The organism is Shinella sumterensis, from assembly GCF_004514425.2.
In the GTDB taxonomy this organism is placed as follows: Bacteria; Pseudomonadota; Alphaproteobacteria; order Rhizobiales; family Rhizobiaceae; genus Shinella; species Shinella sumterensis.
In genome coordinates, this window is record NZ_MYFN02000004.1 from 1 (window position 1) to 55,378 (window position 55,378).

Annotated in this window: 52 protein-coding genes, 1 tRNA gene, 2 pseudogenes and 1 riboswitch (1 of these 56 cut by a window edge); of the genes and pseudogenes, 28 read left to right on the forward strand and 27 right to left on the reverse strand. The window is 64.5% G+C overall.

All coding sequences use genetic code 11. From position 1 onward, the window contains the following. Window positions 1-215 (forward strand): integrase core domain-containing protein (locus B5M41_RS08925; protein WP_230640030.1); only part of this gene is annotated, 215 nt, incomplete at its 5' end. A gap of 178 nt (window positions 216-393) precedes the next feature. Here the strand turns inward: B5M41_RS08925 and B5M41_RS08930 are convergent. Both B5M41_RS08930 and B5M41_RS08935 read right to left on the reverse strand, forming a co-directional pair. Then, window positions 394-585 carry a DUF2934 domain-containing protein gene (locus B5M41_RS08930; protein WP_134651771.1) on the reverse strand — a complete coding sequence of 64 codons (192 nt, stop codon included), beginning with the start codon at window positions 583-585 and terminating at the stop codon, window positions 394-396. 748 nt (window positions 586-1,333) lie between these two features. Continuing rightward, a complete protein-coding gene (locus tag B5M41_RS08935; RefSeq protein WP_134651769.1) occupies window positions 1,334-1,567 on the reverse strand; it encodes a helix-turn-helix domain-containing protein in 234 nt (77 codons plus the stop codon). A gap of 109 nt (window positions 1,568-1,676) precedes the next feature. Here B5M41_RS08935 and B5M41_RS08940 point away from each other — a divergent pair, with 109 nt between their 5' ends. Beyond that, window positions 1,677-2,147, forward strand: a complete 471-nt coding sequence (locus B5M41_RS08940) for a hypothetical protein (RefSeq protein ID WP_134651767.1) — start codon at window positions 1,677-1,679, stop codon at window positions 2,145-2,147. 579 nt (window positions 2,148-2,726) lie between these two features. Beyond that, on the forward strand, window positions 2,727-3,836 hold the full coding sequence (locus B5M41_RS08945; protein ID WP_134651765.1) for a site-specific integrase: 1,110 nt from the start codon (window positions 2,727-2,729) through the stop codon (window positions 3,834-3,836). 83 nt (window positions 3,837-3,919) lie between these two features. Here the strand turns inward: B5M41_RS08945 and B5M41_RS08950 are convergent. Then, window positions 3,920-3,996: transfer RNA gene (locus tag B5M41_RS08950), tRNA-Pro, on the reverse strand. 111 nt (window positions 3,997-4,107) lie between these two features. On the opposite strand from B5M41_RS08950, the gene B5M41_RS08955 reads away from it, so the two are divergent. After that, window positions 4,108-4,344, forward strand: a complete 237-nt coding sequence (locus B5M41_RS08955) for a hypothetical protein (RefSeq protein ID WP_134651763.1) — start codon at window positions 4,108-4,110, stop codon at window positions 4,342-4,344. Window positions 4,345-4,502: 158 nt separating this feature from the next. Here the strand turns inward: B5M41_RS08955 and cysN are convergent, their stop codons facing one another. The 4 genes from cysN to betA all read right to left on the reverse strand — a co-directional run bounded on the left by cysN (window position 4,503) and on the right by betA (window position 9,766). Further along, window positions 4,503-5,990, reverse strand: a complete 1,488-nt coding sequence (cysN, locus tag B5M41_RS08960) for a sulfate adenylyltransferase subunit CysN (protein ID WP_134651761.1) — start codon at window positions 5,988-5,990, stop codon at window positions 4,503-4,505. Window position 5,991: 1 nt separating this feature from the next. Continuing rightward, the gene (gene cysD / locus B5M41_RS08965; RefSeq protein ID WP_134651759.1) at window positions 5,992-6,945 is read right to left on the reverse strand and encodes a sulfate adenylyltransferase subunit CysD; all 954 of its coding nucleotides are present in this window, start codon (window positions 6,943-6,945) and stop codon (window positions 5,992-5,994) included. Between the two features lie 47 nt (window positions 6,946-6,992). After that, window positions 6,993-7,745 carry a phosphoadenylyl-sulfate reductase gene (locus tag B5M41_RS08970; RefSeq protein ID WP_134651757.1) on the reverse strand — a complete coding sequence of 251 codons (753 nt, stop codon included), beginning with the start codon at window positions 7,743-7,745 and terminating at the stop codon, window positions 6,993-6,995. Window positions 7,746-8,113: 368 nt separating this feature from the next. Continuing rightward, entirely contained in the window at window positions 8,114-9,766 is a 1,653-nt protein-coding gene (betA, locus tag B5M41_RS08975) for a choline dehydrogenase (RefSeq protein WP_134651756.1), read from the reverse strand. Here betA and B5M41_RS08980 point away from each other — a divergent pair. Together B5M41_RS08980 and B5M41_RS08985 are read left to right on the forward strand one after the other, a co-directional pair. Continuing rightward, on the forward strand, window positions 9,765-10,097 hold the full coding sequence (locus tag B5M41_RS08980; RefSeq protein ID WP_230640031.1) for a type II toxin-antitoxin system RelE family toxin: 333 nt from the start codon (window positions 9,765-9,767) through the stop codon (window positions 10,095-10,097). The genes betA and B5M41_RS08980 overlap by 2 nt on opposite strands. Before the next feature lie 6 nt (window positions 10,098-10,103). After that, window positions 10,104-10,469 (forward strand): helix-turn-helix domain-containing protein, encoded by a 366-nt coding sequence (locus tag B5M41_RS08985; RefSeq protein ID WP_134651754.1) that lies wholly within the window; start codon window positions 10,104-10,106, stop codon window positions 10,467-10,469. 10 nt (window positions 10,470-10,479) lie between these two features. Here the strand turns inward: B5M41_RS08985 and betB are convergent, their stop codons facing one another. Genes betB through betI form a run of 3 tightly spaced genes read right to left on the reverse strand, consistent with a single transcriptional unit; the run spans window position 10,480 to window position 14,146 of the window. Beyond that, window positions 10,480-11,943: a betaine-aldehyde dehydrogenase gene (gene betB, locus B5M41_RS08990; RefSeq protein WP_134651752.1), complete on the reverse strand. Its 1,464-nt coding sequence runs from the start codon at window positions 11,941-11,943 to the stop codon at window positions 10,480-10,482. A gap of 1 nt (window position 11,944) precedes the next feature. Then, window positions 11,945-13,471, reverse strand: coding sequence for a choline-sulfatase (betC, locus tag B5M41_RS08995; protein WP_134651750.1), 1,527 nt, complete (start codon window positions 13,469-13,471; stop codon window positions 11,945-11,947). A gap of 39 nt (window positions 13,472-13,510) precedes the next feature. Further along, window positions 13,511-14,146, reverse strand: coding sequence for a transcriptional regulator BetI (gene betI, locus B5M41_RS09000; RefSeq protein WP_134651748.1), 636 nt, complete (start codon window positions 14,144-14,146; stop codon window positions 13,511-13,513). Window positions 14,147-14,295: 149 nt separating this feature from the next. Here betI and B5M41_RS09005 point away from each other — a divergent pair, with 149 nt between their 5' ends. From B5M41_RS09005 to B5M41_RS09025, 5 genes are all read left to right on the forward strand, one after another. Then, complete coding sequence (locus B5M41_RS09005; RefSeq protein WP_134651746.1) at window positions 14,296-14,844, forward strand: HdeD family acid-resistance protein; 549 nt, start codon at window positions 14,296-14,298, stop codon at window positions 14,842-14,844. A 79-nt stretch (window positions 14,845-14,923) separates the two neighbouring features. Next, window positions 14,924-14,987, forward strand: a riboswitch (Fluoride riboswitch). Between the two features lie 101 nt (window positions 14,988-15,088). Next, window positions 15,089-15,478 (forward strand): fluoride efflux transporter CrcB, encoded by a 390-nt coding sequence (gene crcB / locus B5M41_RS09010; RefSeq protein WP_134651743.1) that lies wholly within the window; start codon window positions 15,089-15,091, stop codon window positions 15,476-15,478. Continuing rightward, the gene (locus tag B5M41_RS09015; protein WP_134651741.1) at window positions 15,475-15,912 is read left to right on the forward strand and encodes an EamA family transporter; all 438 of its coding nucleotides are present in this window, start codon (window positions 15,475-15,477) and stop codon (window positions 15,910-15,912) included. Before crcB ends, B5M41_RS09015 begins: the two co-directional genes overlap by 4 nt. Before the next feature lie 122 nt (window positions 15,913-16,034). Continuing rightward, complete coding sequence (locus B5M41_RS09020) at window positions 16,035-17,867, forward strand: bifunctional diguanylate cyclase/phosphodiesterase (RefSeq protein WP_134651739.1); 1,833 nt, start codon at window positions 16,035-16,037, stop codon at window positions 17,865-17,867. A 107-nt stretch (window positions 17,868-17,974) separates the two neighbouring features. Further along, on the forward strand, window positions 17,975-18,973 hold the full coding sequence (locus B5M41_RS09025; RefSeq protein WP_134651737.1) for an NAD(P)H-quinone oxidoreductase: 999 nt from the start codon (window positions 17,975-17,977) through the stop codon (window positions 18,971-18,973). Window positions 18,974-18,976: 3 nt separating this feature from the next. On the opposite strand, the gene B5M41_RS09030 is transcribed toward B5M41_RS09025, so the two are convergent. Beyond that, window positions 18,977-19,951 carry a sensor domain-containing diguanylate cyclase gene (locus B5M41_RS09030; RefSeq protein WP_134651735.1) on the reverse strand — a complete coding sequence of 325 codons (975 nt, stop codon included), beginning with the start codon at window positions 19,949-19,951 and terminating at the stop codon, window positions 18,977-18,979. A 149-nt stretch (window positions 19,952-20,100) separates the two neighbouring features. Further along, window positions 20,101-20,838, reverse strand: a complete 738-nt coding sequence (locus B5M41_RS09035) for a DUF3750 domain-containing protein (protein WP_134651732.1) — start codon at window positions 20,836-20,838, stop codon at window positions 20,101-20,103. 84 nt (window positions 20,839-20,922) lie between these two features. Between B5M41_RS09035 and B5M41_RS09040 the strand changes: the two genes are divergently transcribed. Continuing rightward, on the forward strand, window positions 20,923-21,930 hold the full coding sequence (locus B5M41_RS09040; RefSeq protein ID WP_134651730.1) for an asparaginase: 1,008 nt from the start codon (window positions 20,923-20,925) through the stop codon (window positions 21,928-21,930). Here B5M41_RS09040 and B5M41_RS09045 read toward each other — a convergent pair whose 3' ends face one another. Continuing rightward, a complete protein-coding gene (locus tag B5M41_RS09045) occupies window positions 21,931-22,686 on the reverse strand; it encodes a DeoR/GlpR family DNA-binding transcription regulator (RefSeq protein WP_134651728.1) in 756 nt (251 codons plus the stop codon). Window positions 22,687-22,784: 98 nt separating this feature from the next. Here B5M41_RS09045 and B5M41_RS09050 point away from each other — a divergent pair, with 98 nt between their 5' ends. Further along, complete coding sequence (locus tag B5M41_RS09050) at window positions 22,785-23,147, forward strand: DUF4406 domain-containing protein (RefSeq protein ID WP_134651775.1); 363 nt, start codon at window positions 22,785-22,787, stop codon at window positions 23,145-23,147. Window positions 23,148-23,245: 98 nt separating this feature from the next. Next, the gene (locus tag B5M41_RS09055; RefSeq protein WP_134651726.1) at window positions 23,246-23,641 is read left to right on the forward strand and encodes a VOC family protein; all 396 of its coding nucleotides are present in this window, start codon (window positions 23,246-23,248) and stop codon (window positions 23,639-23,641) included. A gap of 64 nt (window positions 23,642-23,705) precedes the next feature. On the opposite strand, the gene B5M41_RS09060 is transcribed toward B5M41_RS09055, so the two are convergent. Beyond that, a complete protein-coding gene (locus B5M41_RS09060; protein WP_134651724.1) occupies window positions 23,706-23,900 on the reverse strand; it encodes a hypothetical protein in 195 nt (64 codons plus the stop codon). Window positions 23,901-24,003: 103 nt separating this feature from the next. Between B5M41_RS09060 and B5M41_RS09065 the strand changes: the two genes are divergently transcribed. Beyond that, window positions 24,004-24,945, forward strand: a complete 942-nt coding sequence (locus B5M41_RS09065; RefSeq protein WP_134651722.1) for a LysR substrate-binding domain-containing protein — start codon at window positions 24,004-24,006, stop codon at window positions 24,943-24,945. Here B5M41_RS09065 and B5M41_RS09070 read toward each other — a convergent pair. Next, window positions 24,905-25,564 carry a glutathione S-transferase family protein gene (locus tag B5M41_RS09070; protein ID WP_134651720.1) on the reverse strand — a complete coding sequence of 220 codons (660 nt, stop codon included), beginning with the start codon at window positions 25,562-25,564 and terminating at the stop codon, window positions 24,905-24,907. The two genes, B5M41_RS09065 and B5M41_RS09070, sit on opposite strands and share 41 nt — an antisense overlap. A 235-nt stretch (window positions 25,565-25,799) precedes the next feature. Here B5M41_RS09070 and B5M41_RS09075 point away from each other — a divergent pair, with 235 nt between their 5' ends. Together B5M41_RS09075 and B5M41_RS09080 are read left to right on the forward strand one after the other, a co-directional pair. Further along, the gene (locus B5M41_RS09075) at window positions 25,800-26,183 is read left to right on the forward strand and encodes a hypothetical protein (RefSeq protein WP_134651718.1); all 384 of its coding nucleotides are present in this window, start codon (window positions 25,800-25,802) and stop codon (window positions 26,181-26,183) included. A gap of 142 nt (window positions 26,184-26,325) precedes the next feature. Beyond that, on the forward strand, window positions 26,326-26,811 hold the full coding sequence (locus B5M41_RS09080; RefSeq protein WP_134651716.1) for a copper chaperone PCu(A)C: 486 nt from the start codon (window positions 26,326-26,328) through the stop codon (window positions 26,809-26,811). Between the two features lie 100 nt (window positions 26,812-26,911). Here B5M41_RS09080 and B5M41_RS09085 read toward each other — a convergent pair whose 3' ends face one another. Next, on the reverse strand, window positions 26,912-28,282 hold the full coding sequence (locus tag B5M41_RS09085) for a TIGR03808 family TAT-translocated repetitive protein (protein WP_134651714.1): 1,371 nt from the start codon (window positions 28,280-28,282) through the stop codon (window positions 26,912-26,914). A 233-nt stretch (window positions 28,283-28,515) separates the two neighbouring features. On the opposite strand from B5M41_RS09085, the gene B5M41_RS09090 reads away from it, so the two are divergent. The 3 genes from B5M41_RS09090 to B5M41_RS09100 all read left to right on the forward strand — a co-directional run bounded on the left by B5M41_RS09090 (window position 28,516) and on the right by B5M41_RS09100 (window position 33,754). After that, window positions 28,516-30,807: a putative bifunctional diguanylate cyclase/phosphodiesterase gene (locus tag B5M41_RS09090; RefSeq protein WP_230640032.1), complete on the forward strand. Its 2,292-nt coding sequence runs from the start codon at window positions 28,516-28,518 to the stop codon at window positions 30,805-30,807. A 63-nt stretch (window positions 30,808-30,870) separates the two neighbouring features. Continuing rightward, complete coding sequence (locus tag B5M41_RS09095) at window positions 30,871-31,881, forward strand: ligase-associated DNA damage response exonuclease (RefSeq protein WP_134651710.1); 1,011 nt, start codon at window positions 30,871-30,873, stop codon at window positions 31,879-31,881. Between the two features lie 241 nt (window positions 31,882-32,122). Next, window positions 32,123-33,754 (forward strand): cisplatin damage response ATP-dependent DNA ligase, encoded by a 1,632-nt coding sequence (locus B5M41_RS09100; protein WP_134651708.1) that lies wholly within the window; start codon window positions 32,123-32,125, stop codon window positions 33,752-33,754. Here B5M41_RS09100 and B5M41_RS09105 read toward each other — a convergent pair. From B5M41_RS09105 to B5M41_RS09120, 4 genes are all read right to left on the reverse strand, one after another. Further along, window positions 33,751-34,092, reverse strand: coding sequence for a hypothetical protein (locus B5M41_RS09105; protein ID WP_134651706.1), 342 nt, complete (start codon window positions 34,090-34,092; stop codon window positions 33,751-33,753). The genes B5M41_RS09100 and B5M41_RS09105 overlap by 4 nt on opposite strands. Before the next feature lies 1 nt (window position 34,093). After that, window positions 34,094-35,053, reverse strand: coding sequence for a glutathione S-transferase family protein (locus B5M41_RS09110; protein ID WP_134651704.1), 960 nt, complete (start codon window positions 35,051-35,053; stop codon window positions 34,094-34,096). Window positions 35,054-35,380: 327 nt separating this feature from the next. Continuing rightward, complete coding sequence (gene scpA, locus B5M41_RS09115) at window positions 35,381-37,513, reverse strand: methylmalonyl-CoA mutase (protein WP_134651702.1); 2,133 nt, start codon at window positions 37,511-37,513, stop codon at window positions 35,381-35,383. 37 nt (window positions 37,514-37,550) lie between these two features. After that, complete coding sequence (locus B5M41_RS09120; protein ID WP_134651700.1) at window positions 37,551-38,945, reverse strand: methylmalonyl-CoA mutase family protein; 1,395 nt, start codon at window positions 38,943-38,945, stop codon at window positions 37,551-37,553. A 231-nt stretch (window positions 38,946-39,176) separates the two neighbouring features. On the opposite strand from B5M41_RS09120, the gene B5M41_RS09125 reads away from it, so the two are divergent. After that, entirely contained in the window at window positions 39,177-39,953 is a 777-nt protein-coding gene (locus B5M41_RS09125; protein ID WP_209020900.1) for a L,D-transpeptidase, read from the forward strand. A gap of 251 nt (window positions 39,954-40,204) precedes the next feature. Here B5M41_RS09125 and purN read toward each other — a convergent pair whose 3' ends face one another. The 3 genes from purN to gcvA all read right to left on the reverse strand — a co-directional run bounded on the left by purN (window position 40,205) and on the right by gcvA (window position 43,287). After that, the gene (purN, locus tag B5M41_RS09130) at window positions 40,205-40,870 is read right to left on the reverse strand and encodes a phosphoribosylglycinamide formyltransferase (protein WP_134647730.1); all 666 of its coding nucleotides are present in this window, start codon (window positions 40,868-40,870) and stop codon (window positions 40,205-40,207) included. Next, window positions 40,867-41,940, reverse strand: a complete 1,074-nt coding sequence (gene purM, locus B5M41_RS09135) for a phosphoribosylformylglycinamidine cyclo-ligase (RefSeq protein ID WP_134647728.1) — start codon at window positions 41,938-41,940, stop codon at window positions 40,867-40,869. Before purM ends, purN begins: the two co-directional genes overlap by 4 nt. Before the next feature lie 420 nt (window positions 41,941-42,360). Continuing rightward, complete coding sequence (gcvA, locus tag B5M41_RS09140) at window positions 42,361-43,287, reverse strand: transcriptional regulator GcvA (protein ID WP_134647726.1); 927 nt, start codon at window positions 43,285-43,287, stop codon at window positions 42,361-42,363. Window positions 43,288-43,415: 128 nt separating this feature from the next. Here gcvA and B5M41_RS09145 point away from each other — a divergent pair, with 128 nt between their 5' ends. From B5M41_RS09145 to B5M41_RS09170, 6 genes and pseudogenes are all read left to right on the forward strand, one after another. After that, window positions 43,416-43,619 carry a DUF1127 domain-containing protein gene (locus B5M41_RS09145; RefSeq protein ID WP_167718894.1) on the forward strand — a complete coding sequence of 68 codons (204 nt, stop codon included), beginning with the start codon at window positions 43,416-43,418 and terminating at the stop codon, window positions 43,617-43,619. Between the two features lie 286 nt (window positions 43,620-43,905). Continuing rightward, window positions 43,906-45,042 carry an AI-2E family transporter gene (locus B5M41_RS09150; RefSeq protein WP_134647722.1) on the forward strand — a complete coding sequence of 379 codons (1,137 nt, stop codon included), beginning with the start codon at window positions 43,906-43,908 and terminating at the stop codon, window positions 45,040-45,042. A 22-nt stretch (window positions 45,043-45,064) separates the two neighbouring features. Further along, entirely contained in the window at window positions 45,065-45,760 is a 696-nt protein-coding gene (hdaA, locus tag B5M41_RS09155) for a DnaA regulatory inactivator HdaA (protein WP_134647720.1), read from the forward strand. A gap of 449 nt (window positions 45,761-46,209) precedes the next feature. After that, window positions 46,210-48,339 (forward strand): annotated as a pseudogene (locus tag B5M41_RS09160) (RNA degradosome polyphosphate kinase); the annotation flags it as partial. Between the two features lie 12 nt (window positions 48,340-48,351). Continuing rightward, window positions 48,352-49,872 (forward strand): exopolyphosphatase, encoded by a 1,521-nt coding sequence (gene ppx, locus B5M41_RS09165; RefSeq protein WP_134647716.1) that lies wholly within the window; start codon window positions 48,352-48,354, stop codon window positions 49,870-49,872. An 8-nt stretch (window positions 49,873-49,880) separates the two neighbouring features. Next, window positions 49,881-50,465, forward strand: coding sequence for a DUF922 domain-containing Zn-dependent protease (locus B5M41_RS09170; RefSeq protein WP_134647714.1), 585 nt, complete (start codon window positions 49,881-49,883; stop codon window positions 50,463-50,465). Window positions 50,466-50,589: 124 nt separating this feature from the next. Here B5M41_RS09170 and B5M41_RS09175 read toward each other — a convergent pair whose 3' ends face one another. Together B5M41_RS09175 and B5M41_RS09180 are read right to left on the reverse strand one after the other, a co-directional pair. Continuing rightward, window positions 50,590-51,948: an esterase-like activity of phytase family protein gene (locus B5M41_RS09175; protein WP_134647712.1), complete on the reverse strand. Its 1,359-nt coding sequence runs from the start codon at window positions 51,946-51,948 to the stop codon at window positions 50,590-50,592. 97 nt (window positions 51,949-52,045) lie between these two features. Further along, window positions 52,046-52,963: an AraC family transcriptional regulator gene (locus B5M41_RS09180; protein ID WP_230640033.1), complete on the reverse strand. Its 918-nt coding sequence runs from the start codon at window positions 52,961-52,963 to the stop codon at window positions 52,046-52,048. Here B5M41_RS09180 and B5M41_RS09185 point away from each other — a divergent pair. Further along, entirely contained in the window at window positions 52,950-53,357 is a 408-nt protein-coding gene (locus tag B5M41_RS09185; protein WP_134647710.1) for a DUF2000 family protein, read from the forward strand. The genes B5M41_RS09180 and B5M41_RS09185 overlap by 14 nt on opposite strands. 3 nt (window positions 53,358-53,360) lie before the next feature. On the opposite strand, the gene rnd is transcribed toward B5M41_RS09185, so the two are convergent. Next, on the reverse strand, window positions 53,361-54,506 hold the full coding sequence (gene rnd / locus B5M41_RS09190) for a ribonuclease D (RefSeq protein ID WP_134647780.1): 1,146 nt from the start codon (window positions 54,504-54,506) through the stop codon (window positions 53,361-53,363). 166 nt (window positions 54,507-54,672) lie between these two features. Beyond that, window positions 54,673-55,378: pseudogene (locus tag B5M41_RS09195) on the reverse strand (multicopper oxidase family protein) (it continues 648 nt past the right edge of the window).

Below are 55,378 nucleotides of genomic sequence, written 5' to 3' on the forward strand. Positions count from 1 at the left end.
GCTTCACGCCGGTCGCCAGTCCCCAGTCGAACGGAATGTCAGAGGCATTCGTCAAAACCCTGAAACGGGATTACGTGCGCATATCAGCTCTGCCAGACGCCGAAACGGCGCTCCGGCTCATCGACGGATGGATCGAAGACTACAACGAAATCCATCCCCATTCCGCACTCAAGATGGCTTCCCCTCGGCAGTTCATCAGGGCTAAATCAAACTAGCCGATCTGTCCGGTGAAATGGGGAGCACTCCACTCAGGGGTGTCCTTAATTTTAAGGAGACCCCATGTTGATGCACGGATCGGTGCCGTTCGGAATCAGGGGGTTAGCACTGAACGCAATTTTGCGCCGAGTAAACTCACAGGCTTGCCGTGCCTATGGGATTGCGTGAGGCTGGGTATCAGTGAGGATTGACGGCTGCAGCCAGGCCGACGGCCTCCGTAGGGTCCTCAGCCACAGATTCGTCCGCCTCTTCGTCGATTTCCCGCTCGGCCTGAAGCCAGTGGCCAAGACTGCGGCTATCGAGCGACCCTTCTTTCTGCCAGAGCTCAAAGGCCCTGGCTTTGATCCGGCGTTCTCTCTCGTCGATCATGGCGATTACCTGAGGCCGAAGAAGGACAGGATGGCAACTACGATGACGACAAGCCCGACGATGTAAATGATCTGGTTCATTGTGGGTCTCCTGTTAGGGAGACGCAACGCTGGCGCTCTGAGGATGTTCCTGGGAAAACCGCCTGCCGCCACAATGGAGGGCGCATGACGTGGCTGAAAGTCATGCCGGTCGGGCAGAATTTACCTCATCCGATGTTGAGAGATGTCTCGGATCTTGCGATTAGTTTGCAGGTTGACGGTTTCAAGGATGCGGTCAGACCTAAATGTGCGCCTCTCGTCGCGAAGGTAGCACCAGCAGTCGTAGTAAATCACTGCCGCTCTCTGGCGCCATGTATGAACATAGATGTCACGAGTCGTCACAACGCCGTCCTCGTCGGCATAGGTGATGCGATATTCCGGACGCGCAATATCGTCGAAGCGATACGCATTCGGATCATACTCTCGTGCCGATATGCTTGTTTGGACAACAAGACCACGAGAGTGAGCGGATTCATCTCGGTTTTCTGCCCGCTCTCGCCTCCGAAGAAATAGCGTGTAAAGAATGTACGCAGCGAGTAATCCGAATGCCCACCACATGATCGCCCCATAGCCCCTCTTCAATCTAGAGTCGAGTTGCGGGTTAGCGCAACAACAAACTTGGGTTCATCGCGTCGGGAACGCGATCGAGCTAGACCAGATGGACAAATTTCGACCACGCAGCCCTAATGGCTTGGCCTTCTACCTAGGAGCTACCCCTGCCGATCCCGCAGACGGACGCCTGGCCCGTTTCCATTCTGGTCGATGAAAATAATGCCGGCTCCCTCCAGGGCGGCGCGAATTGCGTTCACGTTGTTGGCGATTGGCTTACGCTTTCCCGATTCAAAGTCCCGCAGGGTGGAGGGTGAAACGCCGGCCTCGTTTGCCAGATGGGGTTGGGTCCACTCAAGAAGTGCACGGGCGGCCCTGCATTGCGCCGGATACATACTCGTCCTCAATAAAAAACAACAAGGTCATTATTTTATGTTGACTTTGTCGTGACGTTGGTGTTTTCTAATGACATACACGCTTAGCAACGTCAACGAGGAGACGCCCATGCACATCCAGCCAACCATCCCCGACAGAAGATTGGAACCGCGCCGGTTGCTTCCGAGAAGACAGCCGCCTTTCCATTATGACCAGGCGGCTGCCAGCGAAATTCCCAGGATGGCGGCCCTGGCTTTGCAGATGAATCAGACCATGCGTACATTTCAGCCGATGCCTGACGCCGCAATGGACGGCCTGAACGATGGCCACACCGCAGTTGTGGAAGCCCTTGCGGCGGAACCGGTCTCGACGTCGGCGGACATCGCGGACAAGCTGCGTGTGCTGGCTGACCTCATTGAGACCGACGCTGGCGGCGTGCTCGCGTTGGAACCGTTGATGCTCCAGGCCACGCTGCATGATCTGGGCGCGTTCCGCATCCGCGAGGCGATCGCCGAAGGGTACGGCTCCGTTGAGACCATCTACGGCGAGCTTCTACAACTGCGGGCCGGCGAGTTCGGCAAGATCGACCGCACCACATAAGTTTTTCAGGTCCGCTTCGGCGGATGGCCTGTCGCGTGAACACGGCGGGCCGGGTGTCGCCGGGCGCGTAGTAACGTCCGCGGCACCCACAGTTTGCCAGCCGTGCGCCGCATGTCCGGCTGGCTCTTACCCCCAGCGCGCCCTCGGGCTGCGCGGGGGTCTTTATCTCACCAGTTTACCACAGCCTTGAGCGCGACTACCACCGCCCCAACACGTGCGGCGCGCTCGGCGAACATTGCAACTGCCACCCGCTCGAAGAGCTTTGCCGCGCTACCGCTCTCCATCTGGGGCAGCGGCACCACGATGAAAGGAGATCGAATGAGACATCTAGCAAATGATACACCGCGCATCAGCCTCAGTCCGCAAATTAGGATCTGAGATGATCCCGTCACCAGCTAACGACAACGTTCAGCCTGACGTTCCGGTCAGGCTGGCAGATATCCTTCCCATCGCTTTCCCCTACGGAGGCATGTCGGTAAGCGGTCTTCGCAAGGAGGCCGCTCGCGGCCGTCTCGTGCTTATGCGGATCGCAGGGAAAGACTTCACGACGATGCGATCGATAGAGGAGATGAAGGAGCAATGTCGCGTGCCCGCAAACCAGCCAGGCTTTGGCTCCGCCCGGCCGACAAGGACCGAGAAGCCGTCTGGCTTATCCTCGACGGGGGGAAGCAGTTCCGCACAGGCTGCGGTCAGCATGATCGTACAGGAGCTGAGAAAGCGCTAGCGGAGCATATCGGAAGGCAGTTCCTTGCTGAGGCTCCCAAGCGAAACCGGGCAGCGTCCGAAGTGGCGATCGCCGAGGTGCTGGCGCACTATCTCTCCTTGAAGAAAGACACGGCGACCCGGCCTAAGGAACTCGCGGCGCGTGCCGAGAACCTTATGGCGTTCTGGGGTGACAAAACCCTCGACGACATTACGAGCGGCACCTGTACCGAGTACGTGCGCCGCCGCGGGAATCAAAATGGTTCCCGGCGTGAACTGGAGGATCTACGCGCCGCGTGCCGCCAGGCCATCGCCGACAATGTCACGCGCCAATCTGTAACCGTTACCCTGCCGCCAAAGGCCAAAGGGAGGGTTAAGCACCTAGACCGCTCGACCCTAGCCGAGCTTATTTGGGCCGCCTATCGCAAAAGGGGAAGATACCGCGGCAACCCAAACAAGCGGAAGCCTACAGTCCACATCGCGCGGTTTGCTCTGGCTGCGGTGTACACCGGCAGTCGCTCATCGCGGATATGGCAGGCATCGTTCGTGAAGGAGCAGGGCCGCCCGTATATCGATCTGGATGCCGGTGTGTTCTATCGCGCTTGGGAAGGAGAGATTGTAGCCGGCAACAAGCGAGCTCCGCCGATCCGCCTTCCTGCTCGTCTGCTCGCTCATATGAGGCGGTGGCATGCGAAGGGTGCCAAATATGTCGTCGAGTACAATGGCAAGCCCGCGGACCCCAAGCGAGCCTTCCGAAACCTCGTCGATGAGGTGCTGGGTGAGGGCGCCGAAGGCGTCGTCCGGCACACCCTGCGGCACACCGCGGCCACGTGGCTCATGCAGGCAGCTACCGACAAGTGGGAGGCGTCTGGCTATCTGGGGATGACTCTGGAGACGCTAGAGAAGACCTACGGCCATCACCACCCGGATCATCAGGCTGGTGTAGGCGAAGCATTCACAACCGGGAGGGCAGGGCGAATGAAGTAGCAATCATTGCCGTATTCGTTGCCGTGATTTTTTCTGAAGGGGTTCGGGAAAGTTTGAAACCGCTGAGAATTGAGGGTTTCAGCTGGTCGGAGTGGAGTGATTCGAACACTCGACCCCCACGTCCCGAACGTGGTGCGCTACCAGACTGCGCTACACTCCGTGACCAGCGGCGCCTCTATAGAACAGGCTCAGCCGTTCGACAAGCGGAAAAGTTCAAAAAAATCCGCGATCTTGGGGAAAGCCCGGGGAGGCCGCGGGATTTTTCTCGCACGTGCTCAAATCGCAGCCCGGGGACGGCGTGGGCTTGTGTCGCGAGATGGAAATGCGGGCCGTGCGGCCGGCCGTTACACCCGCCGGTACCCACCCTTGGTGGAACAAAATCGCGGTGCGCGCATTCCTCGTCCAACGCAATAAAGGAAAGGAAACAACCATGGCTCGCGCTTTTATTCTCTGGTTGATGGGCGTTCCGCTCTTCGCAGTCCTGCTGATCTGGTACTTCTTCTTCTGAGGATTTTCAGATCGGCCGCCGCACAGGCGCCGGAGCCCGGACCATGACAGGCACCCTCGCACCAGGCTTGCTGGCGAAGGGTGCCTTTCTTTTGCGTAGCCAAAACGAAAAGCGGCGCCCGAGGGGCGCCGCTTCTGCGTCTATCGATGGACGGCGACCTATTCGTCCAGATCGCCCAGGATTTCCGCGGCGCGTCCGGCGGTGGTGTGGCGAATGTCCACATCCTGGCGGCGGCTTGCGAAGAGTTCGCTCGCCATGATCTTTTCCGCGAGATCGGCGGGCAGCGAGAGCAGCACGCGCTGGTCGTCCTTGTGGATGCCGCCCAGTTCGGAGCGCCGCCCCGTGATCATGCCGCCGGCCACCGTGTTGTTGGTGTCGGGGTCGATCAGGATGAAGGCGCCGGTCGTGCGGTTCTGCTCGTAGGTATCGAAGATCGCCTGCTCGTCGAAGGCGAGATGCACCTTGCCGATGGCGTTCATGCCGAGCCGCTCGGCGGTGCTCCATTTCGACGTCTTCAGGTCGAGCTGGCTCACGGGCTCGATGAGCACGCGCTGGCGGCGCGAGCCGCTTTTCAGCCAGTAGCGCTTGCCCGGCTCGATGCCCTCGGGCTGCAGCGCCACGATCTGCGCGTCGAAGCCGCGGCCGGTCATCGGCTGGCTGTCGATGGCCACGATCATGTCGCCGCGCGACACGTCGACCTGCCGGTCGAGCACGAGCGTGATGGCATCGCCCGCGACGGCCGCATTGCGCACGAGGTCGAAGGTCACGATCTTGGTGACGTTCGCCACCATGCCGGACGGCAGGACGACGACCGAATCGCCCGGCTTCACCGAGCCGCCGGCGACCGTGCCCTGGTAGCCGCGGAAGCTTTCGCCCGGGCGCGAGACGCGCTGCACCGGCAGGCGGAAGCCCACGGTCTGGTTGGAGCGCGTGGTGGCCTTTTCCAGCGTCTCGACGAGCGTCGGGCCGTCATACCAGGGCATGCTGGCGCGGCCGTCATAAACGACGTTTTCGCCTTTCAGCGCCGACATCGGAATGGCGGTGATCTGCGTCACGCCGAGCGTCAGCGCGAACTCCTTGAAATCATGCACGATCTCCAGGAAGCGGGCGCGCTCGTAATTCGTCAGGTCGATCTTGTTGACGGCGAGCACGAACTGCCGGATGCCCATCAGCGAAGCGATGGTGGCATGGCGGCGCGTCTGCTCGAGAATGCCCGCGCGGGCATCGACCAAGAGCACGGCAAGGTCCGCCGTGGAGGCGCCGGTGGCCATGTTGCGGGTATACTGCTCGTGGCCGGGCGTATCGGCGACGATGAACGAGCGGCGGTCCGTCGAGAAGTAGCGATAGGCCACGTCGATGGTGATGCCCTGCTCGCGTTCGGCCTGGAGGCCGTCCAGCAGCAGCGCGAAATCGGGCAGGCCGAGATCGTTCTGCTTGCCGCTGTCGCGGTGCAGCGTCGCGGCCTGGTCTTCCTTGACGGCCTTGGTATCCCAGAGCAGGCGGCCGATCAGCGTCGACTTGCCGTCGTCGACCGAGCCGCAGGTGATGAGGCGAAGCGGGCGGGAATCGCGGATCGCGCGGGCCTGTTCAGCGGCCGGCGCTTCGATCGGAAGCACTTCGGCGGTTGCAGTGGCGGAAACGGTCATCTCAGAAATACCCTTCGCGTTTCTTCTTTTCCATGGAGCCGGACTGGTCGCGGTCGATCGCGCGGCCCTGGCGTTCGGAGACGGTGGCCGTCTCCAGCTCGGCGATGATGTCGTCGAGCGTGGTGGCGTTGGAGCGGATGGCGCCGGTCAGCGGGAAGCAGCCGAGCGTGCGGAAGCGGATGACGCCCTCCTGTCGCACTTCGCCGGGCAGCAGCTCCAGGCGCGGGTCCTCGGCCATGATCATCATGCCGTCGCGCTCCACGAAGGGGCGCTTCTTCGCGAAATAGAGCGGCACGATCGGGATATCCTCGGCCTGGATGTAGCGCCAGATATCGACTTCGGTCCAGTTGGAGAGCGGGAAGGCGCGCACGCTCTCGCCCTGGCGGATCATGCCGTTATAGATGTTCCACAGTTCCGGGCGCTGGTTGCGCGGGTCCCAGCGATGGTCGGGCGTGCGGAACGAGTAGATGCGCTCCTTGGCGCGCGAGGCTTCCTCGTCGCGGCGCGCGCCGCCGAACGCCGCGTCGTATTTGCCGGCATCGAGCGCCTGGCGCAGCGACTCGGTCTTCATGATGTCGGTATAGAGCGCCGAGCCGTGCGTGAAGGGCGTGACGTTTTCGGCCGCACCGCGCGGATTGATGTGCTCGATCAGGTCGAGATCGTATTCCTTCACGATGTTGTCGCGGAAGGCGATCATCTCGGCGAACTTCCAGCCCGTGTTGACGTGCAGCAGCGGGAAGGGCACGCGGCCGGGATAGAACGCCTTGCGCGCCAGATGCAGCAGGACGGAACTGTCCTTGCCGATGGAATAGAGCATGACGGGGCGCTCGAATTCGGCAGCGACCTCGCGGAAGATGTGGATCGCCTCGTTTTCCAGCGCCTTGAGGTGCGGATCGAGCGGCGGCTTGGGCGTTGCGTTCTGCTTCGCTTCCGCCTCGTTACGGATGTCGGACATGGAAATTCTAAACTCCGGATGGGGCGCCTTGGGAGGGCGGGTGTCTGTCAGGCGGCGCTCGGGGCCGGGATGGTGGAAGCGGCGGCCTCATGGACGTGCAGGCCGCATTCGCGCTTCTCGTCGTTTTCCCACCACCAGCGGCCGGCGCGCTCGGGCTCGCCGGGCTTGATGGCGCGCGTACAGGGCTCGCAGCCGATCGAGGGATAGCCGCGATTGTGCATCGGGTTCACCGGCACGGCATTGTCGGCGACATAGGCCTTGATGCGGTCGATGTCCCAATCCGCCAGCGGATTGATCTTGATCAGGTTGCGATCGGCATCGAATTCGGCGAAGGGCGTGTCCGCGCGATTGCCGGACTGGCCGCGGCGCAGGCCGGTGATCCAGAAGGATGCCCCTTCAAGTGCACGCGCAAGCGGCTTCAGCTTGCGCACGCCGCAACAGGCGTGGCGGGCTTCCACGCTCTCGTAGAAGCCGTTGAGGCCGTACTTCGCCGCATAGGCGTCGATATCGTCCTGCGCGGGAACGTAGCGGGCGATGGTGATGCCGTACTGGCCTTCGGTCTCGTCGATGAGATCGACGGTTTCCTTGAAGAGGCGTCCGGTCTCCAGCGTCACGACATCGATGTCCAGCCGCTCGGTGCCGATGGCCGCCGTGATGACCTGGTCCTCGATGCCGAGGCTGGTGGTGAACACGGCGCGGCCGCCAAGCTCGGCCACGAATGCGAGGCGCCCGGCAAGGTCGAGGCCTGCGAGTTTGTCATTGAGGGCCTGCGCGGTCCCGTTTCCGGTGAGAGCAGTCATTGCGTTCCATGCCTTTGCGAGAATTTGCCGGATTATCGCAGGAGCAGGGACACCGAGACAGCAAAACGGGTTTCTCAAATGTCGGCGCAGGAGCAAATATCTCTCCATTCGCCAGGAAGAGAAGAAATACTGCCGCCGGGAAAGCTTTGATATTATTCTATAAAATTAGTGGATTATCAGGCGTATTCTTGCGGATGGGAGCGGCGGCTGTAGGATTACCTCTCACCCCGACCTTCCACCGGCACGCCGGCAGAGGAGATTTGCCCCACTCGACGTTGAAGAATTGAGAAAACCACGCGGCATATCTCCTTCTCCCCGCCTGCGGGGAGAAGGTGGCCGTCAGGCCTGACGAAAGGCAAGCCCTCTCGTTACCGATCGCTCACCGCCGCGCGCGGATTGACCCAGGGCTCCTGGTTGGAGCGGGCAAGCGGCTGGCGGCCGAGGATGTGGTCGGCGGCCTTCTCGCCGGTCATGATCGACGGGGCGTTGAGGTTGCCGTAGGTGACATGCGGGAAGATCGACGAGTCGGCCACGCGCAGGCCATCCACGCCGATGACGCGGGTCTGCGGGTCGACCACCGCCATCGGATCGTCGGCCGCGCCCATGCGGCAGGTGCCGCAGGGGTGGTAGGCGCTTTCCAGATGTTCGCGCAGGAAGGCGTCGATCTGCTCGTCCGTCTCGACGGCCGCGCCCGGCTGGATCTCCGGGCCGCGGAACTCGTCGAAGGCCTTCTGGCCGAAGATCTCGCGCGTCAGGCGCACGCAGTGGCGGAACTTGATCCAGTCTTCCTCGTGGCTCATGTAGTTGAACCGGATGACGGGATCGGCCATCGGGTCGGCGGACCTGAGCGTCACGTTGCCGCGCGATTTCGACAGGTTGTAGCCGACATGCACCTGGAAGCCGTGGCTCTTGGCCGCCGCCTTGCCGTCGTAGGAGATCGCGACGGGCAGGAAGTGATACTGGATGTCCGGCTGCTTCAGCCCCGGCGCGGAACGCAGGAAGGCGCAGGCCTCGAACTGGTTGGAGGCGCCGAGCCCGCCCTTGGACAGCAGCCATTGCGCGCCCGCCACGCCCTGCCAGAACCACGGCAGCCAGGAATAGAGCGAGACCGGCTTGGTGGAGATCTGCTGGAAGTAGAACTCCATATGGTCCTGAAGGTTGGCGCCGACGCCCGGCCGGTCGATCTTCACTTCGATGCCCATGTCCTTCAGGTGCTGCGCCGGGCCGATGCCGGACAGCATGAGCAGCTTGGGCGAGTTGAAGGAGGAGGCCGAGACGATGACCTCCTTGTTGGCCCGCACCACCTCGACGACGCCGTTGCGCTCGATCTCGACGCCCACGGCCCGGCCGTTCTCGATGACGATCTTGCGCGCGAAGCACCGCACCAGCGACACGTTCGGCCGCTTCATGGCAGGCCGCAGATAGGCATTGGCCGCAGACCAGCGCCGGCCGTTGTGGATGGTCTGCTCCATCAGGCCGAAGCCTTCCTGCTTGGAGCCGTTGTAGTCCTCGGTCATCTCGAAGCCGGCCTGCTGGCCCGCCTGGATGAAGGCGTGGAACAGCGGGTTCGTCATGGGGCCGCGCTGCACGTGCAGCGGCCCGTCGGTGCCGCGCCAGCCGGCCTCGCCGCCATGCGAGGTCTCCATGCGCTTGTAGTAGGGCAGCACGTCCGCATAGGCCCAGCCCTGTGCGCCGAGCTCCTCCCAGCGGTTGAAGTCCTCCGCATGGCCGCGCACATAGACGAGGCCGTTGATGGAGGACGAGCCGCCCATCACCTTGCCGCGCGGCGCGGTGATGCGCCGGTTGTTGAGGTTCGGCTCGGGCTCGGAGAGATAACCCCAGTTGTAGCGCTTCATGCTCATCGGCCACGCCAGCGCCGCCGGCATCTGGATGAACGGCCCGATATCCGAGCCGCCGTATTCCAGCACCATGACCGTATGCTTGCCGTCTTCCGAAAGCCGGTAGGCAATGGCCGAACCGGCCGAGCCGGACCCGATGATGATATAGTCTGCGTTCTGCATGGCGTCAGTGCCTCGTCCGGCCGTGATCATAGTTTATAGCGATGCCGGCATTGCTGCCGTCATCGCTAATTGCTATAATTCGTTGATGAAGGAAATTCGCTTCAGAAGAGCCGCGGATCAGGCGCTGCAACGTATGCAGCCGAAAAGAAGAGCCGCAATTCTCGATAAGCTTCGCGCTTATGCGCGAGGCGAAGTCGTTGATATCAAGAAAATGAAAGGCAAGCCGTTCTTTCGTATCCGTGTCGGCGGCGATCGCGTCATCATCGATGACGAAGGCACCGTCGTTATGGTGATCGATGCGGGACCGCGCGGCAGCATCTACAAGGAGTAAAACCGGATGGGCGATATCCAGAGATTGACCATTGATGGCAAATCCTACGTGCTCCTCAGTGAGGACGATTATGAGGACCTCGTCGACGGACTGCGTGCGGAAGCCGCGATGGCCGGCGTTCGGGCCGGCGAGGAAACGTGGCCGATGGAACTTGTCGAAGCCAAGTCCAACGGCGAAAATCCCGTCCGCCTCTACAGGACGTATCGCAAGATGACGATAACCGAGCTCGCCGATGCAGCGGGCATCTCCCAGCCCTATCTTTCCGAGATCGAGGCTGGCAGGAAGACCGGCTCTGTCGATGTCCTGAGACGCATCTGCAAGGTACTTCGCATCGACCTCGAAGACCTTTTCGTCAACATGAAGGACGATTGAGGCACCCATCTCAATACGGCGCCTCGACCTTGCCCATGGAGACGTAGACCGTCTTCAGCTCCGAATAGTGTTCCAGCGCGGCGAGCGAGTTCTCGCGGCCGAAGCCGGATTGCTTGGAGCCGCCGAAGGGGATTTCCACGGGGGCGAGGTTGTAGGTGTTGATCCACAGCGTGCCGGCCTCCAGCTGGTCGACCACGCGGTGGGCGCGGGTGATGTCGGACGTGAAGACGCCGCCGGACAGGCCGAATTCCGTGGCGTTGCCGCGTTCGATGACCTCGTCTTCATGATCGAAGTCCAGCACGCACATGACCGGCCCGAAGATTTCCTCGCGCGCGATGGTCATGTCGTCGGTGACGTCGGCGAAGACGGTCGGCTGGATATAGGTGCCTTCGGCCGAAACATCGTTCGGAATGCCGCCGCCGGTCAGAAGCGTCGCGCCCTCGGCCTTGCCCTTTTCGATATAGTCGAGAACCTTGTCGCGCTGCGCCTTCGAGACCATCGGGCCGAGCTGGGTCGCTTCGTCTAGGGGATCGCCGATGACGATCTTTTCCGTGCGCTCCTTCAGGCGGGAGAGGAACCTGTCCTTGATGCCCTTCTGCACGAAGACGCGGGTTCCGTTCGAGCAGACCTGGCCCGTCGAGTAGAAGTTGCCGAGCATCGCGCCCCCGATGGCGCTTTCGAGATCGGCATCGTCGAAGACGATGAGTGGCGACTTGCCGCCGAGCTCCATCGTCACGTGTTTAAGGTCGGAAGCCGCGGCGCCCGCCACTTTCTTGCCCGTCGGCACGGAGCCGGTCAGCGAGACCTTGGCGACGTCCTTGTGGTTGACGAGCAGCGGCCCGGTCGAACGGTCGCCCTGGATGACGTTGTAGAGCCCCTTCGGCAGGCCGGCCTCGATCAGGATCTCGGCGATCTTCAGCGCGCCGAGCGGCGTGTTTTCCGAGGGCTTGAAGACCATGGCATTGCCGCAGACCAGCGCCGGCGCGCCCTTCCAGCAGGCGATCTGCTGGGGATAGTTCCAGGCGCCGATGCCCACGCACACGCCGAGCGGCACGCGCTTGGTGAAGGCGAAATCCTGGCCGAGCGGGATGTAATCGCCGTTGAGGCCCGCCGCCGCGATGCCGCCGAAGAATTCGAAGGCGTCCGCACCGGAGGTCGGATCGGCGATGATGGTTTCCTGGATCGGCTTGCCGGTGTCGAGCGTCTCCAGTTCGGAAAGCTCGCGGTTGCGTTCCCGCATGATTTCGGCGGCGCGCTTGAGGACGCGGCCGCGCGCCGTCGGGCTCATCGCCGCCCATTCCTTCTGCGCCCGCTTGGCGGATGCAATGGCCTTCTCCACGATGGCCGGCGTTGCCGCATGCAACTTCGCGATCACCTCGCCGGTGGCGGGGTAGATGCTCTCGAAGGGCGTGCCGGCGGCATCCTCGATATACTCGCCATCGATGAAGTGCGATGCTTTCGGTTGGGCTCTCATGTCATTCTCCCCGCGGGTAGCGTTTGGATTCCTCGAGATTGTCGAGGTTCATGTGGTTGCGCATGTAGCGCTCGGATGCCTTTTGCAGCGGCTGGTGATCCCAGGGATAATAGCTGCCGTTGCGCAGCGCCTCGTAGACCACCCAGCGCCGCGCCTGGCTTTCGCGCACGGCTGCATCGAAGGCGGCCATGTCCCAGCGCGCCTCGCGCATCTGGCGGAAGGCATCGAGCGTCGCCTTGACGACGCTGTCCTCTGATATCGCGAGGTTGTTGAGTTCGTGCGGATCGGCGTCCAGGTCGTAGAGCTGTTCGGGATCGAGTTCGCAGTGAATGTATTTCCACTTGCCCTCACGGATGCCGACGATAGGCGCATAGGAAGCTTCGGCGGCATATTCCATCAGCACGGGCGTCGTGCGCTCCGCGCCGTTGATGACGGGCAGCAGGCTCTCGCCGTCCGTCCAGGGCATCACCGCGTCCATGGAAATGCCGGCGAGGTCGCAGAGCGTCGGCGTCACGTCGAGATTGGAGGAGGGGGCAAGATGCAGGCCGGGCGTCACGCCGGGACCCGATATCATCAGCGGCACGCGGGCGGACCCCTCGAAGAAATTCATCTTGAACCACAGGCCGCGCTCGCCCAGCATGTCGCCATGGTCCGAGCAGAACAGGATCAGGGTGCGGTCCAGCATGCGCGTGCGCGTCAGCGTGTCGACGAGTTCGCCGACCTTCTCGTCGAGATAGGAGATGTTGGCGAAATAGGCCTGGCGCGAGCGGCGCACATGCTCGCCGGTGATGGCGAACTTGGCATAGTCGCAGGAGTGCAGGATGCGGGCGGAATGCGGGTCCTGTTCGTCCAGCATGCCGACGTCGGGCAGCAGGTGCTCGCAGTCCTCGTAGAGGTCCCAGAATTTCTTGCGCGCCACATAGGGGTCGTGCGGATGGGTGAAGGAGACGGTAAGGCACCAGGGACGCCGCGCCTCGTCGTCGTTTTCGCGCGAGAGCTGGTAGAGCTTCTGGTTGGCGAGGAAGGCGACCTCGTCGTCATATTCCATCTGGTTGGTGATCTCGGCGACACCCGCGCCCGTCACCGAACCCATATTGTGATACCACCAGTCGATCCGCTCGCCCGGCTTGCGATAGTCCGGCGTCCAGCCGAAATCGGCGGGATAGATATCCGTCGTCAGCCGCTCCTCGAAACCGTGCAACTGGTCCGGCCCGACGAAATGCATCTTGCCCGACAGCGCCGTGTAATAGCCGGCGCGGCGCAGGTGATGCGCGAAGGTCGGGATGGAGGAGATGTATTCGGCCGCATTGTCATAGACCTGCGTACGGCTCGGCAGCTGGCCGGCCATGAAGGAGGCGCGGGCAGGGGCGCAGAGCGGCGAGGAGGTATAGTTGTTGCGAAACCGCGCGGAATGCGCGGCAAGCGCCTTCATGTGCGGCGCATGCAGCCAGTCCGCCGGACCATCCGGAAACAGCGTCCCGTTGAGCTGGTCGACCATGATGATCAGGATATTCGGCTTGGCGGTCACGGACAGGTCCTTGCGTAATGAAACGTTGGTCTCGAATGTCTATCGCGGCTGTATGACGGGTGCGCGTTTGCCCGCGTCGGCGGCCGCAACGCCTGCGACGGCGGCGAGCTGCGCGTCCACATAACTCTCGGTCAGCACAATGGAGGATTCGATGCTGACGGGTGCGGAGCGAAGACCCTGCCGGAGATAGAGCCCGTCGATCATCGCCGCCGCGCCGTCGGCGATGGCGGCGGCTTCCTGTGGTGTGCACAGCCGCTTCAGGCTCGACAGCAGGTTGGAATTCAGCCGCCGCGCATAGACGACGAGGAGGCGCCGCACCTCTTCCGAGCGTTGCGCCTCGGTATAGAAGGCAAGCCACGCCGCCACCGTCTCCGGTGCGAACTGGTGCGCCTGGAAATTGACGCGGATGACAGCCGAAATCCTGTCGCGCGGCGTTGCGGCTTGCCGAAGCCCTGCCACGGCGTCCTCGCGAAGTGTGCGCAACAGGCTGCGGATCGTCTCGATGACCAGCTGTTCCTTGGAGCCGAAATAGTGATGCGCAAGCGCCGGCGACACGCCGGCATGACGGGCGATCTCCGACATGCTTACGGTGAGCGAGCCATGGTCGCCGACGGCCCGCAACGTGGCGTCCACCAGCGCCTTGCGGCGTAACGGCTCCATTCCGATCTTGGGCATCGCGGTCTCCTGACGTTCATCAAGAATATTTTTAATTGATCGATCAATCAATAAAAAAGTCAGAGCCGTTCACACCGCAGTCAGATGTCGTGACGCGACCGTTTTTCGTGCTAGGGTCGGGCGTTCTCATCCATTCTTCGAGGTGCATCATGGTCCTCTCCCCTGGAATGAACCCCCTCTCCGAAGTGCGCGCGAAATGGGGCTGGTTCGTCGCCCTCGGCGTCGTCCTGCTCGTCTTCGGCGGCATCGCCGCGGCCAATCTCTTCATCGCCACCGTCGCCTCCGTCTATTATGTCGGCATGCTGATGATCGTCGGCGGCGCGGTGCATCTGGCCCATGCGTTCCAGGTGAAGGCATGGCGCGAGACGATCGCGTGGGCGCTCAGCGCGCTGCTCTATCTCGCTGCCGGCGTGCTCGCCTTCGTCAATCCCATCCTGACATCGGCGGTGCTGACGCTGCTGATGGCGGCGGCGCTGCTGGTGGCTGGCCTCTTCCGCATCTTCGCGGCGTTTCGCGTGCGGCCGGAAAGCGGCTGGGGCTGGCTCCTGGCCGGCGGTATCGTCACGGCGCTCGCCGGCATCGTGTTCTTCCTCGGCTGGCCGGTCAACAGCCTCTGGCTGCTCGGCCTGTTCCTCGCCTTCGATCTCGCCATGCAGGGCTGGGCGCTCATCGCCTTCGGCCTCGCGCTGCGCAAATAGGCGCCCGACGACCGCCCGCCGCCCGAACGGTGCTGCGGGCGGCGTTTGACACGCCGGAATGCAAAGCCTAGAAATTCCGGCGTGGGATGGGGATGGCGTTCCCCGACAACCGCCGACGATCGGCTGATAGCGCCTGCCGAACCGGCCGATGACGGCCGTCATGGGCAGGCGCATGTCTTGCGGCCGCCCGAGGGCGGTTTTTTGTTGTCCGGATGTCGAAACAGCGGACCATGAGGCAGCACGCATGAACTATCTGATCGTCTTTCTCGGCGCGGGGCTTGGCGGAGCGGGCCGGCATGGGGTGAATGTGCTGGCCGCGCGGCTGGTCGGCACGGCCTTTCCGGCCGGCACGCTCGTCATCAACGTGCTCGGCTGCCTGCTGATGGGCCTGATCGCCGGTGCCTTCGCCTTGCGTGTGAACCTGCCGCAGGAGGCGCGGCTGTTCCTGACCACGGGCATTCTCGGCGGCTTCACCACCTTCTCCGCCTTTTCGCTCGATGCGGCCCTGCTCTGGCAGCGCGGGGAGGCGGGTCTTGCGGCACTTTATGTCGGCGCATCGGTCATTTTTTCGCTGCTCGCCGTCGCCGCCGGGCTCGCGCTGGCGCGCATCATGCTCGCAGGAGGTGCATTGTGAAAGCGATCCTGACGTCGTGGCAGGTCTGGGCGCTCGGTTCGGCGGTCTTTGCGGCACTGACGGCGATCTTCGCCAAGATCGGCATATCGGAGGTCAATTCGGACTTCGCCACCTTCGTGCGCACCGTCGTCATCCTGCTGGCCATCGCGATGATGCTGACGCTTGCCGGCAACTGGCAGGCGCCCGGCACGGTGCCGCTGAAGAGCTGGATCTTCCTCGTTCTCTCGGGCTTGGCGACCGGTGCATCCTGGCTTTGCTATTTCCGCGCGCTGCAGATCGGCAAGGCCGCGCAGGTCGCGCCCGTCGACAAGCTCTCCGTCGTGCTCGTCGCCGTCTTCGCCGTTCTCTTCCTCGGCGAGCAGCTTTCGACCGCCCACTGGATCGCGGTGGTGATGATTGGCGGCGGCGCGTTGCTGCTGGCTTTTCCCATATGACGATTTTCTTTTTCAACCCTTTGTAGTCATTGAAGTTTCATCGAACTGTCACACTACGGAAACGGTTTTTTCAGGGATCGGGCGAGAGACTTCGGCGCAGTGTCAAAGCCCCGGAGCCCACCATGTCCGCCGCCGAACTGCTAGCCCTTCGTCGCTTTGGCGATGGTGAGATCGTCACCCTCGCCAAGCTGGTGATCGAAACGGCATTCCAGCCGATCGTCGAGGCCGCGACCGGCTCGGTCTTCGGCTACGAATCCCTGATGCGCGGCTTCGATCGCCTTGGCTTCCAGTCGCCGCTCGATCTCATCGACCGGGCGCACGAGGCCGGCCAGCTCATGGCGCTGGAGCACATGGTCAACAGCCGGGCGATCGCCGCCTTCGCCGCACTGCCGGATTTCCGCGCCCGCACGCTGTTCGTCAATCTCGATTCCCGCCTCGTGTCGGAAGGATCCGTCCTTGTCGATCGCCTGGCCGGCCATCTGCAACGCGCCGGCATTCCGGCGTCGTCGATCTGCTTTGAAATCTCTGAACGCTTCGACAACGATACCCTGCCGGACTTCGCCGATCTCGTGCGCAAGCTGCGCCTAGCCGGCTTCAAGCTCGCCATCGACGATTTCGGCGTGGGCCATAACGGCCTGAAGCTGCTGTGCGATCACCCGGTGGATTACCTCAAGATCGACCGGCATTTCATTTCCGGCATGGAGGCCGATGCGCGCAAGCGCCATCTCGTGCGCCACACCGTCAATGCCGCCCATGTGCTGGGCACCCGCGTTATCGCGGAAGGCGTGGAGACGGAGGCGGAGTTCATCGCCTGCCGCGACGCCGGCTGCGATCTCGTGCAGGGCTGGTTCATCTCGCGGCCGGTGACCGACTTTTCGGCGCTGAGCCCGGTCTATCCGCAGGTCGACCGCGCAGGCGGCATCCGCCGCAACTCCCGCACGCTCGACAGCATCCTGATCCGCCGCGAGATCGAGCATGTCGCGGTTCTGCGCGAGAATGAAAGCCTGGAAGCCGTCTTCGAGTTTTTCCGGCGCGATCCCAAGCGCACCTTCTTCCCCGTGCTGAACGCCAATGACGAGCCGCGCGGCATCGTGCACGAATATCATGTGAAGGAGCTGAGCTATCATCCCTTCGGCCGCGATCTCCTGAAGAACAAGCTCTACCAGAAGGGCCTCTCGCACTTCGTCACGACGGCGCCGATTGCCGATCTCGACACGCCGGCCGAACAGCTGCTCGACGTGTTCACCGGCATGGGCGGCAACGAATGCGTCATCCTGACAGAGCGCATGCGCTATGCCGGCATCCTCTCGGCATCGTCGCTCATCAAGATCATCAACGAGAAGCGCCTGAAGACGGCGGAAGACCAGAACCCGCTGACCGGGCTGCCGGGCAATCGGTCGATCCGCGATTACCTTCAGGACAAGGCGCTCGACGGCGATCAGCTGCGCTGTCTGTGTTATTTCGACTTCGACAATTTCAAACCGTTCAACGATCACTACGGCTTCCACAAGGGCGATATGGCGCTCTCGCTCTTCGCCTCGCTGCTGCGCCGGGAATTCGTCGGCGACGATGCCTTCATCGGCCATGTCGGCGGCGACGATTTCTTCGCCGGCGTTTCCGGCCGGCCCGTCGTCGACGTGCGCATCATCCTGGAACGCCTGCTTGCCGATTTCAGCCGCGAGGTGCGCCTGTGCTATTCGCCGGAGGATCAGCTCGCCGGCGAAATCCGCGGCCATGACCGCGCGGGCCAGGCCGCGCGTTTTCCGCTCATGCGCTGCTCGGCCGTCGTGCTCGTCGTGCCTGAAGGCGAGATCATCAGCGATGCCGGGCAGATCAGCAGCCGGATCGCCACGCTGAAAGCCGATGCCAAGGCCAGCGCCGTAGGGCTCGTGCTGGCGTCGACATCCGCCCACGGCGAGCCTTTGGCCGGCACTGAGATTTCGTTGCCTTCCTGAAGCTCTGCGAAAACATGCGCAAACCGGGGCAAGCGATTCAAAGGATTCACGCTTTCGGCTAGAATCGCTGCAACAAGGAAGACAGCGCAAACGACCGGGAGGTTTCCATGCCCCATCCAAATTCCATGCTCCATGTCGGCCTGAACGGCTTCGGCGGGCCGGAGGCCATGACCGTGACGGAAGGCCCGGTGCCGCAGCCGAAGGACGGCGAAATCCTCGTGCGCGTCGCGGCGGCCGGCATCAACCGGCCGGACGTGCTCCAGCGCAAGGGCGAGTACCCGCCGCCGCCGGATGCAAGCCCCATCCTCGGCCTGGAGATCGCCGGCGAGGTCGTGGCGGTCGGCAAGGACGTGAAGGGTTACGCGCCGGGTGACATGGTCTGTGCGCTCGCCAATGGCGGCGGCTACGCGCAATATTGCACGGTGCCCGCCGGCCAGGCCCTGCCGTTCCCGAAAGGCTACGATGCGGTGAAGGCCGCGGCGCTGCCGGAGACCTTCTTCACCGTCTGGGCGAACCTCTTCATGATGGCCGGGCTGAAGGAAGGCGAGAGCGTGCTCATCCACGGCGGCTCCAGCGGCATCGGCACGACGGCGATCCAGCTCGCATCCGCGCTTGGCGCGCGCGTCTTCGCGACGGCCGGATCTGCCGAAAAATGCGAGGCCTGCCTTGGCCTCGGCGCAAGCCGCGCCATCAACTATCGCGAAGAGGATTTCGTCGCGGTCATCGCGCAGGAGACGGGCAACGCCGGCGTCGACGTCGTTCTCGACATGATCGGTGCCGCCTATTTCGAGCGGAACCTGAAGTCGCTCGCCCGCGACGGGCGCCTGTCGATGATCGCCTTCCTCGGCGGCGCCGTGGCCGAAAAGGTCAACCTCGTCCCCATCATGACGCGCCGCCTGCATGTCACCGGCTCGGCCATGCGGCCGCGCACGGCGGCGGAAAAGCAGGAGATCCGCGACGCGCTCCTGGCCACGGCCTGGCCGCTTCTGGAAGCCGGGCGCGTCGCCCCGGTCATCCATGCCGTCATGCCGTTCGACAAGGTCGCGGACGCACACCGGATGATGGAAGAGGGCGATCACATCGGCAAGATCGTGCTGACCTTCTGACGGTTACGATTGCGCCCGCTCGATGCGGTCGCGGCCGAGATGTTTGGCGCGATAGAGCGCCCGGTCAGCCCGTTCGAACAGGTCGTCGGCTGCGTTGCCGCAATATTCGGCGACCCCCGCCGACATCGTATAGGTGCAGTCGAGGCCGGGCTGCGGCTCCTCGCGCGGCAGGTGGCGGCGCAGCCGCTCCATCGCGGCCGTCGCCTCGCCAAGGCTCGTGTCGGGCATCAGCACGAGGAATTCCTCGCCGCCCACGCGGGCGAGCATATCGCCGCCGCGCAGGTGCTGCCGGCCGGTGGCCGCGAAATGGCGCAGCACGTCGTCGCCGCGCGCATGGCCGTAACGGTCGTTGATCGATTTGAAATGATCGAGATCGATGAGCGCGAGCGACAGTGCCGTGCAGTTGTGGAAGGCGTGCTGCATGGCGGCATCCAGCCGCTCCATCGCCGCGCGGCGGTTGAAGAGGCCCGTCAGCGGGTCCGTATCCGCCGCGTGCCGCGCCGCCTCGTGCGCGCGCTGCAGCACCTGCTCGTGCGATTTCAGCAGCGTGATATCCGTGAAGACATGCCACAGCCAGCCGCCCGGAAGCAGCGTCTCGTCCGCCTGAAGCCAGCGCTCGTCGCTGGTCTCGATCTCGAAGACACGTTGCGGGCTGCTGCGCCGCTTCAGCCGGGCCATGGCCAGAAAGTCCTCGATCGGGGCCTCCATTTTCGGGCCGACCCGCTCCAGATGACAGTGGCGCATGATGTCGGCGAAGGTGCGCGCCCCGGGCTGCACGTCGAACAGCAGCTTGAAGGCGGTCGAACCGTAGGACAGTTCGTCATTCGGCGAAAACAGCGCGAAGGCGACGCCGGAGGCCTCCAGCCCGGAGAGGATCAGACCCGTCGTCGTGCTGTCACGCAGCAGGGACGGCGGAAGAATCGTCTCCAGCGGCATCTCGCCATGCTCGATCCATCCTTGCCGGCTGTTTTCGCTCATCTTTTCCTCCAGCGACAGAATCGCCGCCCGCCGGTGACGATAGCGGCGCTTTGCACAGGAAGCGAGCAATGTCGTGATTGCGCCGCGCGTTTGTCGTTAATACGCCATTAACTTGAACCTCTCCTGGCCCATTCCGACACGAAAACCGCTCAGATGCCGATACGGCCGATGGCGGGGATCTTGATGGCCGGGCGCATCAGGTCGACGCCCGCGACGAGGCCCATGATGTGGAGCTCCAGGCCGCTGCGCAGGCCGGCGGAAACCCCGAGCAGGCCGTAGAGCGTGGCGTGAACGTCCCTGCCGTCGGCGTCGAGCGCGAACAACCTGCCCTCGGGCAGGTAGTCGCGCCCCACCGCGTCCGGCGGCAGCACCACGCCGAGTTCCGGCACGGAGCGCAGCACATGCGCGACGAACGTGTTGGAGTTCGGCCCCGGCCAGATGCGATAGGCGCCCGGCGTCGCATAGGGATAGTCGGCGATCGCCTTCTCGATCTTCGGGATCAGCCGCGCGGCCTCGTCGCCGCTGACGGACACCACGACGCGCGGCGTGTTGGAATACCAGTAGGCATCGGGCGCATAGCCGTTCTTGCGCACCGGCGTGCCCCAGCCGACCTTGTCATAGCGGTTGTAGCCGGCCGCGTTCGCCTCCTTGGTGACGATCCAGGCGTGGCTGGCGACAGCACCCTTCATGCCGCCCGTGGCAGCGGAGAAGATATGGATCGTCGCCTGCGGCGTGTCCTTCGCGGCGGGCAGGATGCCGGCGGATTTCCAGTTGGCCTCGCGCCAGCTGTGCGGCCGGTCCTTGATGTACCAGTAGCCTGCCGAGGCGAGCGCCGGCATGAGATAGATGACCAGGAACAGGACCAGGACATTCCTCAGAAGTTTCATGCGGGGCATCTCCGAAAATCGCGTGTGCGCAACCGTGTTTTCGGATAATACCGCACCGGAAACCGGAAATTTGAGGGCATCATCATGGCAAACCCCGTCCTTGTCGAAGTCACGCGCGGCAACCTTGTCGAAAGCCGCCATCGCGGCATGGTCGTCGTGGTCGACGGCGATGGCAAGGTGGTGTTTTCGCAGGGCGATGTCGAGGCCGGTGTCTTCCCGCGCTCGGCCTGCAAGGCCATGCAGGCGCTGCCGCTCATCGAGAGCGGTGCGGCCGATGCCCATGCCTTCGGCAACCAGGAACTGGCGCTCGCCTGCTCCTCGCATAACGGCGAGGCGGCCCATGCGCGCCTTGCCGGCACGATGCTGGCGGCGGCCGGCGTGGATGAAAGCGTGCTGGAATGCGGCGCGCACTGGTCCTTCGAGCAGCCCGTGCTGATCAACCAGGCGCGCCTGCTCGACCGGCCGAGCGCCCTGCACAACAACTGCTCGGGCAAACATGCCGGCTTCGTCTGCGCCGCCTGCCACACCGGCAAGGACCTCGAAGGCTATGTGCGCTACGAGCATCCGGTGCAGGCCGAAATCCGCGGCGTCATGGAAAGCCTGACGGGGGCCGCACTCGCGGTCGACAATTGCGGCGTCGACGGCTGCTCCATCCCCACCTATGCCGTGCCGCTGAAGAGCCTCGCGCACGGCTTCGCGAAGATGGCGACGGGCACGGGCCTTGCGCCCGAACGCGCCAAGGCCTCGCGCCGGCTGATCGAGGCGTGCATGGCCGAACCCTTCTTCGTCGCCGGCACGGGCCGCGCCTGCACGCGCCTCATGGAAACCGCGCCCGGCCGCATCTTCGCCAAGACGGGCGCCGAGGGCGTGTTCTGCGCCGCCATTCCCGAACAGGGCATCGCGATCGCGCTCAAATGCGAGGACGGCACGACGCGCGCCGCCGAAAGCATGGTCGCCGCCACGCTCGCCCGCTTCTTCACCGAAGAGCCCGATATCCACGCCGCGCTGATGGCGCAGGCCAATCGCTCCATGTCGAACTGGAACCGCATCCATGTCGGCGATATCCGCGTGACGGACGCGCTGGTCGCCTGATCAGGCCTCGATGACCTCGACGCCCATATCGCGATAGGGCGCCAGCACGTCAGAAGACAGTCCGGCCGGCACGATGAGGCCGCTGGCCGCAGCGAGCGGCATGATCTTCCATGGCGAGGCGAGGCCGAGTTTTTCCCGGGTCAGCAGCACGAAGGTCGCGGCCGCGTTTTCCGCGACGCTGCGCTTCGTCGCGGCTTCCTCCATGTCGCCGGTGGTGAGGCCGTGGCTCGGATGGGCGGCGGTCACGCCCATGAAATAGAGATCCGCCTTCAGGCCGCGAATGGTCTCGAGCGCCTGTGCCCCCATTGCCACCATCGAATGTTTGTAGAGCCGGCCGCCGACGAGCACGACATCCGCGCTCGGGTGGCGTTCGAGCTCGCAGGCAATGGTCGGGCTGTGCGTGACCACCGTGAAGGCGAAACTGCGGGGCAGGGCGCGGGCGAGTGCCGCGGTCGTCGTGCCGCCATCGAGAAAGATCACCTGTCCCGGTTCGATCATCGCGGCTGCGCGGGCGCCGAGCGCGGCCTTCTCGTCCGTCGAAAGCGATTGGCGCGCGGCAAAATCCGGCAGCGGCGGCGAGAGCGGCAGCGCCCCGCCATGCACCCGCTTCAGCAGGCCTTCCGCCGCCATGTCCCGCAGGTCCCGCCTGATCGTGTCCTCCGAGAGGTCCAGCTCCGTGGCAAGCGTCTTGGCGATGATCTCGCCGTCGCGGTTCAGCCTCTCGACGATCATGGCTCTTCGCTGGCTTGTCAGCATGTTCACGCTCCATCTTGACTCTGCATGAAATTACACGAATATGCATGAAGTATCCAGAAAATTCCGGATATTTCATGCATTATTGTGAGGAATACGACATGCTGATCCTGATCGCCGGCCCCTATCGCTCGGGCACGGGAGACGACCCGCAAAAGATGGCGGAGAACCTGAAGCGGCTGGAGGCGCCGTCCTATGCACTGTTCAAGGCGGGGCATGTGCCGATGATCGGCGAATGGGTGGCGCTGCCCGTCTGGCATGCGGCAGGCGGCGAAACGATCGGTGATGCGTTGCACGAAGAGATCTTCTATCCCGTGGCCCATCGCCTGCTTGAACTGTGCGAAGGTGTTCTGCGATTGCCAGGCGCCTCGAAGGGGGCGGATAACGATGTGCGCATCGCGCAGGCGCGCGGCATCCCGGTCTGGTACCGGCTGGAGGACGTACCGGGCTGCGCTGCCGCATAAATTAATGCAGCCGCATGTCGGGAATGGGCCCGCCGTCACGTCCTTGTGGCATGACGGGGTGATCGCGCCCCGCCGCGCAACCAACAAGGAGGACATCCATGCGCATGATCTTCGTCAACCTGCCCGTCAAGGACCTGGCCGCCACGCGCCGCTTCTTCGGCGCGCTCGGCTTTTCCTTCAACGAACAGTACAGCGACGACACGGCCATCTGCATGGTCGTGGACGAGAACATCTACGTCATGCACCTGACGGAGGAGAAGTTCGCCCAGTTCGTGACCGGCAAGGTCGGCGATCCCGAACAGCAGACGCAGGTCCTGACCTGTCTTTCGGCCTCCAGCCGGCAGGAGGTCGATGACCTCAAGGCCAAGGCGCTTGCCGCCGGCGGCCGCGAATGGAAGCCGAACATGGAGTTCGGGCCGATGTACGGCTGCTCGTTCCAGGATATCAGCGGCAATGTCTGGGAGATCATGTACATGGACCAGACCGGCGGCTGAGCCCACATCGTTGAAAGCAGAAGGCCTGCGCCGGAAACGACGCAGGCCTTTGCATATCCGCGTATCAGGCCGGGCGCCTGCCGCAGTCCTCCGCCACGTCGCGCGGGCGAAACAGGCCGAAGGGCAGGTCGCCCAGGGCGCGGCCGTCCATCGCGCTGATATCGGGATGGGACAGCGGGTCGCGCGCCCAGACAGGCATGTCCGACCCGTCGGCATCGGACCTGAACATATTCGCCAGCCTGGAGAAAATCTTGAACATTGCCTTCTCCTCGCGATGCGTTACCATTGATGATGACTGATAATCGCGCCGCAACGCCAAAGCTGCAATCGAGTAGTTCGGGACGAGATTATAGAAAACCTATATGAAGAACCTCAACCAGGTGCATCTGAACGGCCTGCGGGCCCTTGAAGCGGTGGGGCGGCTCGGCTCGCTTCAGGCGGCAGCCGATGAGCTTGGCGTCACCGTCGGCGCCGTCAGCCAGCAGGTCATCAGGGCAGAGGAACAACTGGGCCGCCCGATCTTCGACCGTACCGCGCGCGGGCTGCGCGAGACGGCGTTCGGCGGGCCGTTTCTGGCCACGTTGTCGGCGGGCTTTCGCCAGTTGTCCGAAGCGGTCGCCACCACGCGGCGCAGCGACGATGCGATCCTGACCATTTCCGTCGCGCCAATCTTCGCCTCCCGCTGGCTCATCCACCGGATCGACCGCTTCGCAGCCCTTCATCCGGATATCAGCCTGCGCATCGAGGCGACGACCATGCTGGTGGATCTCGCCCGTTCCGATGTCGACCTGTGCATTCGCGTCGGGCCGGGCGGCTGGCCGGATGTGAAGACGGAGTATTTCCTGCCGCAGGTGCTGTTTCCGGTCTGCGCGCCGGCGCTGGCGGAAAAGATCAGGACGCCGAAGGACCTTTCAAAGCAACCGGCCGTCGTCGATGGCAACGAGGCCTTCACCTGGGAGCGCTGGCTGGAGGCCGCGGGCCTCGACGTGCCGCCGCCCCGGGCGCGGCATGTCTTTTCCGATGCGTCGCTCTGCCTCGATGCCGCCATGGCGGGGCAGGGGGTGCTGCTCGCCTTTCCCGTCCTCGCCTCATGGGCGCTGCGCGAGGGGCGGCTGGTCGCGCCGTTCCCCATCCGGGTGGAAACCGGCATGGGCTACTATTTCGTGACCGCACCAGGCGTGCCGGAGCCGCGCAAGGTCACCGTCTTCAAGCAATGGCTGCGTGCCGCCATGGCGGAGGATGCGGACGGCTTTTCCGGCGCCGTCATTCCAGCTCGCCGCTCCGCGTCTCCATCATCGCCTTGAAGGCCGGCCGCGCCTGGCAGCGCGCGAGCCATGCCTTCACATTCGGCGCGGCGTCGAACAGCGCCGGCTGGCCTATCGCATAGCGGAAGACCTCCGCAAGGTTGAGGTCCGCCACGGTGAAGCGGTCGCCGACGACGTGGCCCGTCGCGGCAAGATGCTGGTCGAGCCGCCTGAAGCCGCGCGCCAGCGCTTCCGAAGCCTTGGCGATCACGCTGCGGCCTTCCTCGCTGTCCTGAATGCCGGCATCGAAGGCCAGCACGATCTTCACCGCATGCGGCTCCACTTCCGTCGCCGCCCACATCGTCCATTGCAGCATCTCGGCCTCTTCGGTCACGGTCCGGCCGGAGAGCGGGCCGCCATGCTTGCGAGCGAGATAGAGATTGATGGCGAGCGATTCCGTCATGACGAAACCGCCGTCGTCGATGCAGGGAATGAGACCGGTCGGATTGACGGAAAGGAAGTCCGGCGACTTGGTGTTGAGCGGCGCATCCGCCGCATAAGGCTCTGCGACACGCCGCGCCTGCATGACGGGGACGGAGACGAAGGGCAGGCCGAGTTCGCCGGCGAGCCAGTAGTTGCGCGAGGCGCGCGAGCGGTAGACGCCGTAGATGGTCAGCATGGGCCCTCCTGAACGTTGGTTTGCGCGAGAACGAGGCGTTCCCTTCGCCGCCGTCTGGAACGATGATGCGGCGATATCGATCCTGCCGCACCATAGGCGAGGGGCGGGTGCCGGAGTAGCGTGCGGGCCTGATCGATCCATGAATTGTGGTGATGGCTGCCCGCTTTGTCGCATTGACCTTGCCCTGGCGCGGGGTTAAGGCCGAAGGATCCGCCGTCGCGGATGGAGACGAACGATGACGGGACGCATGACACGCTTTGCTGTCTGCCTGCGCATTCTCTGCGCAGTCGCCCTGCTGTTCGTCGGCTTCGCCCATCAGCCGGCGGCGGCCGGAAAGCCCAGCGTCCTCGAACTTGCCGACTATGTCCTGCCCGATGGCAGCATGGCCGATCTGTGCATCGGCAACATCGTGGACGGCAAGGCGAAGCATGCCGGCCCCGTCAAATGCGAGGCCTGCCGCATCGGCGGCGCCATGCTGATGCCCGAGCCGTCCGATCTTGCCGGCGTGGCGCTGGCCTATCGGGTCGTCGTCGCTCGTCCCCTCGTGGCCGAGGCGCTGCATTCCAGGCGTGATCGCCCCGGCGCGCCGCCCCGCGCACCACCTTTCCTGTCCGCCTGATGCTCCGCCCGCGTGCCGGCCTTCGCCGTCGCGCGTCGCAACCGGCCTGACAGGGCCATTCTACCCGCACGGTATCGACTGCCGGCCATGGCCGCCGTTGCGGGACCTCCATTCCGATCCTGAACTGACAAAGGACACGCTCATGAAACGCATCCTCGCAACCGTCGCCGCCCTCGCCCTTTCGGCAGGCGTCGCCTTCGCCCATGATTACAAGCTCGGCAACCTGGAAATCCATCACCCGGCATCCAAGGCCACGCTGCCCGGCCAGCCTGTCGGCGGCGGCTTCCTGACCGTCACCAACAATGGCAGCGAGGCCGACCGCCTCGTTTCCATCACCGCGCCCGAGGTGTCGGATGACGTGCAGATGCACGAAATGGCCGTCGAGAACGACGTGATGAAGATGCGCCAGCTGACGGAAGGCATCGAGATCCCCGCCGGCGCCACCGTCGCGCTCAAGTCCGGCGGCCTGCATGTGATGTTCATGAGCATCAAGCGCCCCTTCAAGGAGGGCGAGAGCTTCAAGGCGACGCTGAATTTCGAGAAGGCCGGCGCGGTCGACGTCGACTTCAAGGTGGAGGCCGCCAAGCCCGGTTCGGGTGCGGGCGAGGGGCACAACCACGGCGGCTGAGCCGCGCGATGAAGGCGGACGAGGGGGCGGCCCGGACGCTACCCCCTCGTCCCATGCGTCTCTTTGTTCGGGCAGAAAAAGAGACGCAACCGAAACGGGCTCAGCCCGTCCTGTTCCGTTCGATCGTCAGGTGCGGATAGCTTTCTGACGCCGTCGCAAGGTCGTCCGTCGTGCGCTCGTTCCAGCGGAAGCCGGCGATGGCGGCGGTTCGGGTTTCCTCGAAGATGTTGCCGGAGATCAGCGCCGAGCCCGCGCCCTCCACCACGCTCACGGCGCAGCCGATCGGGCTGTTGCGCACGAGGTTTCCGTTGACGACGAGGCCGCGCATATAGGGCCCCCAGCCGAGCACCAGCCCCCATTTCGGTGCGTTTTCCACGGTGTTTCCGGACAGGACCGTATCGGCCTCCACCGCGATGCCGAAGCCGAAGCCCGCGCCGTCGTGGATATAGGGTCCGTCGAGCTTCAGGTTGCGCACGACGTTTCCGGTGACGGTGGCAAGCCGCCCGCCCTCGTTGAAATTCACGATGAGGATGCCGTTGGCTGCGCCGTCGATCAGGTTGCCGTTGACGATGGCGCCGGTGAAGCCGAATTCCGAATAGATCGCCGTCTCGCCGCTGTCGAGGCAGGTATTGCCCGATATCTGCACGTTCGAGCCCGCATTGGCGCGGATTGCCGAGAAGGCGCAGCCGGAGACATGGTTGTTGGTGATCATCACGTCGTCGGCGCGGAAGATATTGATGCCGTTGCCATATTGCCCGGTGCCGCCGCGCGTGGCGGAAATGCGGGCGATGCGGTTGCCCGAGACTATGCTGCCGTCGCGGCCGGCCTGCCAGCGGTGGATGAGGATGCCGCCATTGCCGCAGTCGAAGACGTGGTTGCCGGTCACCGAAAGCGTCTGGCTTTCGACCGCATGGATCGCGTGGTCGGCCGCGCCGGAAATGCGGCTGCGTTCGATGCGCCCGCCCGAGCGCTCCATGTAGATCGCGCTCTTGGCCGAGCCCTGGATTTCGCAGTTCTCGATGGTGACATCAGCGACGGCGGAGACGTTGAGCAGACCTTGCACCGTGTCGTCCAGCCAGCGGTTCGCCCCGTCGATGACGAGATTGGCAAGCTCGATGCGGGTGGCGCCATCGGCGGCGAAGAGGTGGCCGTCGCCGCCATAGACGATGCGGGTCGCGCCGGGCACGCCGGTCAGCCGCGTGTTGTCGGGCAGCGTCAGGTTGGAGATCACATAGTCGCCGGGCGGCAGGAACACCGGCATGTTCTTCGCCGCCGCCTCCTTCAGCAGCTTGGCGAAGGCCTTGCTCTTGCGGTCGCCTGCGCCGGGGCGAATGCCGTGTGCGGCCGCGTCGATGCTGCCCCTCAGGTCGACATCCAGGACCGGGACGCGCTGCGTCTGCGCGCGGGCGCCCGTCGCGGCGCCGGCCGCTCCCAGCGCAAGACCCGACAGAAATGACCTTCTGGTAACCATCACAGCTCCTTTGCCGACGTGCTGCAGGAAGCGTGCCAGATGGATTTGTGTCGAAACGGCACAGGCGGCTTTTCCGCCAGCGTGGGTTGTCATGCTTCCCGAAATGCGCCGGATGCGCGGTATTTCGCCGGTTTCGTTCAGGATTGGATAACGAGTCGAGGTGTACGATTTCCCGGTTGTGTGAGAGGAGGCGGCGACAATGCGCATCCTCGCGTTCGGGAATGCAAGGGTTCATGTCGACGCAACTGTCTCACCTTGGCAACGATGAAGCCGACGCGACGGCCCGGCTGATGTCGGCCAGCGAACGCCTGATGGCCGAGGCGGCCCGGTTGTTTCCGCTGGCTGCGGCGCAGAGCGAGCGCACCATCTGGCTCGAAGCCATGATCGACGAGGTGCCGGACTACCTCTATTTCAAGGACCTGTCCTGTCGCTTCGTCGTCGCCAACCGCGCGATCACCGCCGACAACGGGCGCGAGAGCCTGGTCGGCCTCTCCGATTTCGAACTCCACCCCGAGGCCGCGGCCCGTCATTTCTTCAACACCGAGCAGGAGATCATCCGCACCGGCCGGCCCATGCTGGACATGGAGGATCAGATCCGCGATGCCGCCGGCAACCTGAAATGGATGCTCTCCTCCAAGCTGCCGGTGCGCAACGGCAACGGCGAGGTGATCGGCATCGTCGGCACGGCGCGCGACATTACCGAGCGCAAGCTGGCGGAAAGCCTGCATCGCGGACAGGCGGATCTTCTCAAGATGATCGCGCTCGGCGAACCGCTGACCGATGTCTTCTCGGCCCTTATCCTCCTGATCGAGGCGCATGTGCCCGACGTGACCGGATCGATCCTGCGGCTGTCGCCGGATGGCCGGCATATCGTCAACGGGGCCGCGCCCAACCTCGATGCCGGCTATTGCAGGCTGATCGAAGGGCTGGAGATCGGCCCGACCGTGGGCTCGTGCGGAACCGCCATGTGGCGTGGCGAACCGGTCATCGTCGCCGATATCGAGACCGATCCCCTCTGGGCCGATTTCAGGCACCTCGCGCTGGGCATCGCTTCCCGCGCCTGCTGGTCCTGGCCCATCCGCTCCTATCAGGGCAGGGTGCTCGGCACCTTCGCGCTCTATAGCCGCGAAACCGGGGAGCCGTCGGCCGAATGCACGAAACTCGTCGGCATGGCGACCCACATCGCCGGCATCGCCATCGAGCGCAAGGAAGCCGAAGACAGCATCCAGTACATGGCGCATCACGACACGCTGACCGGCCTTCCGAACCGCAGCATGCTGGACGAGCGCGTGGCCTCCGCCATCGAGGCGGCCGACGATCGTGGCGGCTCCATGACGCTCGCCTTCATCGACCTCGACAACTTCAAGCTGGTCAATGACAGCCTCGGCCATCATGCGGGCGATGAACTCTTGAAGATCGTGGCGGCGCGCATGCAGGGCTGTATCCGCGCAAGCGACAGCATCGTGCGCCTGGGCGGCGACGAGTTCGTCATCCTCATCAGCGGGGCGATGCGCCGTGGCGAGGCGGTCGAGGACCGGCTGCGCTCCGTGCGCGAGGCCGTGGCCGAGCCCGTCGAGATCGACGGCCGGTCGTTCCAGGTGACATGCAGCATGGGGGTCGCCGTCTACCCCGAACACGGCCGCAATGTCAGCGAGCTTCTGGCGCGCGCCGACATGGCCATGTACCGCGCCAAGGAGATCGGCCGCGACGCCGTTCAGGTCTTCACCTTCGAGCTCGCCGACCGCGCCCACGAGAAGCTGGAGCGGCAGGAGGAGCTGCGCCGCGCGCTCGCCCAGACCGAATTCTTCCTCCAGTACCAGCCGCAGATGGACGTCGTGACCGGCCGCATCTTCGCCGTCGAGGCGCTGATCCGCTGGCGCCATCCCGAACGTGGCATCGTCTCGCCGGGCGAGTTCATTCCGCTTGCCGAGGAAACCGGCCTCATCGGCCCGATCGGTGACTGGACGCTGCGCACCGCCTGCCGGCAGAACAAGGCCTGGCAGCTGTCCGGCCTGCCGCCCATCGTCGTCAGCGTCAACGTCTCCGCTCGCCAGTTCCAGGAACGTGACTGGGTCGAGCGCGTCGCGGCAGCCCTTGAGGAAAGCGGTCTGGAGGCACGCTACCTGGAGCTGGAGCTGACCGAGAGCCTCATCATGGAGGATGTGCAGCAGGCGGTGGAGACCATGCACCGGCTGGAGCAGCTCGGCGTTCACCTGGCCATCGACGATTTCGGCACGGGTTATTCCAGCCTCAGCTCGCTCAAGCGCTTTCCCGTGGGCCGTCTCAAGATCGACCGTTCCTTCGTGCAGGACCTGCCCGGCGACAGCGACGATGCCGCCATCGCCACGGCCGTCATCTCGCTCGGGCACTTGCTGCAGCTGCGTGTCATCGCCGAGGGCGTGGAAACGCGCGAGCAGCTGGACTTCCTGCGCGAGGCCGGCTGCGACGAGATCCAGGGTTATCACATCAGCCGCCCCATCGATGCGATGGCCCTCCAGGCCCTTCTCTGCCTGTCCGAGTGCTGATGCGGGCCGGCATCGCGGCGGCCGCCCCTTGACATTGCCGTGGCCGCGCCAACGTTACCTGGCATGAAGCCCGATCAGCTCCTCCGCCCGGCCCCCGCCGGCCTCTATTGCCCCGCCGGCGATTTCTATATCGATCCCGTCCGGCCGGTGGCGCGCGCGCTGGTCACCCATGGCCATTCGGACCATGCCCGTGCCGGCCACGGCGCCGTGCTCGCCACGCAGGAAACGCTCGACATCATGGAAATCCGCTACGGCGCGGACTTCTGCGGCACCCGCCAGTCCGCCGCCTTCGGCGAGCGCATCGGGGTCAACGGCGTCACCGTCTCCTTCCATCCGGCCGGCCATGTGCTCGGCTCGGCCCAGATCGCCGTGGAGAAGGACGGCCTGCGCATCGTCGCGTCGGGTGATTACAAGCGCGGGGTCGATCCCACCTGCGCGGCCTATGAGCCGGTGCCCTGCGATATCTTCATCACCGAGGCGACCTTCGGGCTGCCGGTCTTCCACCATCCCGATCCGAAGACGGAGATGGGAAAGCTCATCACCTCGCTCCGGCAATTTCCTGAGCGCAGCCATCTCGTCGGCGCCTATTCGCTCGGCAAGTCGCAGCGCGTCATCCGCCTCTTGCGCGACTGCGGCTACGATGCGCCGGTCTATATCCACGGCTCGCTCGCCAGGCTCTGCGATTACTATGTCAGCCGCGGCGTCGAGCTCGGCGACCTGCGCCCGGCGACCGTCGAGAAAGGCGACAAGACCGATTTCCGCGGCGCCGTCATCGTCGGTCCGCCCTCGGCCTTCGCCGACCGATGGGCGCGCCGCTTCAACGAACCGCTCATCGCCTTCGCCTCCGGCTGGATGATGGTGCGTCAGCGCGCCAAACAGGGCGGCGTCGAGTTGCCGCTCGTCATCTCCGACCATTGCGACTGGCCGGAACTGACCGAGACGATCCGCGAACTCGCGCCGCAGGAAGTATGGGTCACCCACGGCCGCGAGGAGGCGCTGGTGCGCTGGTGCGAACTCGCCGGCCTGCCGGCACGGCCGCTGCATCTGGTGGGCTATGAGGACGAGGGGGATTGATGGTGGGAGGCCTGTCCCGAAGGCGCGGTGCGACCTTTCCCTTCTCCCCCGTGGGGAGAAGGTGGCCCGAAGGGTCGGATCAGGGGGCCTGCGCGACCCTCACCGTCAGCGCAACCCCCTCATCCCGCTGCCGCGACCGTCTCCCCGCGGGGGAGAAGGGGCAAGAAGCGCAGACTCGGGCGATAGAGGACGGTTTCGAAAAAAAGGTCTCGCGGGGCGGGTTCATCGCGGAGTTGCGCCCATGAAAGCCTTCTCCACCCTTCTCGACCGCCTCGTCCTCACCCCCTCGCGCAACGGCAAGCTGAAGCTGCTGGCGGACTACTTCCGCGATACGCCGGACCCTGACCGCGGCTATGGCCTTGCCGCCATCGCCGGCACGCTCGACCTGAAGAGCGTCAAGCCGGCGCTGCTGCGCGAACTGGTGCTCGAACGCATGGACGCGGTGCTGTTTCGCTATTCCTACGACTATGTCGGCGACCTTGCCGAGACCATCGCGCTGGTCTGGGACCAGGAGCGCAAGGAGCGCGTGCCCGATGAGGCCGAGCCGAGCCTGAGCGCCGTCGTCACCCGCATGAACGCGCTCGGCCGCACGGAGGTGCGCGGCGCGGTGCGCGATCTGCTCGACCGGCTCGATCCCTCCGGCCGCTTCGCCTTCCTGAAGCTCGCCACCGGCGCCCTGCGCATCGGCGTCTCGGCACGTCTCGCCAAGCAGGCGCTCGCCGAATTCTCCGGCATGGACGTGACCGAGATCGAGACGCTGTGGCACGGGCTGGAGCCGCCCTACGAGCCGCTGTTCGCCTGGCTGGAGGGCAGGGCGGAGCGCCCGGTTCTGGCCACGCCGGCGATCTTCCATTCCGTCATGCTGGCCAATCCGGTGGGGGACGGCGATCTCGCCAATCTCGACCCCGCCGATTTCGCCGCCGAATGGAAATGGGACGGGATTCGCGTGCAGATGTCGTCGTCCGGCGCGACGCGCCGGCTCTATTCCCGCTCCGGCGACGATATCTCCGCCGCCTTCCCTGACGTGCTCGACGCCATGAATTTCGAGGGCGTGGTGGACGGCGAGCTGCTGGTCGGCGGCACGGCGCGCATGAACAGCCCCACGCGCACCTTCTCCGATCTCCAGCAGCGGCTGAACCGCAAGACGGTCAACACGAAGATGCTGGAGGACTACCCCGCCTTCGTGCGCGCCTATGACGTTCTGTTCGAGGGCGAGGTGGATGTGCGCCCGGCCGCCTTCACCGAACGCCGGAAGCGGCTCGCGGGCCTCATCGACAAGACCCCGCACGACCGCTTCGACCTCTCGCCGCTCGTGCCCTTCTCGACATGGGAGGAGCTGGAGGCCATCCGCCGCGATCCGCCCGATCCGGTCATCGAGGGCGTGATGATCAAGCGCCTCGACAGCCCCTACCAGGCCGGCCGCATGAAAGGCCCGTGGTTCAAGTGGAAGCGCGATCCGTTCAACATCGACGCCGTCATGATGTATGCGCAGCGCGGCCACGGCAAACGCTCGAGCTACTATTCGGATTTCACCTTCGGCGTCTGGACGGAAGGTCCTGACGGCGATGTGCTGGTGCCGGTCGGAAAAGCCTATTTCGGCTTCACCGATGCCGAACTCGAAGTGCTCGACCGCTTCGTGCGCAACAACACGACCGAGCGCTTCGGCCCCGTGCGCGCCGTGCGGGCCGAACCCGCCCACGGCTTCGTGCTGGAAGTCGCCTTCGAAGGCATCAACCGCTCCAACCGCCACAAATCCGGCGTCGCCATGCGCTTCCCCCGCATCGCCCGCCTCAGGCAGGACAAGCTGCCCGCCGATGCCGACCGGCTGGAAACGCTGATGGCGATGATCGATGCGCGGGAAGATACCCGCTAGTTGAGGCCGTAGGCTGTCATGGCGTAAATGAAATATGTGAGAGGCACCAGTATACCGCCGAGGAAGACGCCAACAGAAACGTTGTATCTGCGCCCAATAAATATTGCCAATGTCGCGGGCGCCGTAATGACGAGCAGTAAGTACAGGACAACAAGATTAACCGGCAGTGTCTTGCTAAAGCCGTTGACTATTGTCCAGGCATAGAGCCAGAACGCTACCCCCATGAGAAGCCAAATCACGCCGGCAAGCAACAACCCGTATTTGCGATAGACTCTTAGCGCTTCCGGAAGCGTCGCTGCCAGTCCCAAAGCAGATATGACCCATATTGATATCTCCATACTACAGCCCCAGCGCTGACAGATCAGGCCCCAATGGCACGATGCGGTTGGGGTTGAGCGACTTGATCGAGTAGTAGCCCTGCTTGATGTGGTCGATATTGACGGTGTCGCGCACGCCCGGCAGGTCGAGCACGCGCTTCGTATAGGCTGAGAGCGCCGCATAGTCGGCCAGGCGCTGGCGGTTGCACTTGAACAGGCCGAAATAGGCCGCGTCGAAGCGGATGAGTGTCACGAAGAGGCGGATATCGGCCTCCGTGAAGGCCTCGCCGGTCAGGAAGGTGCGGCCGTCGGACAGGCGGGTTTCCAGCTCGTCCAGCATGGCGAACACGCCCTGATAGGCTTCCTCATAGGCGAGCTGGGTGGTGGCGAAGCCGGCGCGGTAGACGCCGTTGTTGAGCGCGGGATAGATGCGCTCGTTGAGGGCATCGATTTCGGCGCGCAGCGGCTCGGGATAGAGGTCGACGCTTTCATCGGCAAGCCGGCCGAAGCCGCTGTTGAGCATGCGCACGATATCGGCGGACTCGTTGTTGACGATGGTCTTCCTGTCCTTGTCCCACAGCACGGGCACGGTCGCGCGGCCGGTGAAGGTGGGCGCGGCGCGGGTATAGAGCTCGTGCATGTAGGTGGCGCCGTTGAGGTCGTCGCGGTTGGAGCCCGGATAGTCGCCGAATTGCCAGCCCTGGTCGGACAGCGCCGGCTGCACGACGGAGACGGAGATCACGTCGTCGAGCTTCTTCAGCTTGCGCGCGATCAGCGTGCGCGAGGCCCAGGGGCAGATATAGGCGACGTAAAGCTGGTAACGGCCCTTTTCGGCGGGAAATCCGCCTTCGCCCGTCGGCCCGGCGCTGCCATCGGGCGTCACCCAGTTGCGGAAGCTCGAAACCTGCCGCACGAAACCGCCCTTGGCGTCCGTCGCCTGAACCGGCTGCCAGTCTTCCGTCCACTTGCCATTGACGAGCATCGCGTCACCTCATGTTCTTGCCTCTGCTCCAGCCGTAGCCCGCGCGCGTGCAAACGGCAATTCGCGTGTAGATTGACACAGCGTTCACAGGGCGGGGGCGGCGTGATGTGGAGATTGTCGCCCCGACCTCTGCTTCCCCTTCTCCCCCACGGGGAGAAGGTGGCCCGAAGGGTCGGATGAGGGGGCTTGTGCTTTGTTTGCCGTCTGCGCCGCCCCCCTCATCCGCCTGCCGGCACCTTCTCCCCGTGGGGGAGAAGGGGAAAGTGGCGAGGTATCGGGCATGCCGTCCGTCTGCGCCGATATTGTCACCGGCCGAGGGTGCTGTGTTCACTCCATCAGCCGGTCGATCAGCGCCGAGGCCGCATCCGCGATCACGGTTCCGGGTGGGAAGATGGCGTCGGCGCCGGCCTCTTTCAACGCGGCAAAATCCTGCGGCGGGATGACGCCGCCCACCGCGATCAGCATGTCGCGCGCGCCGCGTTTGACGAGGGCGGCCTTGAGTTCCGGCACCAGCGTCAGGTGCCCGGCGGCGAGCGAGGAGGCGCCCACGATATGTGCGCCCTCGCGGATGGCAAGCTCCGCCACTTCCTCCGGTGTCTGGAACATGGCGCCGACGATGACATTGAAGCCGAGATCGGCAAAGGCCGTGGCGATCACCTTCTGGCCGCGGTCGTGCCCGTCCTGTCCCATCTTGGCGACAAGGATGGCGGGCTTTTCGCGCTTTGCCTTTTCGAAGGCCGCGACCTTGCCGATTGCCGTGTTGAAGGCCCGGTCGCCCGCGCCCATCTCCTTGCGGTAGACGCCCGAAATCGTGCGGATTTCCGCGACATGGCGGCCGAAGGCCTTTTCCAGCGCAAGCGCGATCTCGCCCACCGTCGCCCGCGCGCGGGCCGCCTTCACGGCGAACTCCAGAAGATTGCCGTCGCCGCTTTTCGCAACGTCGGTCAACGCATCGAGCGCGCTTTCGGCGGCCGCGGTGTCGCGCGTGCCCTTGAGCTGCTGGAGCTTGGCGAGCTGGCGCGCCCGTACCTCCGAATTGTCGACCTTGAGCACATCGACCTCGATATCGCGCTCCGGCCGCGAGAAGTTGACGCCGACGACGGTCTGCTGGCCTGAATCGATGCGCGCCTGCGTGCGCGCTGCCGCCTCTTCGATCCTGAGCTTCGGAATGCCCTTCTCGATGGCCTTCGCCATGCCGCCGAGCGCCTCGACCTCCTCGATATGGGAGAGCGCGCGGGCGGCAAGGTCATGCGTGAGACGCTCGACATAGGCCGAGCCGCCCCAGGGGTCGATGATGCGGGTCGTGCCGCTCTCCGTCTGCAGCAGGATCTGCGTGTTGCGGGCGATGCGGGCGGAATGGTCGGTGGGCAGCGCCAGCGCCTCGTCGAAGGAGTTGGTGTGCAGCGATTGCGTATGCCCCTGCGTGGCCGCCATCGCCTCGACCATGGTGCGCATGACGTTGTTCATCGGGTCCTGCGCGGTCAGCGACCAGCCGGACGTCTGGCAATGGGTGCGCAATGCAAGTGACCGGGCGTCCCTGGGCGCAAAATTCTTCTTCATCAGCGCGGCCCAGATCAGGCGCGCGGCGCGCATCTTGGCGACCTCCATGAAGAAGTTCATGCCGATCGCCCAGAAGAAGGAAAGCCGTGGCGCGAAGGTGTCGATGTCGAGCCCGGCGGCGACGCCCGCGCGGGCATATTCGATGCCGTCGGCGATGGTATAGGCGAGCTCCAGGTCCGCCGTCGCGCCCGCTTCCTGCATGTGGTAGCCGGAAATCGAGATCGAGTTGAACTTCGGCATCCTCCGGCTGGTATAGCTGAAGATGTCGGAGATGATCCGCATCGAGGGCTGCGGCGGGTAGATATAGGTGTTGCGGACCATGAACTCCTTGAGGATGTCGTTCTGGATGGTCCCGGACAGCTTGTCCTCGGCAACGCCCTGTTCCTCGGCCGCGACGATGAACAGCGCCATGATCGGCAGCACCGCGCCGTTCATGGTCATCGACACGCTCATCTGGTCGAGCGGGATACCGTCGAAGAGCTGGCGCATGTCGAGAATGGAATCGATCGCCACGCCCGCCATGCCGACATCGCCGGCCACGCGCGGGTGGTCGCTGTCATAGCCGCGATGGGTCGCAAGGTCGAAGGCGACGGAAAGCCCCTTCTGGCCGGCCGCGAGGTTGCGGCGGTAGAAGGCGTTGGATTCCTCCGCCGTGGAAAAACCGGCATATTGCCGGATCGTCCAGGGCTGCTGGACATACATGGTGGGGTAGGGGCCGCGCAGACAGGGGGCGGCACCCGGCCAGGTGTCGAGATAGGAAAGGCCGGCGAGATCCGCCTCGCCGTACGCGCCGGCCACCGAAATGCCCTCCGGTGTCTGCCATGCGGCCTCGCCGGCGGGGGCGGTGGAGGGGGCGGGTTTCGACCAGGCGATGGATGAGAAGTCCGGGATCCGGCTCATGCGGCGGCTCCTGCTTTAAGGGGGCAGCTTATCCGCATCAAGCCGCCTCCACGCAGTCCGCCAGCAACACGGGCCGAAGCCCCGGCGTGGCGACGTCCGACAGAGGCCCGAGCACCATCACCGGACGTTCCGCCTTCAGCGCAAACAGCGTGGTCCCGACAATGGGCCGCACGCGTCGCGCCGCACGCGCTGCCTCCACCATCGCCTTGATCCTGCCCGAGGCGATCGCAGCCGAAAGTCCGCCGGTCTTCTCGATATCCGCAAACACCTCCCACGCTCTTTCCGCCAGCGCATCCGTCAGCGCCTCGATGCCGCCCGCGCCCGCGGCGGGGTCGGCGACATGGGCGAGGTGGCTTTCGGTGATGAGCACGACCTGCGTGTTGCGCGCGATGCGGCGGGCGAAGGGATCGGGCACGCCGAGCGCCAGCGTGTGCGGCAGCACGGTGATCTCGTCGGCGCCGCCGGTGCCGGCGGAAAACACCGCGATGGTGTTGCGCAGGATGTTGGTCTCGGGATCGAGCCGCGTCAGCATGCGCCAGCTCGTCTCGGCATGGATATGCGCCGGCTTCGGTTCCGAAATGCCGCAGGCCGCCTGCATGCGCGCATGGAGGAGCCGCGCGGCGCGGAATTTCGCTGTCGTGAGGAACTGGTCCTGGTCGGCCGCAAGACAGAGCGCGGTGGTGGCAAACGTCGTCTCCGGCGCGAGGCCGGCGGCATCGAGCCGGCGCAGGTTTTCCGCCAGCGCGGCCGCGACGATGGCGAGCTCCAGCGCTTCCCCCGCGCCCGCATTATGCGCAAGGCGGCCATCGGCGTTCAGCACCGTTCCGGAAAAATTAAAGCCGATCAAGTCCTTGGCGCGGGCGGCGGATTCTCCTGCTTCACTGGAGGTGCCGGAAAGGGCCGCACTGTAGGGATCGAGCCCGAAATGTACGGGCGCGCTGCGGGCATCCGCCTTGTCCAGCGCGCGGGCGAGCGTCGCGGACAACGCCTTGTCTCGGAAATCGGCTTCGAGGCGCAGCGAAAACGGCGTGGCGGCGCGGGCGGCCGCCGTTTGGGCGAAGGCGGTTTCGCCGCTCGCGGCCATCCCCGCGCCATGGGCGGCGGCGCTGCCCTTGAAGACGAGGGCGATGCCCGTTGCGCCATTCTCCAGGTCGTCGGCCATCTGCGCACGGGCGCGGGATGTGTCGGCGTCGTCGCGGCGCTGGTTGACGGTCCAGGCGCCGCCGGCATGCGGCGTGGCGGCATGGCTGTGGGCGAGCGGCAGCGCGCCCTCGCGGCGCGGATAGATCGGCTGGATGGCGATGCCGTCGTCAGTTTGCGACAGCAGCGCCGCGTCGAAATCCGCGCCCTTCAGTGCCTTTTCCGCCAGTGCCCTCCAGCCCGCCGCGTCGACGGGCGCAAAGCCCGCCGTCCTCAAGATGCTTGCATCCATGCCGTCGCCATCTCCCGTGTTGCGGCATTTCTATTCATCCGGGATACAGCGTAAAGGGCCACTTTGGTAGAGTGACGCATCGGTGACACCCGGCAGCAATTGTGGCGCGCAAGCCTGACACCAGCCGCATTTGCCACATTTATGGCAGGGTTGTGGACCTAATTCGCCCTGCATTCGTTAGTGATTCAGCCTCGCTTCTCCCGCCTCCGTCAAACGGATACCGACCCTTCCATGACCGATACCGCGCTTTCCCGCCGCCGCTTTCTCCAGTTTTCCGGCCTCGCCATGGCCAGCGGCCTTGCCGGCTGCACCTCGTCGATGAACACCGACGAGTTCCGCGAGCAGACCCGGCCTTATTTCCGCAATCCCGCACTCGAGGGCCGGCCGGAATATATCGACAACCGCGGGCCGATCAGCATCTACGGCCAGACGCCGCCTTCCGGCCTGCTGCCCGATTCCTCGCGCTATGCCGCAATCTACGGTCCGGTCTATGACGGCGGCTTCCAGGTGCCGGCCGTGCCCTACCAGCAGATTGATCCGCGCTTCTATCGCCAGGAAGTGGAAAGCCCCTTCGCCGAGCGGCCGGGCACGATCATCGTCGATACCGGCAACCGCTTCCTCTACCTGATCCTCGCCAACGGCCGCGCCATGCGCTACGGCGTGGGCATCGGCCGGCAGGGCTTCGCCTGGTCGGGCCGCGGCGTCATCCAGTGGAAGCAGGCCTGGCCGAAGTGGACGCCGCCGGACGAAATGGTCAAGCGCCAGCCGGAACTGGTAAAATATTCCGGCGCCAATGGCGGCATGGCCGGCGGCCTCAACAACCCGCTCGGCGCGCGTGCGCTCTACATCTTCCAGAACGGCCAGGACACGCTCTACCGCCTGCACGGTTCGCCGGAATGGAAGTCGATCGGCAAGGCCGTGTCGTCCGGTTGCGTGCGCATGCTCAACCAGGATGTGATGGACCTCTACGACCGCGTGAAGGGCAAGGCGCCGATCCTTGTGATCTGATGGCGCGGTGGTCCACGCGGCAGCGCTTTTGCCAACACGTTCGACGTGACCGCTCTTTCCTTCTCCCCCACGGGGAGAAGGTGGCCCGAAGGGTCGGATGAGGGGGCGCGCTAGAGAATATCCCGAGCCTTGTTCGCCTTCGGCGTCCCCCTCATCCGCCTGCCGGCACCTTCTCCCCGCAGGGGAGAAGGGAAGGATGCGCTTACAGGGGTCTTTCGGGAGATGCCCGGCAGGGCAGAGGGGGTATCCCCCTAAACCGCCGGCGAAATCAGATGCGCGCCGTCGCCCTGCGGCAGGTCGCCGGATGTCACGGCCTTGCCGCCCTCCATGCGCACCTTGCCGTCCGCCACGAGCCGCAGCGCGAGCGGATAGCTCTTGTGCTCGACCGTCAGAACGCGGGCGGCCAGCGTATCGGCGGTATCGGCCGGCAGCACCGGCACGGCGGCCTGAACGATCACCGGACCCTCGTCCATGCCCTCGGTCACGAAATGCACCGTGCAGCCGGCAAGGCGCATGCCCGCGTCGATGGCGCGCTGGTGCGTGTGGAGCCCCGGAAAGAGCGGCAGCAGTGAGGGATGGATATTGACGATGCGGCCTTCATAGCGGTTGATGAAGGCACCGGAGAGCAGCCGCATATAGCCGGCAAGGCAGATGAGATCGGGCGAAAGCGCTTCCAGCGCCGCAAGGATCGCCGCCTCGTGGGCCTCCTTGTCGGCAAAGTCCTTCCGCAGGAAGGTGCGCGTCGCGATGCCGAGCGCTTCGGCCTTGGCAAGCCCGCCGGCATCCGCCTTGTCGGAGAAGACGGCGACGATCTCGGCCGGGAAATCCTCCGCTTCCGCCGCCTTCGCCAGCGCCAGCATGTTGGAGCCGCCGCCTGAAATGAAGGCGACGACGCGCTTGCGGGCAGGGGTCGTCATAGGGCGAGCGTGCCCTTGTAGATCGTGCCGGCGGCACCCTCTTCACGGCCGACCATGCGGCCGAGGCGGAAGACGGTCTCGCCTTCGGCGGAAAGCACGGCTGAAACGGCATCGGCCTTGTCGGCCGGCACGACGGCGATCATGCCGACGCCGCAGTTGAAGGTGCGCAGCATTTCATGGGCTTCCACGCCGCCGGTGCGGGCAAGCCAGGAGAACACGGCCGGCGCCTTGACGGCGTCGAGGTCGATTTCGGCGGCAAGGTGCTTGGGCAGCACGCGCGGAATGTTTTCGGGAAAGCCGCCGCCGGTGATGTGCGCCAGCGCCTTGATGGAGCCGGTCTCGCGGATCGCCTTGAGAAGCGGCTTCACATAGATCTTCGTCGGCGTCAGCAGGGCTTCGCCGAGCGTCTTGCCGGCTTCGAACGGGGCGGCCGCATCCCAGGCGAGGCCGGAAAGCGAAACGATCTTGCGCACCAGCGAATAGCCGTTGGAATGCACGCCGGAGGAGGCGAGGCCGAGGATCACGTCGCCCTCGGCAATGTCGCCTGATGGCAGCAGCTGGCCGCGCTCGGCAGCACCCACGGCAAAGCCCGCGAGGTCGTAGTCGCCATGGGAATACATGCCCGGCATTTCGGCGGTCTCGCCGCCGATCAGCGCGCAGCCGGCCTGGCGGCAGCCCTCGGCGATGCCCTGCACGATTGCCGCACCCTGGTCCGGGTCGAGCTTGCCGGTGGCGAAGTAGTCGAGGAAGAACAGCGGCTCGGCGCCCTGCACCACGAGGTCGTTGACGCACATGGCGACGAGGTCGATGCCCACGGTGTCGTGGCGGTCGGCATCGATGGCGATCTTCAGCTTGGTGCCCACACCGTCATTGGCCGCCACCAGGACCGGATCCGTGAAGCCGGCGGCCTTGAGGTCGAACAGGCCGCCGAAGCCACCGATCTCGCCATCCGCACCCGGGCGGCGCGTCGAGCGCACGGCCGGCTTGATCTTCTCGACCATCAGGTTGCCGGCATCGATATCGACGCCTGCATCGCTATAGGTCAGACCGTTCTTCTCCGACTGGCTCATGCTCTCGTCTCCGGGTTCAGGCTGTTCGCGCCCGATTGGCATGATGGCGCGGCAAGTGCAAGTCGAATGCCGGGAAATCAGGGATTTTTTCACCGATCTGCGCGCCGCACCGAGCATGGCGGCGATACCCCTCTGGCCTGCCGTTTTCCCCTTCGCCCCGGCAGGAAGAAGGGGATGTCGCAAAGCTTTCCTCGAATATGCGGCGCTCTTGTCCCCGTGAGGTAGGCGCCCGGCGGGTCAGAGGGGGATCCACAGGCACTGCCCATTGATAGTGATTCCCAGAAAAACACCGCGCACGGTGCCGGTAAAGCAAACGTCTGGCATTCGGTAGCAAAGACCACCAAAAGCGCCTTTCGCCTCTCACGGCTTGGCTGGCCTAAGCCCCCTGGTCCCGCGCCCCTTTTCAACGGATGCAGGTGTTCACGATTCCTGACCCTGCATCTGTTCCGCCTCGTCAAGAATCCATTCGCGAAAGGCGACGACACGGGGATCGGAAGCCATTTCCTGCGGATAAACGAGGAAATAGGCGAGTTCGGACGGGATCGGGATGCTAAGATCGAAAAGCCGGACAAGCCGCCCCTCGGCCAGATCGGTTGCGACCGTGGTCAGGTCCACAAGTGCTACAGCATCCCCACCGATCGCGGCTTGAAGCATTTCTGATGACGTGGCGAGCGCAACCGTACGATTGTCGTCAAAGGCGTCGATACCGGCAGCCGCCATCCACGTCGACCAGTTCGGCCACGCCACACCCTGTCGCTCCCATTCGATATGGACCAAGGTGTGATCAAGCAGATCAATCGGCGTTCGAATGGGCCCCTCGGACGAGAGCAACCGGGGACTGCATACGGGCACGACAACGTCACCAAACAATCGATCAGCGCAAAGGCCGGGATAGTTTCCCGTGCCAAAGCGAATGCCGATATCGATGTCGTCCTGCTCGAAGTCGCGCACCTCGGGGGAGATATCGAAGCGCAGGTCGATTTCCGGCCAGGCGCCACGGAAGCGTTTCAGCCGCTGCATCAGCCATTTGACGGCAAAGTCCGGATCGACGGTGATTTTCAGGTGGCGGGAGCCGCGCTCGCTCCTGCGGGCCTGCGCGACGGCACGCTTCATGAGTTCGAGCGCGTCACCGGATGCACGGCAAAGGATCAATCCCGCCTCCGTCATGCGGATGGAGCGATTGGTGCGCGTGAAAAGCGACAGGCCGAGCTGGTCCTCGATTTCCTTGATCTGGTAGCTGACCGCCGCCGGGGTCAGGCCAAGTTCGTCGGCCGCTCGACTGAAGTTCAGATGTCGCCCCGCAGCATCAAGCGCCCTCAGTGCCCGCATTCCAGGAATCACACTCATTTTTTCTTCAAGGAAAGTTTGAAATTAAGAATAAGAATACTCGTTTCCCTGCCCGCATTCAATATGCGAGAATTTAAGTTATGCAAGAAATATCAGGTAAATGTGAGAATTTTAAAAGGAATATACCGATGATCTCGGTCAAAATTGCAATCAGTTTTTTTAATTCAAAAATGCGCGACCTGGTGCGTCGATTCAACAAGGAAAAGCAGCGGCGGCAGACACTGCGTTATCTCAAGCGAGACCTGAGTCGTCTTACTGAGCAACGTCTACGGGACATAGGCATCAACCCGGAGAACATTCCTCATCCGACGAAATGTGAAGTCGAGTTTTGAAATCAGGCCCCAACGGCTTCTGCGGCCCCGATAACTGGGCATTCTCCGTTTAACCGGAGCCATGGTAGCCGCAATTTCAGGCATGGTGGCATTTACGACCTAATGCCGCAAACGTCCGGCCCCCAAACCGATCTCCCCCTTGTCGGGAGATGCTCACAAGCGCCGCCCATCAATGGGGAAATCGAGGAAAACGTGGCACCGGTTCCACTTATAGCCGCCGAGCCTTGACGTTTCTCCGGCCCGCATCCTATCTGCTGATATAACGGCAAACACGGGAAGAGGCGCGATGTCAGCCCATATCAGCGGCGCGGGACTGAAGCGGCAGGTGGTCTTCTGGATCATCGCGCTCATCGTCTTCGTGATCTTCCTCCTGATTTTCAGCGATATCCTGCTGCCCTTCATCGCGGGCATGGCGCTGGCCTATTTCCTCGATCCGGTGGCGGACCGGCTGGAGCGGCTCGGCCTCAGCCGCATGATGGCGACGGTCCTGATCCTCGTCGCCTTCGTCGTGCTCTTCGCGCTGTCGCTGATGATCATCATCCCGCTTCTGGCGACCCAGGCCGCCGATTTCCTGGAAAAGCTGCCGGCCTATGTCACGCAGCTCCAGCAGCTGGTCGCGAGCTTCAATCCCGATCTGCTGCCGAGCTGGATCAGCAGCCAGATGGACACGATCAAGCAGAGCTTCTCCTCCATCCTCGCGGAAGGCGCGGGTTTCCTCGGCACGGTCTTCAAGCAGCTGTGGAATTCCGGCATGGCGCTGGTCAACATCGTCTCGCTGCTGGTCATCACGCCCGTCGTCGCCTTCTATATGCTGCTCGACTGGGACCGCATGATCGAGAAGGTGGACAGCTGCGTGCCGCGCGACCATGTCGCCGATGTCCGCCAGATCGCGTCGGAAATGGACGCGGCGATCGCCGGCTTCGTGCGCGGGCAGGGCTCCATCTGCATCATCCTCGGCCTTTACTACGGTGTCGGCCTGTCCTTCGCCGGCCTGAACTTCGGCCTGCTGATCGGCCTTTTCGCCGGGATCATCAGCTTCATTCCCTATGTCGGCTCGCTGGTCGGGCTGGTTCTGGCCATCGGCGTGGCCGTCGTGCAGTTCTGGCCCGACTACTGGATGATCGCGCTCATCGCCGGCATCTTCTTCTCCGGCCAGTTCATCGAGGGCAATATCCTGCAGCCGAAGCTCGTGGGCTCGCGGGTCGGGCTGCACCCGGTCTGGCTGATGTTCGCGCTGGTCGCCTTCGGCGCGCTGTTCGGCTTCGTCGGGCTGATGATCGCCGTGCCGGCGGCGGCCGCCGTGGGCGTGCTTGTCCGCTTCGGCCTCAACCGCTACCTTGACAGCGACCTCTACTACGGCAGCAAGAAGCCCATTCTCCTGGAGGAGAGCCTGCCGCAGGAAAGCCTGCCGCGCGGTGAGTGAGACAGAGTACCCGGGTAGACGCATGACCTCGCGCAAGACTGCCGAACAGTTGCCGCTGGCCTTCGGGCACGATCCCGCCACGGGACGGGACGACCTGCTGGTCGCCGGCCCCGTCGACGCGGCCGTCGCCATGATCGATGCCTGGCCGCACTGGCCCGCGCCCGTCGTCGTCATCGCCGGTCCCGTCGGCTCGGGAAAATCCCATCTTGCCGCGATCTGGCGCGAGCGCAGCGGCGCACGCCTCATCGAAGCGATGCCGGGAACCGGCGCCGAAGAGGCTGCCGAACAGGGGCCCGTGCTCATCGAGGATGCCGACCGCGCCGGCTTCGACGACCGCACCCTGTTCCACATCATCAACAATGTGCGCCAGCACGGTCACACCCTGCTCATGACATCGCGGCTCTGGCCGATGTCCTGGGTCGTCGAGCTGCCGGACCTGCGCTCGCGCCTCAAGGCGGCGACCGTGGTGGAGATCGGCGAGCCCGACGACGAGCTTTTGTCGCAGGTCATCGTCAAGCTCTTCGCCGACCGCCAGCTCTTCGTCGACGACAGGCTGGTCGCCTATATCGTGGCGCGCATGGAGCGCTCGCTGGAGGCGGCGCAGACGCTGGTGGACCGGCTGGACCGGCTTGCCCTTGCCCGCGGCAGCCGCATCACCCGCCAGCTGGCGCAGGAGGTGCTGGGCGAGATGGTCGGCCCCGGTGATCTCGACGAATAGCATGGCCGGGTGCTGACACCCCCTCCGATCTGTCGGCCGCCTCTCCTTCTCCCCCACGGGGAGAAGGTGGCCCGAAGGGCCGGATGAGGGGGACTGCTCGACGTAACGCCCCCTCATCCCGCTGCCGCGACCTTCTCCCCGACGGGGAGAAGGGAGTATGACGGACCCGCACGATTCCATAGGCGAAGCGCCCGGTTGTCAGGGAGACGCCCTAACGAAGAAACGCCGCTTTCGGTGTCCACCGGCAACCTTTTCCATCGTCGCCGATTGACTGTCACAGTTCTGTCGTCAAACTGCGCTAAGCGCTTCGCGTTAAAGCAGAAATCGTTTCCGTCATGGATGGCGGCAGACAGGACGGACTTCTCATGGACACGGCGAACCCGGACCTTTCCCCCGAAAATCCCGTCGCGGATGCGCAGCCGGACGGCGCGAGCGTCGATGTCGAAGCGCTGATGGCGAGCCCGGAGCGCTTCATCAACCGGGAATTCTCCTGGCTCCAGTTCAACCGCCGCGTCCTTGAAGAAACCCTCAATACAGCCCATCCGCTGCTCGAGCGCGTGCGCTTCCTGTCGATCTCCGCGGCCAATCTCGACGAGTTCTTCATGGTGCGCGTCGCCGGCCTCGAAGGCCAGGTGCGGCAGGGTATCGCCATCCGCAGCCCCGACGGCAAGACCTCGGCCGAACAGCTCGACGACATCCTGAAGGAGATCGACAATCTCCAGATGGAGCAGCAGGCCTCGCTTGCCGTGCTCCAGCAGTATCTTGCCAAGGAAGACATCCTGATCGTGCGCCCGGTGGCGCTGACGAGCGACGACAAGGTCTGGCTCCAGCAGGAGTTCAACCAGTCGATCTTCCCGGTCCTGACCCCGCTGTCGATTGATCCGGCGCACCCGTTCCCGTTCATCCCCAACCTCGGCTTCTCCATCGGCCTCCAGCTGGAAAGCACGATGGGCAAGGAGCCGATGACGGCGCTGCTGCGCCTGCCGGTCGCGCTCGACCGCTTCATCCGCCTGCCGGATGCCGAGGGCGCCATCCGCTACATCACGCTGGAGGATGTGGTCGGGCTGTTCATCGGCCGGCTCTTCCCCGGTTACATCGTGCGCGGCTCGGGCACCTTCCGCATCATCAGAGACAGCGATATCGAGGTGGAGGAAGAGGCGGAAGATCTCGTGCGCTTCTTCGAGACCGCGCTCAAGCGCCGCCGCCGCGGATCGGTGATCCGCATCGAGACCGATTCCGAAATGCCGGAATCGCTGCGCCGCTTCGTGGTCGGCGAACTCAACGTGCCGGACAACCGCGTCGCCGTCCTGCCGGGCCTGCTTGCCCTCAACACGCTGTCGGAGATCACCAAGGCGCCGCGCAACGACCTGAGGTTCGAGCCCTACAATGCGCGATTTCCCGAACGCGTCCGAGAGCACGCCGGAGACTGCTTCGCCGCCATCCGCGAAAAGGACATGGTCGTCCACCACCCCTACGAAAGCTTCGACGTGGTGGTCCAGTTCCTTCTCCAGGCTGCGCGCGATCCTGACGTTCTGGCGATAAAGCAGACGCTCTACCGCACCTCCAACGACAGCCCCATCGTGCGCGCGCTGATCGATGCCGCCGAGGCCGGCAAGTCGGTGACGGCGCTGGTCGAGCTCAAGGCCCGCTTCGACGAGGAGGCGAACATCCGCTGGGCGCGCGACCTGGAACGCGCCGGCGTGCAGGTCGTCTTCGGCTTCATCGAATTGAAGACCCACGCCAAGATGTCGATGGTGGTGCGGCGCGAGGAGGGCAGGCTGCGCACCTATTGCCACCTCGGCACGGGCAACTACCACCCGGTCACGGCCAAGATCTACACGGACCTGTCCTTCTTCAGCTGCAACCCGACCATCGCCAACGACATGGCGAACATCTTCAACTTCATCACCGGCTATGGCGAACCCGAGGCCGGCATGAAGCTCGCCTTCTCGCCCTACACGCTGCGCCCGCGCATCCTGCGTCACATCGACGAGGAGATCGCGCATGCGAAGAACGGCGCGCCGGCGGCGATCTGGATGAAGATGAATTCTCTTGTAGACCCCGAGATCATCGATGCGCTTTACCGCGCCAGCCAGGCGGGCGTGGAAGTGGATCTGGTGGTGCGCGGCATCTGCTGCCTGCGCCCGCAGGTGCCGGGCCTCTCGGACAATATCCACGTCAAGTCCATCGTCGGCCGCTTCCTGGAGCATTCCCGCATCTTCTGCTTCGGCAACGGCCACGGGCTTCCCTCCGACAAGGCGCTGGTCTATATAGGCTCCGCGGATATGATGCCGCGCAACCTGGACCGGCGGGTCGAGACACTCGTGCCTCTGATCAACCGGACGGTGCATGAGCAGGTACTCTCGCAGATCATGCTGGGCAATCTCATCGACAACCAGCAGAGCTACGAGATTCTTCCCGACGGAACGTCCCGGCGCATGGAAGTGCAGCCCGGTGCCGAGCCGTTCAATGCTCAGCACTACTTCATGACCAACCCCAGCCTGTCCGGCCGGGGCGAGGCCCTGAAGTCCTCGGCACCGAAGGCGATCGCGGGCTGGCAAGGCCGCCGCAAGAAGTAAAACTGGATATGCATGGTCGAATCTGAAGCGCAGGGGCGGTTGCCTGGAATTGCCCCGGTCTCGGTCGTGGATATCGGTTCCAACTCGATTCGTCTTGTCATCTACGAGGGCATGAGCCGGTCGCCGGCCACGCTCTTCAACGAGAAGGTCATGTGCGGCCTCGGCAAGGGGCTGGCGCGGACCGGCCGCATGGACCAGGCGAGCGTCGACCGCGCGCTGGCGGCCCTTCATCGTTTCAAGGCCCTTTCCGTCCAGGCCCGCGCCACCACCATGTTCGCGCTGGCGACGGCGGCGGCGCGCGAGGCCGAGAACGGCCCCGATTTCATCCACCAGGCGGAAATGATCCTCGGCCGGAAGGTGCGCGTGCTGACCGGCGAGGAGGAGGCCTATTTCTCCGCGCTCGGCGTCATCAGCGGCTTCCATGATCCTGACGGCATCGTCGGCGACCTCGGCGGCGGCTCGCTGGAGCTGATCGATGTCGCGGGCGGCGCGATCGGCAAGGGCATCACGCTGCCGCTGGGCGGCATCCGGCTTTCGGAGGCCTCGGGTGGCTCGCCCGCGCAGGCGCGCATCGTCGCGCGCAAGTTCCTGCGCACCGCCAACCTCCTGAAGAACGGAGCCGGCCGCACCTTCTATGCCGTGGGCGGCACCTGGCGCGCCATCGGTGCCCTGCACATGGAAGTGCAGAACTATCCGCTCCACATGATCCAGGGCTACGAGCTGAGCTTTTCCGACGCCATGGATTTCCTGACCGACATCGTCACGGCCAAGGACCAGAAGGATCCGGCCTATGCGGCGATCTCCAAGAGCCGCCGCAACCTGCTGCCCTTCGGCGCCGTCGCGCTTCAGGAGACAATCGCGATCATGAAGCCGTCGCGGGTCCTCTTCTCCGCGCAGGGCGTGCGCGAGGGCTATCTCTATTCGCTGCTGCCGGAACGCGAGAAGGCGCGCGATCCGCTGCTGGCCGCCGCCGGCGAACTCGCGATCCTGCGCGCCCGCTCGCCCGAACATGCCCGCGAGCTTGCCGAATGGACCGGCCGCGCGATGCCGCTGTTCGGCGTGACGGAGACTGAGGAGGAGCGGCGCTATCGCGAGGCGGCCTGCCTGCTGGCCGATATCAGCTGGCGCGCCCATCCCGATTATCGCGGGCTTCAGGCACTGAACCTCATCGCGCACGGCACGTTCATCGGCATCACCCATCCCGGCCGCGCCTTCATCGCGCTGACGAACTACTACCGCTTCGAGGGCCTGAACGACGATACGGTCAGCAGTTCGCTCGCCTCCATCGCCACGCCGCGCCTGCGCGAACTCGCCAAGCTGGTGGGCGGCCTCTTGCGCGTCGTCTATCCGTTCTCGGCCTCCATGCCCGGCGTCGTGCCGCATCTCGCCTTCCGCAAGTCGAGCACGCCCGATGTCGATCTCGAGCTGATCGTGCCGCCGGAACATGCGGAACTCGCCGGCGAACGGCTTGATGCGCGCCTCCAGCAGCTTGCGCGGCTCACCGGCAAGAAGCTTGCCTACAGGTTCCTGTGAGGCCGACCATGCGTATGACGAGCTTTCTCATCGGCCTTTTCCTTGCCACCGGCGCCATGGCGCAGGACTGGCAGGCGGTGGAGCGTGTCGAACCCTATTCGGTGCAGGGTGCGACGGGTCTCGACATCTACCGCTCCATCGGCGAGCGCGGCCCGAAACTCGGCGTGGCCCGTGTCATCGCCCATACCGGCTTCAAGCTGACCTGGACGCGCGAATACGAGCGGCAGGGCAATGCCTGCGTCATCACGGTCAACAAGCCGAAGCTCATCATCACCTACACGCTGCCGCAGCTGAAGACCAAGCTTTCCGAGCCGATGAAGAGCCGCTGGGACACCTTCATCGCCGGCGTAACCGCGCATGAGAAAATCCATGGCGACTTCATCAAGGACATGGTGAAGGAGATCGAGGCGATGAGCGTGGGCATGCGCGTCGAGGACGATCCGGCCTGCAAGAAGATCCGCCCCGCGCTCCAGGCCCGCCTCGGCGAGCTCTCGCAGGCCCAGCGCGCCCGCAGCCGCGATTTCGACAAGGTCGAAATGAGCGAGGGCGGCAATGTCCACCAGCTGATCCTGCAGTTTGTCGATCCGCGGTAACTAACTGAACCGACCTCTCCCTCGTCATCCTCGGGCTCGACCCGAGGATGACGAAGGAGAGGTGTTCAAAGCCAGACGGCGGCGATGGGAAGGCCGCCGCCTGGCATAACCGGTTCGCGCAGCCTCACTCTGCCTTCAAGAACGCGCCCGCTTCCAGCAGCACGAATTCGTTGTCGTCGGCCTTGTCGAGCGCGCGACCGGCCGAGAAGGGCAGGTTGTTGTCGTTGCCGACGATGATGTGCGTGTCGTCCACGCGGTCGACATTCTCGATGGTCACGAACGGCATGTCATAGAAGCCGTCGCCGCCGCCCTGGCGCTTCCTGTTATCGGGATCGGCGATCTTCAGGAGGTCGATATAGCCGATCTTGCGCACGGCCTTGCCGGCATTGTCGTCCGTCATGGATATCTTGTAGATGCGCTTGACCTTGGAAGGCGTGGCGAAGCAGTCCGGCTTCGGGTCCTTCGCATCGGCGCAGGCCCTGTCGGCCGTGCCCGCGCCGTTGTCGCGCTCGATCACCAGTGCCGTCGTCGCGTCCAGCATGTTGAAATCGCCGATGGCCTCGCCGCCTTCGGCCAGCGGATAGAGCCAGCTGCGGCCCGTCCAGGCCTTGGATGCGACGTCGAGCTCGATGATGCGCAGCGCCGGGCGGCCGTCGGCCTGCTCGACGGTGGCATTGTCGCGCCAGATCGGGCCTTCGAGCAGGCCGTAGAGCTTCGAGCCGTCCTTCGACAGGGCCAGACCCTCGTAGCCGCCGGAGCGCTTGAGGTTGAAGGCCGGCATCGCCTTGGACGGATCGGCCTGCACGGCAAGCGCCGGATTGTCGGGGGAGGCCACCGGCTTGCCGTCGACCGCGGTGGCGATGACGTCGGTCAGCCGGCCCTCAAGGTCGAATTTCAGGATATAGGGGCCGAATTCCTCGCCGATCCAGAAACCGTCCGCGACGGGCTGGATGGATTCGACATCGAAATCGGCGCCGGTGAGGTAGCGCTTGGCCGCACCTTCCATCACGATGGGGAAGGGCGCCTTCCTGTCCGGGTCGGACAGGAAGAGCGTCGTGATCGGCTCCATCGTGCCCTTGTCCCAGTCGAAACGCACATGATGCAGCATCAGCATGGCGTCGGAAGAATTCAGCTTGGTGCCGAAGCCGTTGTCCGAAAGCGTCCAGAACGTGCCGTCTTCCATGGCCTTGATGCCGGAGAAGCCCTGCATCGGCTGGCCGGCGAAGGGCAGGGCGAGGCCGGTCTCGCGCACGCCATCCTTGCCCATGACCGTGGCGAGCGCTTCCGTGCGCTTGCGGTCGGCGGTGGTGAACTTGCCCGAGGTCTTCAGGTAATCGGCCGCGTCATCGGGGGCCGCGAGGATCGTGTTGGCCGGAAGGATCGCATGCGCCTTCAGCGTGGCGGTAAATTCGGTCTCCGCGGCAAATGCGGTCGTGGTCATCAGCAACGAAAGGGCAGCGGTCGTGAAAAGGTGCCTGGTCATCATCATCCCCATGGGTTTGCAAAGCGACGCCAGTTGATAGGCATCGCGCATGACCGCTGCTTGACAGTTGCTTGTCGCTTTCGTGACGGAGTGTGGATCAGGCGCGCCCTGCGGCAAGTGCCGCGAAGCGGCCGGGCGTCATGCCGTGCGCCTTCTTGAAGTGGCGGCTGAGATGGGCCTGGTCGGCGAAGCCGCTGGCGAAGGCGGCCTCCGCGAGGCTCTCGCCCGCGGTGATCAGGGCGCGGGCGCATTCCAGGCGGCGCATGACGAGATAACGATGCGGGCTGGTGCCGAGCACCCGCCGGAACTGCCGGGCAAGTGCAAAGCGGTCGAGGCCGGTCACCTCTTCGAGGTCTTGAGCGCTGACCTGCCGGACGATGTTTTCCCGCAGGAAGGCGCAGGCCCGCAGCACCTCTTGCTGTGCGAGCCGTTCCGCCCGGGCCTTCGGCGCGCCAGCATGGTCGAGCAAGGCGGTGGCGATCTCCGCCATGAGCTCGTCGAACTTCAGCTGTTCGAACGCTTCTCCCATGCTGCCGAAGGCCTCAAAGAGCAGCCGCGCCAGCCCGACATCGTCGACGACGGGGCTTGCCACGAAGGGCAGGGCGCGGCCGCGCGCGGCCGTCGCCGGCAGGAACCGTTCCGGCGGGATGTACATCATGCGGTAGGTCAGCCCGTCATCCGTGCCGGCCGCGCCGTCGTGCAACTCGTCGGGATGCAGCACGATGACATTGCCGGGCGGGCTGAACCGCGACGCGCCGCGATAGCGGAAGGTCTGGATGCCGGCCATGGTGACGCCCAGCGCATAGGTATCGTGCCGGTGCAGGTCGAAGCCCTTGCCGCGGAATCGCGCCTCGATCCGCTCGATGCCGGCAAGCTCGGGGGCCACGACGATGCGGTCCTTGTCCCTGTCCGTGCACGAACGTTCAAGCGGGCCCTCGACCGCGCCTGCTATCGCATTGTCAGCGGAATGGTCCGCAGCCTTTTCCCGGGAGTATATTCGAATGTTCGATACCAAGTTCGCCGTCGTGCTGCGCGAGGATCTGGAGGTGTGGCAGAAGCTCAATGTCACCGCGTTCCTGTCGAGCGGCATCATCGGCCAGAAGCCGGACCTGATCGGCGAAGCTTATCGCGATGCGGCCGGCCATGTCTATAACGCGCTCAGCGTGCAGCCGATCATCGTCCTGTCGGCCGACGGTGCGACGCTGTCGAAGATCCATGCCCGCGCGCTCGAACGGGCGGTGCCCACGTCCGTCTATATCGAGGAGATGTTCTCGACCGGCCATGACGAAGCCAATCGCGCGGTCTTCGCGACGTTCGGCCCTGACGATGCCAAGATCGTCGGCATCGCGATGCACGCCGACAGGAAGACCGTGGACCGCATCACCAAGGGCGCCCGGCTGCATGCGTGAGGCTTAAAGCTCGACGGCCTCGATCTTCTTGTCGACGAAGCGCAGCGCGACCTTGCCGCCGATAAGGTTGAGGGCAGTCTCGCCGAAGAGTTCGCGGCGCCAGCCGGAAAGGGCGGCGACTTCGGCAGCCTCGCCCTCGATGGCGATCTTTTCGAGATCGTCGGAATTGGCGATGATCTTGGCCGCGACGCCTTCCTTTTCGGAGACGATCTTGAGCAGCACCTTCAGCATCTCGCTGGCCGAGGCCGCACCTTCGGGCACATGGTTCTGGCGCGGCAGGCGGGGCAGGTCGGTCTTGGGGATGGCGAGCGCCTCGCCGATGGCCTCCAGCAGTGCGGCGCCCGACTGTGAGCGCTCCCACCCCTTGGGGATGGTGCGCAGGCGTGCCAGCGCCTCGGCATCGGCCGGCTGCTGCTGGGCGATCTCGTAGATCGTGTCGTCCTTGAGGATGCGCGAGCGCGGCACGTTGCGGCTGCGCGCCTCGCGTTCGCGCCAGGCGGCCACCTTCTGCAGCACGGCCAGCTCCACCGGCTTCTTGACGCGCATCTTGAGGCGGCGCCAGGCATCGTCGGGATGCAGGTCATAGGTCTCGCGCGATTCCAGCACGGCCATTTCTTCCGTCAGCCACAGCGAGCGGCCGGCGATTTCCAGCTTTTCCTTGAGCGCCAGATAGACGTCGCGCAGGTGGGTGACGTCGGCCAGCGCATATTCGAGCTGCTTTTCGGTGAGCGGCCGGCGGCTCCAGTCGGTGAAGCGCGAGGACTTGTCGATATGCACGCCCTTGATCTTCTGCACGAGCTGGTCGTAGGACACGCTGTCGCCGAAGCCGCAGACCATGGCCGCGACCTGCGTGTCGAAGATCGGATGCGGCAGCAGGTTGCCGCGGTTGAAGATGATCTCGATGTCCTGCCGTGCAGCGTGGAACACCTTCAGCACATCGGGATTGGCCATCAGTTCGAAGAAGGGCGCAAGGTCCAGGCCCTTGGCCAGCGGATCGACGATGACCTCGGTCTCCGGACCGGCAAGCTGGATCAGGCAAAGCTCCGGCCAGAACGTCGTCTCCCGCAGGAACTCCGTGTCGATCGTCAGATACTCGGAACGGGCGAGCGTCTCACAGGCGTCGCGAAGGGCTGCGGTTGTCTCGATGATCTGCATAAGGACTTGGCCGGCTTTCTCGATTTTTTGGATCGGGCAGCTTTAGACGTTCCACGGTTTTGCCACAATCGAAAACTTGAGCACGGGTGCCCGTGCCCCAACCACCATCGTCATGCGGGCGTGGATGCTCGGGTCAAGCCCGAGCATGACGGAGGAGAGGTTATGCCACCCGCACATAGCTCGTCATGCCGGTCTTCTGGTGCTCGATGATGTGGCAGTGGAACACCCAGTCGCCGGGATTGTCGGCAACCAGCGCGAGCTGCACCTTCTCGTCCGGCAGGATGAGATAGGTGTCGGAGAAATGCGGGCGAAGCGCCTGCTTGTTGGAGTTGATCGGCTTGAAGGCGAGGCCGTGCAGGTGGAGCGGGTGCACCTGCGGCGTCGGGTTCTCGACATTGAAGATATAGGTCCTGCCCGCCTTCATCTCGGGCCCACGGCACCTTGTTGATGGCCCAGAAATTGTAGCCGAGCGAGCCGCAGATGCCGTCCTTCGGGCGCTCTTCCGCCGAGGCCGACAGGATGAACGGAATTTCCGTCGCCGCCGAAAGGTCGGGTTCGGACAGGGGGTTGGCGGCCAGCGCCGGCAGATCCTGGAGATTGCGCTTCAGCGATGCGCCGGTGGCGCGGAAGGTGACGAGCGTCGTGGGCTTGGTGCCGCGCAGGTCCATCAGCGCAGCGATGGCGCCCTCGGTCTCGGGCATACGCAGCGCGAGGTCCAGTCGCTGGCCGGGGCCGATCATCAGGTGATCGAGCGCAAAACGGTCTGCCGCGGGATTGCCGTCGGCGGCGATGACGAGGGCGTCCGCGCCATCCACATTGAGAGTGAGGATGCGGGTGACGTCGGTGGCGGCGATGCGCAGCCGCAC

What these genes read in the sequence shown, in the direction of transcription:
- cysN (WP_134651761.1), bottom strand. Translation starts at nt 5,990, where the DNA reads ATGACCGTTTCCGCCACTGCAACCGCCGAAGTGCTTCCGATCGAAGCG.
- gcvA (WP_134647726.1), bottom strand. Translation starts at nt 43,287, where the DNA reads ATGAGTGTGATTCCTGGAATGCGGGCACTGAGGGCGCTTGATGCTGCG.
- B5M41_RS09005 (WP_134651746.1), top strand. Translation starts at nt 14,296, where the DNA reads ATGGTCCTCTCCCCTGGAATGAACCCCCTCTCCGAAGTGCGCGCGAAA.
- betI (WP_134651748.1), bottom strand. Translation starts at nt 14,146, where the DNA reads ATGCCCAAGATCGGAATGGAGCCGTTACGCCGCAAGGCGCTGGTGGAC.
- B5M41_RS09085 (WP_134651714.1), bottom strand. Translation starts at nt 28,282, where the DNA reads ATGGTTACCAGAAGGTCATTTCTGTCGGGTCTTGCGCTGGGAGCGGCC.
- B5M41_RS09060 (WP_134651724.1), bottom strand. Translation starts at nt 23,900, where the DNA reads ATGTTCAAGATTTTCTCCAGGCTGGCGAATATGTTCAGGTCCGATGCC.
- B5M41_RS09070 (WP_134651720.1), bottom strand. Translation starts at nt 25,564, where the DNA reads ATGCTGACCATCTACGGCGTCTACCGCTCGCGCGCCTCGCGCAACTAC.
- betA (WP_134651756.1), bottom strand. Translation starts at nt 9,766, where the DNA reads ATGCAGAACGCAGACTATATCATCATCGGGTCCGGCTCGGCCGGTTCG.
- B5M41_RS09055 (WP_134651726.1), top strand. Translation starts at nt 23,246, where the DNA reads ATGCGCATGATCTTCGTCAACCTGCCCGTCAAGGACCTGGCCGCCACG.
- crcB (WP_134651743.1), top strand. Translation starts at nt 15,089, where the DNA reads ATGAACTATCTGATCGTCTTTCTCGGCGCGGGGCTTGGCGGAGCGGGC.
- B5M41_RS08985 (WP_134651754.1), top strand. Translation starts at nt 10,104, where the DNA reads ATGGGCGATATCCAGAGATTGACCATTGATGGCAAATCCTACGTGCTC.
- ppx (WP_134647716.1), top strand. Translation starts at nt 48,352, where the DNA reads ATGGTCGAATCTGAAGCGCAGGGGCGGTTGCCTGGAATTGCCCCGGTC.
- B5M41_RS08940 (WP_134651767.1), top strand. Translation starts at nt 1,677, where the DNA reads ATGCACATCCAGCCAACCATCCCCGACAGAAGATTGGAACCGCGCCGG.
- B5M41_RS09105 (WP_134651706.1), bottom strand. Translation starts at nt 34,092, where the DNA reads ATGGAGATATCAATATGGGTCATATCTGCTTTGGGACTGGCAGCGACG.
- B5M41_RS09035 (WP_134651732.1), bottom strand. Translation starts at nt 20,838, where the DNA reads ATGAAACTTCTGAGGAATGTCCTGGTCCTGTTCCTGGTCATCTATCTC.
- B5M41_RS08980 (WP_230640031.1), top strand. Translation starts at nt 9,765, where the DNA reads ATGGCGTCAGTGCCTCGTCCGGCCGTGATCATAGTTTATAGCGATGCC.
- purN (WP_134647730.1), bottom strand. Translation starts at nt 40,870, where the DNA reads ATGACGACCCCTGCCCGCAAGCGCGTCGTCGCCTTCATTTCAGGCGGC.
- B5M41_RS08970 (WP_134651757.1), bottom strand. Translation starts at nt 7,745, where the DNA reads ATGACTGCTCTCACCGGAAACGGGACCGCGCAGGCCCTCAATGACAAA.
- B5M41_RS09175 (WP_134647712.1), bottom strand. Translation starts at nt 51,948, where the DNA reads ATGACCAGGCACCTTTTCACGACCGCTGCCCTTTCGTTGCTGATGACC.
- B5M41_RS09050 (WP_134651775.1), top strand. Translation starts at nt 22,785, where the DNA reads ATGCTGATCCTGATCGCCGGCCCCTATCGCTCGGGCACGGGAGACGAC.
- B5M41_RS09065 (WP_134651722.1), top strand. Translation starts at nt 24,004, where the DNA reads ATGAAGAACCTCAACCAGGTGCATCTGAACGGCCTGCGGGCCCTTGAA.
- betB (WP_134651752.1), bottom strand. Translation starts at nt 11,943, where the DNA reads ATGAGAGCCCAACCGAAAGCATCGCACTTCATCGATGGCGAGTATATC.
- B5M41_RS09150 (WP_134647722.1), top strand. Translation starts at nt 43,906, where the DNA reads ATGTCAGCCCATATCAGCGGCGCGGGACTGAAGCGGCAGGTGGTCTTC.
- B5M41_RS09185 (WP_134647710.1), top strand. Translation starts at nt 52,950, where the DNA reads ATGTTCGATACCAAGTTCGCCGTCGTGCTGCGCGAGGATCTGGAGGTG.
- B5M41_RS09075 (WP_134651718.1), top strand. Translation starts at nt 25,800, where the DNA reads ATGACGGGACGCATGACACGCTTTGCTGTCTGCCTGCGCATTCTCTGC.
- B5M41_RS09080 (WP_134651716.1), top strand. Translation starts at nt 26,326, where the DNA reads ATGAAACGCATCCTCGCAACCGTCGCCGCCCTCGCCCTTTCGGCAGGC.
- B5M41_RS08935 (WP_134651769.1), bottom strand. Translation starts at nt 1,567, where the DNA reads ATGTATCCGGCGCAATGCAGGGCCGCCCGTGCACTTCTTGAGTGGACC.
- B5M41_RS09040 (WP_134651730.1), top strand. Translation starts at nt 20,923, where the DNA reads ATGGCAAACCCCGTCCTTGTCGAAGTCACGCGCGGCAACCTTGTCGAA.
- B5M41_RS08930 (WP_134651771.1), bottom strand. Translation starts at nt 585, where the DNA reads ATGATCGACGAGAGAGAACGCCGGATCAAAGCCAGGGCCTTTGAGCTC.
- B5M41_RS09045 (WP_134651728.1), bottom strand. Translation starts at nt 22,686, where the DNA reads ATGCTGACAAGCCAGCGAAGAGCCATGATCGTCGAGAGGCTGAACCGC.
- B5M41_RS09025 (WP_134651737.1), top strand. Translation starts at nt 17,975, where the DNA reads ATGCCCCATCCAAATTCCATGCTCCATGTCGGCCTGAACGGCTTCGGC.
- B5M41_RS09030 (WP_134651735.1), bottom strand. Translation starts at nt 19,951, where the DNA reads ATGAGCGAAAACAGCCGGCAAGGATGGATCGAGCATGGCGAGATGCCG.
- B5M41_RS09110 (WP_134651704.1), bottom strand. Translation starts at nt 35,053, where the DNA reads ATGCTCGTCAATGGCAAGTGGACGGAAGACTGGCAGCCGGTTCAGGCG.
- scpA (WP_134651702.1), bottom strand. Translation starts at nt 37,513, where the DNA reads ATGAGCCGGATCCCGGACTTCTCATCCATCGCCTGGTCGAAACCCGCC.
- B5M41_RS09120 (WP_134651700.1), bottom strand. Translation starts at nt 38,945, where the DNA reads ATGGATGCAAGCATCTTGAGGACGGCGGGCTTTGCGCCCGTCGACGCG.
- B5M41_RS09020 (WP_134651739.1), top strand. Translation starts at nt 16,035, where the DNA reads ATGTCCGCCGCCGAACTGCTAGCCCTTCGTCGCTTTGGCGATGGTGAG.
- B5M41_RS09095 (WP_134651710.1), top strand. Translation starts at nt 30,871, where the DNA reads ATGAAGCCCGATCAGCTCCTCCGCCCGGCCCCCGCCGGCCTCTATTGC.
- B5M41_RS09170 (WP_134647714.1), top strand. Translation starts at nt 49,881, where the DNA reads ATGCGTATGACGAGCTTTCTCATCGGCCTTTTCCTTGCCACCGGCGCC.
- purM (WP_134647728.1), bottom strand. Translation starts at nt 41,940, where the DNA reads ATGAGCCAGTCGGAGAAGAACGGTCTGACCTATAGCGATGCAGGCGTC.
- B5M41_RS08945 (WP_134651765.1), top strand. Translation starts at nt 2,727, where the DNA reads ATGTCGCGTGCCCGCAAACCAGCCAGGCTTTGGCTCCGCCCGGCCGAC.
- cysD (WP_134651759.1), bottom strand. Translation starts at nt 6,945, where the DNA reads ATGTCCGACATCCGTAACGAGGCGGAAGCGAAGCAGAACGCAACGCCC.
- B5M41_RS09100 (WP_134651708.1), top strand. Translation starts at nt 32,123, where the DNA reads ATGAAAGCCTTCTCCACCCTTCTCGACCGCCTCGTCCTCACCCCCTCG.
- B5M41_RS09125 (WP_209020900.1), top strand. Translation starts at nt 39,177, where the DNA reads ATGACCGATACCGCGCTTTCCCGCCGCCGCTTTCTCCAGTTTTCCGGC.
- hdaA (WP_134647720.1), top strand. Translation starts at nt 45,065, where the DNA reads ATGACCTCGCGCAAGACTGCCGAACAGTTGCCGCTGGCCTTCGGGCAC.
- B5M41_RS09090 (WP_230640032.1), top strand. Translation starts at nt 28,516, where the DNA reads ATGTCGACGCAACTGTCTCACCTTGGCAACGATGAAGCCGACGCGACG.
- B5M41_RS09145 (WP_167718894.1), top strand. Translation starts at nt 43,416, where the DNA reads ATGATCTCGGTCAAAATTGCAATCAGTTTTTTTAATTCAAAAATGCGC.